We start from the raw sequence: 57,262 nt of genomic DNA, 5'->3' as shown, positions 1-57,262 counted from the left end.
ATGTTATGTAAACAAACAGACGATCTAAATGTTCGTGATTTTGCAGACTATTATGGGATTCCGAAAGACGTGGCAACAGGAAGTTCAAATGGATGTTTAACAGCGTATCTTTTAAAGTATCGTTGTTTGGAACATAAAAGATAAATATGCGTGTTGAACAAGGATACGAGATGAAATGGTCCTCTTTAATACATATAAGAGCTGAAGAAAAAGAGTGTAAAAATAATGTTCGTTTAGGGGAAAAGTAGAAAGTATTGCAGATGGGAAATGGAATGTAAGATAAGGGGGAATTAGAAATGTTACTAAAAACAATCTACTGTAAAGTGGAAGAAGAGAAAAAAGAGTTATTTTCAATGGCACAAGAAAAATGGCGTGATATACAGCATTTAGATGGATTTCATGGACAATTTGGTGGATGGAATGAAAATGAGGCGTGTGTATTTACTTTATGGGAAGATAGAAGTGCATATCAATCATTTATGAATGGTGCCCACGATACAATTTATTTAAATAGTAATCAAGAGGATACGTTCCTTTCATGTGAAATTGAATTATTTCAAACTTTGTATGATATAACTGATACACCTCTGAAAGACGTTGTTACAGAAGGATCATTCGTAAGAGTTGCTATATGTAATGTTAAAGTGGAAAAAGAACAGTATTTTTTACATAAACAAGAAACAATTTGGAATAAAGGAATGGAAAAAGCGAGAGGGATGTTAGGTGGAGTAGTGGCGAAGTCTTTAAAAAATAAAAACCGTTACATAGTGTTAACGTATTGGAAAGATGAAATAGCTCACCAACATTATGTGGAAGAGATTTTCCCCGAGTTGTATAAACTAGCTAATATTCATGAAGATATAGAAGATATAAGAGGTAAAAAAGCTGTATGTAAGGAAGAATGGCTTGTATATTAAGAACGGAAAAAGTGCATAAATGAATGTATAATAAAGATAATTTCTTATAAATGAGAAATTAATAGAAGACGTTATATACCCTTTCATGTTAATATATTTAAGTTATAATAGCAGGCTTACCCTTTTGTATTGTACGGTAGAAGCAGTGTGAGCTAGAATTTTTTTAGAAAAGGAAGTGCCTAATTTGCGTATCAATAAATTTATTAGTGAAGCTGGAAAAGCGTCTCGACGCGGAGCAGATAAATTAATTAATGAGAGAAGAGTAATTATTAACGGTAAGGTTGCAAAAATTGGTGACCAAGTGAATCCAGGTGATGATGTACGCGTAAATGGAGAGCAACTTCGTATCGCGCGAGATCACGTATATATCGCTTTAAATAAACCAGTAGGTATTACATGTACGAGTGAAAAATCTGTAAAAGGTAATATTATCGATTTAGTGAATCACCCTTTACGAATTAGCCACATTGGACGTCTTGATAAAGACTCAGACGGTTTAATTTTGTTAACGAATGATGGCGATATCGTTAATGAAATTTTACGTGCTGAAAATAAACATGAAAAAGAATATATCGTTTCAGTAGATAAGCCAATTACACCTGATTTTCTAGAGAAAATGGCAGCTGGTGTGAAAATTTTAGGAACGAAAACGCTTCCTTGCGAGATCACACAGTTATCAAAATATGAGTTCAAAATTATTTTAACACAAGGACTAAATCGCCAAATTCGTCGTATGTGTGAAGCTTTAGGTTATCAAGTATATACGTTAAAACGTACGAGAATTATGAATATTGAATTGAACAATTTACCAGTTGGACAGTGGAGAGATTTAACGAAGAAAGAGAAACGCCGTCTATTTGCAGACTTAAATTACGAACCACAAGATTGGTAAAATGGAGAAGAAGAAACCAAAAATAGATTTTGGGTTTCTTTTTTTATTTAATAAAAAATCTTTTTTAACACTTGCAAAAATAAAATGAATAAGATATAGTAAATAACAATTAATGGATGTAATTATAAAAGCAAAGAAAAGGACACGAGTTATTTTCCCCGGTTATACAGAGAAGGAAGGAAAGCTGAGAACTTCCTAACGCAGAAAAATAACTTACCACCTTAGAGCTGCACTGGGGAAAGTAAGTATCTAGTGCCGTGTAAGCGACGTTATCGCAAAAGAAGCCATTATGTTTTTTGTAATGGGAATCTGGGTGGAACCACGAATATAAGCATATTCGTCCCTAATTTTTAGGGATGAATATGCTTTTTTGCATTCAATTTTATAATAAGCGAAGAAAAGGACACGAGTTATTTTCCCCGGTTATACAGAGAAGGAAGGAAAGCTGAGAACTTCCTAACGCAGAAAAATAACTTACCACCTTAGAGCTGCACTGGGGAAATAAAGTAACTAGTGCCGTGTAAACGACGTTACCGTAAAAGAAGCCATTGCATGTTTGTGATGGGAATCTGGGTGGAACCACGGGTATAAGCACGCTCGTCCCTATTTTAGGGATGAGTGTGCTTTTTATTATGAAATGGAGAGATGAAAAATGAAAGAACAAATGATTGAAATTAAATTTCCAGATGGTAGCGTGAAAGAATTTGTAAAAGGAATTACTTTAGAAGAAATTGCGGGATCCATTAGCAGTAGCTTAAAAAAGAAAGCAGTCGCAGGGAAAGTAAATGATGGGTTATATGATTTACGCCGTAATATTGAAGAAAATGCGGAAGTAGAAATCGTTACTATAGATTCAAATGAAGGTGTAGAAATTGCAAGACACTCTGCGGCACATATTTTAGCGCAAGCTATAAAAAGAATTTATGGTAATGTAAACCTTGGTGTAGGACCGGTTATTGAAAATGGATTTTATTATGATATGGACCTTCCAAGTAGTGTAAACGTAGAAGATTTACGGGAAATTGAAAAAGAAATGAAAAAGATCATAAATGAAAATATAAAGATAGAACGAGTTGAGGTTTCTCGAGAAGAAGCAGCTAAACTGTTTCAAGAAATGAACGATCGCTTGAAATTAGAACTTTTAGAAGCAATTCCTAGTGAGGAAAGTGTAACACTATATAAACAAGGTGAATTTGTAGATTTATGTAGAGGGCCACATTTACCATCTACAGGTTATTTGAAAGCATTTCAATTAACTCACGTTTCAGGTGCATATTGGCGAGGTGATAGTAACAATCAAGTGCTTCAGCGTATATATGGTGTTGCGTTCTCTTCTCAAAAAGAATTAGAAGAGTATTTACATTTCGTTGAAGAAGCAGCAAAAAGAAATCATCGTAAATTAGGTAGTGAGCTTGAATTATTTATGTTTTCTGAAGAGGCTCCGGGAATGCCGTTTTATTTACCGAAAGGCCAGATTATTCGAAATGAATTAGAAGCTTTTTTAAGAGAAATTCAAAAAGAGTACAATTATCAAGAAGTACGTACTCCGTTTATGATGAACCAAGAAGTATGGGAGAGATCAGGGCACTGGGGACATTACAAGGACAACATGTATTTCTCAGAAGTAGATAATAAGAGCTTTGCATTAAAGCCAATGAACTGCCCAGGTCATATGTTAATGTTCAAAAATAAATTACACTCTTATCGCGAATTGCCAATCCGTATGTGTGAGTTCGGCCAAGTGCATCGACATGAATTTAGCGGTGCATTAAATGGACTATTAAGAGTTCGTACTTTTTGCCAAGATGATGCACATTTATTTGTAACTCCAGAACAAATTGAAGATGAAATCAAATCTGTAATGGCGCAAATCGATTATGTATATAAAACTTTTGGATTTGAATATGAAGTAGAACTTTCTACTCGTCCAGAAGATTCAATGGGTGATGATAAGTTGTGGGAACAAGCAGAAGCGGCGTTAGCAAATGTATTACATTCATTGAATTATAAATATAGACTAAATGAAGGTGACGGTGCATTTTACGGACCGAAAATTGACTTCCATATTAAAGATGCTTTAAATAGAAGTCATCAGTGCGGAACAATCCAGCTAGATTTCCAAATGCCCGAAAAGTTTGACTTAAATTATATAGATGAGAAGAATGAAAAGAGAAGACCAGTTGTCATTCATAGGGCAGTATTAGGATCTTTAGACCGATTTTTAGCAATATTAATTGAGCACTTTGGTGGTGCATTCCCGGCATGGGTGGCACCAGTTCAAGTGAAAGTCATTCCAGTTTCGAATGCAGTCCATGTACAATACGCAGATGAGATTGCGGATAAATTAGCACAAGCTGGTGTTCGTGTCGAACGAGATGTACGAGATGAAAAATTAGGATATAAAATTAGAGAAGCACAAATGCAAAAAGTTCCTTATGTTCTTGTTATTGGGGATAAGGAAATGGAAAACGGAGCTGTAAATGTACGTAAATATGGGGAAGAAAAGTCGGAAGTAATTGAACTAAATGGGTTTGTGGAAAGTATAAAAGAGGAAATAAAAAATAAGAAATAAGAAATAAGAAATAGAGATTCATAATAAAATACACCATTAACATGTATTACTGGATTTAAAGTAATGAAAGAACCATAATAAATGATGAAGGGATAGCGATTAAGCTATCCCTTCATCATTTATTGCCATATACTTCATCTCAAACTGTTAAATCATTTTCTGATTTTATTTGAATGGCTTCTTGTAAGAGCTTTTGGAGAACTGCAGCAAAAATGGCAATTACGATAGAGGAGAAAATAATGATTAGTCCAATTGGAATAAAACTTGGAGGATCAATTTTTTTTGCCATAAGATAGTAGAGTGGCATACCTAGCAAGTATACTGTACCAATTGTGAGGGCATAGTATTTTATATTTTTTAACGAATTAACTGATAATTGCGAGAACGCTTTGTTTTTATCAATGTAACTTAAAAGTTTAAAAGCTTGATATAGAGCAAAGTAAAAGGGTATCGCTGCTACGTACATATCGATTAAAACAAGAGATTTCATATAAGCAATAGCTGGATACAATTCACCAGCGAAATTCCCGATTTTAGGTACTAAAAATATGCACAATGCAAGTACTACTATACCTATAAAAACAATAGCTAGCTTTAAAAAGAGTGTTGTAACTTGTTTCATAAAAAGCACCTCGTTTTATGTAATGACAACATGATTTTAACATATAATTTATCGTTTTAGAATAAATTTATATTGTTTTTAAATTTATTATTATTGTTATTTATATAAATTATTAAATTCGAGAAGAATAATAAGCCTTTCTTACTACAAAGAGAGTCACCTTATGAAATGATTTGTAATATTTTTTACCTTACAAAAATGTAAGGTAAATGTAAGCGAAATCGAAGGAACGAGTTGTAGAAAGATGAGAATATGAAGTAGGAAATAGGTTTATGTTATCTGTATAACCTCTTTAGTTTGAAGAATTAAAAAATTCTTAAGAATTTACATGAGAAAAAGATAAGAAATGTGTGAGAAATTAAATTTATACAAAAGGGATGGAGTGAAAGAGATGTCAACAAATGTAGTTACTGTAGAAAGTGTAGAAAAAACGTATGGGAAAAGAAATGAGAATCAGTCAAAAGCATTAAGGGGTGTGTCATTAAGTATTAAAGAAGGCGAATTTGTCGGGATTATGGGGCCTTCTGGATCTGGAAAGACGACTTTACTGAATGTGATTAGTACATTGGATCAAGCGACAGGTGGCAGTGTGACAATAGCTGGTACAAATATTACTTCTATGAAGGGGAATGCATTATCAGATTTTCGATCTCAAAAATTAGGGTTCATCTTTCAAGATTTTAACTTACTAGAAAACTTATCAATTTATGAAAATATTGCTTTACCACTTTCTCTGCAAGGTGTACCTTCAAGTGAGATTACTGGAAAGGTAAATGAGGTGGCGAAGAAATTAGGAATTACTGAAATTTTAACAAAATATCCAACTGCTGTTTCTGGTGGACAAAAGCAAAGAACAGCGGCAGCACGAGCTTTAGCACATAATCCAGCAATCGTATTAGCAGATGAACCGACAGGAGCGCTTGATAGTAAAAATGCAAAAAGCTTATTAGAAGCGATGCAAGATTTACATGAAAATCACAATGTAAGTATTTTGATGGTAACACACGATGCATTTAGTGCAAGTTATTGTGAGCGTATATTATTTATTCAAGATGGTCTTCTATATAAAGAGTTAAAGCGTCAAGGAAAGCGAGAAGGTTTCTATCAAGATATATTAGGTGTGCTTGCTCATATGGGCTCAGCTGCAGAGTTTAAGTAGGGGGCGAGACTATGTTATTCAAATTATCACGTCATAGTATGAAAAAGATGTTAAAAGATTATATGGTTTTACTTATCGGTCTCGTTATTAGCATTAGTATTTTCTACATGTTCCAAACGATGGCGATGAATAGTGAATTTACGAAAGATAATAGTCTCATTAGTAGTATTAGACTCGTATTTTGGGTAGGTGCCATACTATTATCTTTCATTACTGTATTTTATATTATATATGCCAATTCTTTCTTACTCACATTAAGAAGAAAAGAACTCGGTATGTACATGATGCTCGGAGCGAAAAAGAAAAAAGTAGCACAGTTATTATTTATTGAAACATTCGGTATGGGTATTGTTAGTATTATTATAGGAATTTTAGTAGGGATGTTACTTGCAAGTGTAGCAGGAAATTTTTTAATGAATGGCATGGAGATTTCAGCAAAAGGTAGTTATTCATCTGTATATACACCAGCAATCATAGTTACAGCTATTTTCTTTTTAGTACTATTTTTTATTACTGGTTTAATGAATAGCATCCGTTTATTACGAAAAACAGAACTAGAGCTAATTCGTGAAGATGAAACACTAGATGAAGTGAAGAAAAGCAAAACTCGCATTATTATAATGACTGTACTTGGTGTATTACTAGTAAGTACAGGATACTATTTTATGATAAATATAAAAACGTTTGCTGAACTCGGTTTTATAATAGCAACAATCGTTACAACACTTGGAACATATTTTATCTTTAGTTCATTGCTCCCATTTTTTGTGATGAAAATTAAAGGGAATAAAAAACGAAATGAAACGGGCTTAAATAGTTTTACATATGCACAGCTACGTTTCAGAGTGAATAGCTTATCGAGAGTACTAGGTACTGTAGCAATGTTAATTGCATTGGGCGCAGGTGCGATGACTGCAGGTATGGCATTCCAAAAAAATGTAGGTATTATGACAGACTTCTCACGTGTATATGATGTCGTAATTCATGATCCAAATGAACAAGATACAGCTGCATTAAAAGAAATGGAAATTGTTGAAGAAAGCCAGTACAAGTATAAAGTTGATGGAGAAGCGGTTTATTACTTACGTAACGATTTAACTGCGAAACCGCCACTTGTTTCAGACCACTTTGATACAAAAACTTTAAAAGAGCCTGTTCGTAAACGTGTGACTGAACCTTTAACTGAACCAGTATATTCTGCTTTAGAGTCTCCTGAATTAGCAAAATTTCCTCGTATGCCGAGAGATTGGGAAGATGCAATTGTAAGAGAGATACAAATTACACATAATCAATTTAACGGAAAACCTGTAAGAATTGCAGATGAAGCGCATTATAAAGGAATTCAAGGAACAGAACACACTGTAACATTAGCAAAAGTAGATGATATGAAAAAGTATAAACCGTTGTTGATCGAAATAGATAAGAGACAAAAAGAACAAATTGAAAAAGCAACAGGTACAAAAGTAGACTTGTTTACGAAAATGACAATTTATCAATTTATGAACAGTTTCATGAGCGGAACAATGTTTATGGGGTTTTTCCTCGGAATTGCATTTTTAGCAATGATGGCAAGTTCCCTTATGTTCAAAATATTAACAGGTGCTTCTCGTGATGTACGCCGTTATGAAATGTTACGAAAAATCGGTGTGAGGCGCAGTATGTTAACGAAAAGTATATATAAAGAAATTTCATATTTATTTATCTTCCCAGCAATCATTGGTATTTCCCACGTATTAGTAGGGCTTAACTTATTTAGCTTCATATTAGTTGACCCGTTTGTAAAAGTGTGGGTGCCAATTGGGATTTTCTTAGTCATTTATTTCATCTATTACTGGATAACAGTTCAATTGTATAAAGGAATGGTAATACCGAAAGAAGAAGTAGCTAAATAGTTTATGAAAAGAGTCCTTGTTTGAAAACAAGGGCTTTTTTCTATATTTGTAATACCTGTGATCAAGTTTTTCTACGATTAATGTATTGAAAATTAAGAAAATATTAAGGGTTTATATAGCGGAATGTTAAGAAGTGTATGGGATATTAATAATGTAGTTTTATAGAATTAAATTGTTATTTTTAAAAATTTATAAGAAAGGATGCATCTTATGAAGAAGATAAAAAAATTAATAACATTTATTGGAGTCATAACTACATTAATACTAATGGTAGCGCTAGTATTTCCTACATGGACCTCGCAAATAAAGGGGAAAAACAGTATAAGTACATTAGAGCAAGTAGAGATAAATGGAAGTGATCATGAAATTATGATACGCGGCAAAGATAAGAACAATCCGGTAATTATTTTTGTACATGGTGGACCAGGTACTTCAGAAATACCATATGCTCAAAAGTATCAAAAATTATTGGAAGAGAAATTCACCCTAGTTAATTATGATCAAAGAGGAAGCGGGAAATCGTATCATTTCTTTGAGGACTATTCAAATCTTACATCAGATCTTCTTGTAGAGGATGTATTAGCTATGACAGAGTATATTTCAAAACGTATGGGAAAAGAAAAGGTAATATTGATCGGCCATTCTTACGGTACATATATTGGAATGCAAGCCGCTAACAAAGCTCCTGAAAAATATGAAGCATATGTTGGTATAGGGCAGATGAGTGATACATTAGAAGGTGAGATGGATAGTTTAAAGTTTGTCATAGAAGAAGCGAAAAATGCAGGCAATGAAGAGGAAGTTTTCTATTTAAATGGATTGACTGAAAAAATTAAAAATGGCGATACATACACTCCGCGAAATTATGTTGCGAAATATGGCGGAACATCAAGACTCATTGAAAACCCAGATGGTGATAACATCGGAATGTTACTCAGTAATGAATATAACTTGTTTGACGTAATTCGTTATAACGTTGGATTATCAAAATCTCAAACTGTTTTATTAGAAAAGGATTTAAAGAATCCATTACCTAATAAGGTGAATAAAATGAAGCTACCGCTTTATTTCCTTATGGGGAAATATGATTATAACACTTCATTTCACGCAGCAAAAACATATTTTGATACGGTTGAAGCAGAGCAAAAAGAATTTATTACTTTTGAAAAATCCGCGCATTATCCGCAATTTGAAGAGAAGGAAAAGTTTTATGAGTGGATGTGCGATACATTTGTAAAATAAATAAAGTGTATCCGAACTATAGAGAATTAAAAAAGTTAGCGAGATATATCATAAAAAAGCGAAGTTAAATAAAAAAGACTCTTGTATAAAAAAACAAGAGCCTTTTTTATAATGTTCTCTATATAGAAGGAAAAGATTGGATAATGGTCGAAAAATATAATATAACTTCCGAGAAATGACTAAAATAATACTATTTTGTCGAGAGAAAGGATACGAAGTATGAAAGAAATGCTACAGTTATTTCGCAACAAAGTGTATGCACGTTTTTTTCTAGCGAATATTTTAGAACGACTCGGTTCTATGATTGCTGGAATTTCTTTAATGTTTTACTTGTTAGATCAATACGGAAAACAACCAGTTTACGCAACGATGACACAAATTATGATTGCGTTACCTGCATTAATCTTTTTTCTATTAGTAGGGACAGTAGTGGATCGTTTTGATAGACAACGTATTTGTACGGTAAGTAATATATGTTGTTCGCTCTGTAATATTGGAATCTTAATTTCGCTTTATTACGGGATGATTATACTTGTCTTTATATTTTTATTTTTAGAAAATGCATGTATACAATTTTTCTCTCCATCAGAACAGTCGATGATACAGGGAGTAGTTGAATCAGACCAATACGGTGCAGCAGCGGGTATTAATCAAATGGTAAATAGTTTGTATGCTTTGTTTGGTGTAGGAATTGCAACGATGGTGTACTGGACTTTTGGAATTTACGGGAGCATTTTAGTAAATACGCTTACTTTTATTATGAGTGGTATTTTGATTCAAACGATCTCCATTCCAGAAAAAGTTCGTTTACCAAATGGGAGAACAAAATGGAAAGAAGTTAATTTGAAGATGTTAATAACAGAGTTTAAAGAAGGGATCAAGTATATATACCAAAATGAAACTTTAAAAAAATTACTTTTAGGATTTATCGTGTTTGGTTTATTAAATGGTATTTTAAGCGTATCTACTACTTACATATTAAAATACAAATTGGCACCAGCAACGTATGAAAGTTTAGCAATGGTGGGTGGTGTAGTTGGGGGTATTTCATTACTAATTGGAAGCATAGTAGCAACGAGTATAGGTAAGAAATATGCACCAAAATCTATTATAGTTTTTGGTATGGCAGGCTCAGGAGTCTTCTTTGGTATGTGTTACTTTGTAAATTACGTATGGTCTTTTTATGTATGTATCGCTTTAGCGACATTCTTTTTACCGTTTATTAATGTTGCAATATCGGGCTGGATGTATGAAATTGTAGAAGAGTCATTCATGGGGCGTGTACAAAGCTTGCTTAGTCCATTAACGACAGGATTCCAGCTTTTATCTCTCGGTGCGATAGCAATGTTATTCCCAAAATGGATTCGTGCAGATACATTGTATATTATTTTATTTGGTTTATTATTGTTTGTTACATGTTTATATCAAGCTATTCTACCAAGTGGACAAAAGCAAGTACATGCTGTATCTAAAGAGATGTGATATATTTAGTTTTTAATTTCTGAATATTCTATCGGGTGGTAAGGGGAAATTGTTATGTTGATGCGAATGGTTAAGTGGTGTGGGATTACTTGTTTACAACTAGTAGCTGCAATCTTATGTATACTCTGCCTAGGTGCACTACCGCGTTTATTTAAGGGATTGCAAATTGATTTAATCGGTTTTTGGAATACGATTGTATTTCTTGGAGGGAAGTTACTACAACCAGGTGAAATAACATATGGTTTTCGAGACTCAAGAAAATTATTTCCGCAAATATGGATTCATTATATTGAAACGATGATTGTATTTCTTTCAGCTTTTTTATTCTCGTTGCTTATAGCGTATATACTTGTCGTTTGGGTATTACAGCGTTCTCATATGAAACAGAAAATGTGGAACGGGATTTTTCTTACGCTTGAGAGTATACCAGATATATTACTTATTTTATTATCGCAACTTCTTGTCGTAATTATGTTTCAAAAAACAGGATTTATGCCGATAAAACTGGCTGGATTAGGGGAAGAAAGGATACGTTTGTTACCAATTATATGTCTTACAATACCAACAACATTATTGTTTATTAAACTGTTGTTATTACGGTTTAAAGAAGAATTAGAGAAAGATTATAGTTTGTTTGCCAAGAGTAAAGGGCTAAGCTTACGGTATATTTTGACACATCATATTTCAAGAAATGTTTTATTAACGACAATTTATTACGCGAAAACAAATATTTTATTTATGCTTTCCAATTTATATATTATTGAATGGATATTTAATACATATGGTATGTTTGTTTTTGTGAAAGAAAATTCAAAATTAGAAATATTTACGGTGAGTCTAGTAATATTATACGTACCGCTTTTTATACTATTTCGTATATTACATACGCTTTTACAAAATGTTATAAAGGAGCGTATGTAACATGTGGCAAGTTGTAAAAAGAGATGTGAGATTTTGGATAGGTATTACTTTTTTGAGTGTACTAATGATTGTTAGTATTGGATATACAGTGTTTTTTGATGGGACTATTCGTGAACTTACGATGATGTATAACGAAAAAGGGGAACTAGAGGCAGCACCATTTTCGCCATCAAGTAAATTTTGGTTTGGAAGTGATGTGAAAGGTCGTGACCTTGTTCAATTAATAATAGAAGGTGCAAAATGGACAGTTGGAGCGAGTATAATTATAGCGATTTTACGAGTTATAGTTGGAGGGGGAATTGGTTTACTTCTTGGTATGTATGGTAAACGTTCTTTTCCAGTTATTTCATCCTTTTTTGATCCTTTTAGTATTGTACCGATGGTTATGATTTCTTATTTTATGTTAAATGAAGTATTAACGTTTGATAGTGGAGCAGAAGTTGTGCCGTTATATTTGCGGGTGTCATTTCAAATTATAGTTCTTGTATGTCTTGCTGTACCAACAGTAATGTTGTATGTAGCGCAAGAAGTAAAACGTATTAAGAAAGAAGAATTTATGTTGGCAGCCACTGTGCTCGGCGGTAGTAAGTGGCAGAGGTTGAAGCGCCATATATGGCCTCATATGTTACCGCCATTTCTTTTATTAGTAGCTCAACAATTTGTAAGTACGTTATTACTTCTTTTACATCTTGGTTTGTTACAATTATTTTTCGGCGGAACAATAACCTTCAGTGGAATGGATCCAGATAGTGTAACAAAAGAATGGACTGGCCTAATTGGTCAAAACTTCCGCCATTTAACTACACATACATGGATTGTACTTATACCGATTGCTTTTTATAGTATGACAATTCTCGCAGGAAATCTAGTTAGTAATAGTATGCAAGATGCGATTAAGTTAGGAAATGCGAGAAGGCCAGAGCGGAAAGGTAGAGAAGTGCAAGTAGAGAAACAAGTACAACCAACTACGAATGACTTTTCTTTTTATAGAGAGATACAAAAATAAAAAGATAGCTGAAAACAACTTGTTTTCAGCTATCTTTTTCTGTTTATAGTGGTGGTAAATCAATCTTACCTTCTTCAAATAATTCTTTTATCATATGCTTCGTATAACCAGCGGCTTGACCAAATGTGATTTTTGCTGGCATTGGTGCTTCGTTAGCATCTACAACTACATCAATAATACACGGTTTATTTTGTTTTACTGCATTTTCGAAAGCGGGAAGTAGTTCATCTAAATTCTCAACACGGTATCCAATACCTCCACACGCCTCTGCAAATTTTGCAAAATCAGGGTTCGTTAAGTCTGTTTCGAATTCGATATTACCCATGACTTCTTGCTCGAATTTAATCATCGCAATTTTATTATTGTTTAATACGACGACAACAATTGGTAGTTTATATTTAACAGCTGTTACGAAGTCGTTCATTGTCATTCCAAAACCACCGTCACCACAAACTGCAAATACTTGTTTATCCGGGAATGCAATTTTTCCTGCAAGAGCACCAGGTAAACCGCAACCAAGTGTTGCGAGCCAGCTAGAAATGACAAATTGCTGGTTTGTCATACGGAAGTGCCTTGCGGTCCATACTGTTACATTTCCGACATCGACTGATAGAATTGCGTCATCATGTGCTACTTGCTGCAGGGCATGCATAACGCGTTGTGGTTTAATTGGAATGGAAGAGTCTTCTTCTTGATCGTGTAATTTTTCTTCCCACTTTTTCATCATTTCTTGGTGATATTCTAAGAAGGAATGGTCTGTGTGTTCTTCAACATTTTCAATTAACCATCGTAATGTTTTATCAGCATCACCAGCTAAACCAATATCTGTCGCATAACGTTTCCCGATTTGGGCAGGATCTGTATCGATATGAATTGTTTTTGCTTTTTCAGGTAAGAAGCCGGTGAACGGATAAGAAGTACCGACCATAATTAAAGTATCTGCATGCTTCATTGCTTCATAAGAAGGTTTCGTGCCAATTAATCCTAATCCACCAATACAAAGAGGGTGTTCATCAGGAATAATTCCTTTAGCTGGCAATGTAAGTACGATTGGAGCACCAATATGTTCTGCCAATGCAAGTAAAGATTCTCTCGCATGTTTCGTACCTTTTCCAGCTAAAATAACAGGCTTTTTCGCTTCATTAATTGCGAGTTTTGCAGCATCTAAATCTTCTTCTTGAGGAAATAAATCAGGTAATGTAAAGGAAGTATTTGTAACTCGAGCACCACTTTTTACTTCGAATTTCGGAACATCATCAGGAATTGTAAGAACAGAGACCCCTTTTTTCGTATAAGCCATTCGAATCGCTTGATTCACGACGGCAGGTAGCTGTTCTGCTGACATAATGCGCTGGTTATAAACCGCAACATCATCAAACATTCTTTCTAAATTTACTTCTTGGAAAAAATCCGTCCCGAGTAGATCTGTTTCTACTTGACCTGAAATTGCTAGCACAGGAGCTTTATCGAGTTTTGCATCATATAAACCATTTAATAAATGAATAGCTCCAGGTCCTGCAATTGCCATACAAACACCAAGTTTCCCTGTTAATTTCGCATAAGCAGCAGCTGCTAATGCGCCAGCCTCTTCGTGGCGAACTTGAATAAATTTGATTTTATCTTGTTTTTTTCTTAAAGCTTCAATAATAGAGTTGATAGAATCTCCAGGCATTCCGTATATGTGTTCTACTCCCCAGTCAATTAACAAATCAACTAGTGCTTCACCGGCCGTTTTCCCAAACATAATTGTTCCTCCTTATAGTAGGTAGATAACATTATGTTTTGGAGAAACAGGAAAAATATACAAATGATTATATTTTTAACTTTAATGATGGCCAGTAAATAGTGTAAATACTGTTATTAATAAAAATCCACTAGTTGCCCACATTAAAAATGTAAGGAAAGAAAGCTGTTTCTTTGCCTTCCAAAGCATTTCATGAATTGTAACATAGCCAAGGGAACCGATAGCACTCCCCATAATGAGCCCTTGTAAATGTAGAGCTTTGCCTTCCATTAAAATACCAAAAACCGTACCAGTACCGAGAATAAGAGAAAGTAATAAAGTTGTTAATAAAAAGGAAATATATTTATGCTTTGTAAAAAGAAAGGGGATAATTAATGCTAAGCCTTCAGGTATATGGTGAACGACGATTGCTATTAAGAAAGGTATGGCAGAGTCAGCATGATTAATAAAAGCTGTACCAAGTGCAAATCCACTCGGTATATTATGAATAAATATAGCGAAAGACAGAAAAAGGAAGGTTTGCCATGCTTGTTGATCTTTTGTATGTATCATTGGATGGTGACAATAGTTATCTAATAAGCTCATAACTAAAATACCAATAGCTATACCAAGTATAGGTCCAATCATTTCATAGCTTGAAAATGTTTCAGGAATAATTTCAAGTAGTAAGAGTCCTAGCAAAATACCACCACATAATGCATATAAACGATGCATTTTTTCTTCAATTAGCTGGCGTGTAGCAATGCCAACAGCACCGCCTAATAGTAATCCACCAAATGAAAAAAACGTAACAATCATTGGAATCCATAATCGTTCCATATTATCACACTCCGATTCTTCCACCTTATTTTTAGCTTACGAAAAGGGGAGTTAGATTAGTCCAAGTAATTGTGTTTGATTATAGAGAAAAAACTAATAATTCGTTATAATTTATATATTAAATTTAAGTGGAAATATGAAATGGGGAGTAAATTTTGCAAACAAAGTGGAGTCTATCGGAATATGAAAATCCAAAACGATATGATATAGAAAATAAAAGTTTATCAGATTTTCCGTTTTTACTATCATGGGCACAAAAACTACATATACAAAATGAATGGATTCTAGATATTGCTTGTGGAACAGGAAGAATTACAATTCCATTTATAGAAAACGGATATCAAATGATTGGTGTAGATATACATGAAGGCATGCTTGCTGAAGCAAAGACAAAAACCACGGATTGTAAGAAGGTAAAATGGTTACAACAAGACTGTTTACAATTAAGCATGAATGAAACAATTCCGTTAGCATTTATGGTGGGGCATGGATTCCAGCATTTCCTTACGAATACAGATCAAGATCAGTTATTAACATCTATTCATCACGTATTAGCTGAAAATGGTATATTCATATTCGATACACGTTTTCCTTCAAAAGAAGAATTAATACAGCCATCTACAGAAGAATATTGGACAACTATTAGTGATGAAAAGGGAAGAAAATGTGATTTATATACTGAAATGATATACGATTCAATTCAGCAAATACAGCATTACATAACAACAAGAAGGTTTTATGAGGACGATGTACTAGTAGAAGAACTGAAAACAACGATAGATCTTCGCTATACGTACCCGCAGGAGTTAGAAAGATTATTAGTAGCGAATGGTTTTGAATTATTACATTTATATAATGATTGGGAAGGCAATGAGTTAGGGGAAGATTGCTATTCTATGGTAGTAGTTTGCCGGAAGAAAAAATAGTATTATTTTAAAAGTATGAGTGTAAAAAGCCTTTAAGGAGAGAAAAAGATGTCTTGGTACTTAGATAATGTTTATGAAATAAATAAAGAAGCGCCCTATACATTCTATCTTCCTAGCTCAGAAGTGTTGGAGAAATTAAAGATTGGAGATTTGGTAAAGCTAATTTTTGTATCTAAAAATGAGGAAGAAGATGGATTTAATGGTGAAAGAATGTGGGTTGAAATCATTGAAAGAAATGAGAAGAAGTTTGTAGGGGAACTGAGCAATGAACCATATCGCTTAGATTTAAAAATAGGTGATAAAATTTCATTTGGAATTGAAAATATATGTGATACGGAATATAACGACCCATCTTCAAAAGATTGGGATTTTTATTTTGATACGAAGGTAATTGTTAGTAATGATGTACTTGAAAGAAGAGAATTTAACTTTATGCTTAAGGAGGATTCGAGAGAAGAAGGCGACTCTGGTTGGTCAATTTTAAGTGGCTATGAAAGTGATGACTATGTCAATAATCCTAAAAACTTTCAAATTATTTCAATTGGAGTCATTTTGAATATAGATGATTCTATTTTAAAATTTCTTGAGGAACCACCTTTATGTGCATATGAAAGAAATGATGAAGGTAGATTCCATAAAATTGAAGACTATGATTGGGATGCATATTTAAATGGATAGAAGAAGGTACTACGTATTAAAGAAAATCAGTAATTATTATTTTTGAGCGGGTGAATTATACATGATTGTCTCATTAGGTAAAATAAATATTTTTCTTCCAGATGCTACAACCTCATACTTTTTTATTACGGAGGACTTGGCAGGGATATTAAAAGTTGAAAAAAACTATGATGCATTAAAACAGTTTCGTAAAATACTTAGAAATGAAATAGAAAAAGATTTATATAAGCGTATTGATTTTAGTCAAGATTCTAGTGAGGTAGTAATTCGTACAACTAATGCATTTACTATACTTAAGATTGCTGTAATTATTAATGAATTAATAAATGAAACGATTTCCGAAGTAGAAATTACAGAAGCTGAACATAAACTTCTTTCTCACAAACGTCCTAAAAAGCAAAAGTGGAAAGTGGGGGACATATTTTTATTGAATCTTAGAGATGATACATATGCATTTGGGCAAGTATTACGAAAGTCATATGGTAGTCCGGTTTGTGGATTATTTAATTTGAATACGGAGACTATCCCAACTGTAGCAAAGATTTCAAATCATCCTTTTATCTCTGTATTAACATTGCTTTCAAGTTCATTAGATAAGGGGGATTGGAAGGTAGTAGGGAATATAGATATTAAAATTAATATAGATGAAATTCCTTGGCAACATAGCGGACTTGGTGTTGCTCGCTCGATGAGTTATAGTGATGGTACTCTTCTTGAGTTAGCAAATGCGTATTACGGACTTATACCTTGGAATGTGTATTATAAAGAAGATTATTTTGATGAAATTTTATTATCTCCATTCAAACGTCCTAACATTGCTAAAGTATTATCACCAATAGAAAGAGAGCATTATAGAAATGAAAAAAATTGGAACTAAAACGATAATCTATTCTGTCCTTTGATTATTATCCCGTTTTTCGCAATAACACTAGCTATAACCTATCGAGTGGCATACATAAATTTGTTTAAACTGATTATCAATAAATGGAGGAGTTAATAATGCAACAAATTAAAAAAATAGGAAACTCATTTTGGTATATGACACCAGTTTCTGAAACAGATAGACCTATATTAGGAATGGTTGTTGGACAAGAAAAAACGTTAATGATCGATGCAGGGAATTCAGGGGAACATGCACAATTATTTTTAGAAATGTTAAAAGAACAAAATGTATCGAATCCTGATTTTGTAGCACTAACGCATTGGCATTGGGATCATATTTTTGGATTATCTATATTACAGAATGCATTAACTATTTCGCACGCTGAAACGAAAAAAGAAATGCAGTCAATAGTATCTTATGAATGGACAGATGAAGCGTTGGACGCACGCGTAAAAGAGGGTACGGAAATTGCATTTTGTGCGGATTGCATCAAAAAAGAGTTTGAAGAAAAAGCGAGAAATATTAAAATTATTCTTCCATCCTTAACGTTCCAGGATCAAATTGAATTAGACCTTGGTGAGGTGATCTGCGTGTTAAAACATGTGGGCGGAGATCATGCACATGATTCAGTTGTTATGTACATAAAAGAAGAAAAGATATTGTTTTTAGGAGACTGTATATATGCAGATATTTTTTCTTCGAAGTGGAACTATACGACGAAAAGAACGTTTGCATTAATAGATGAATTAGAAAAATTTGATGCTGAGACATATATTCTCTCTCATGGGGAAGCGATAAATCGAGAGGAGTTTTTACAAGAGATTCGTATGTTAAAAACAGTAGGAACTTATACTGAAATACATAAAGGCGATGAAGGGAAGATAAAGGAAGCGTATAAACGAGACATAAATAGAGAATTAAATGAAGATGAACTAGAAACAATAACGTTTTTTGTAAATGGTTATGAAATGAATAATCAATAAGACACGACATGAATCCAATATAATTAAATTGCACAAAAAGAGTATTGAAATTTAATTCAATACTCTTTTCAATAGTTAAATCTGAAGTAATAAAAATAGTGAAATTAAATCATCTACAACACCATCATGATTGAAGTACACTTTTTTCATCATTGTAATCTCCATCCAATTTGATTTAGTTAGAAATTAAACATGAATTGAGGAAAAGTCATCAATAATTTCGACCACTTCAATTTCGCCATTAATGAGTAGCTCAGGGAGTTTGTTATTCACATTTCCTTTCCAATATTCTCTAGCTTGTTCTATTTTTTGAGAAAAAGGAATAGCATCTTCTTTCGGTAAAAGATTCCCGTCACCTTCAAAAGAATTTCCGATTACTCGTAGTTTAACAATCTGCAAAACTTCTCGATTGTAAGAATCAAATAATGCTTTCCATTTTAAAGCATCTTCATAGCTTTTAGCGGCATATAAACAAGACAACCTTGATGGATAATCAGGATATTCTTGCAGCCTAACCATTTCCACAATCGTTTCTCTAATGGCTCTAATTGTTTGATCCATGTAATTCATAACTACTGTAGCATTTTCATTCTTTATATGTAATTCTTCATTTGTATAATGTTCTTTTAAAATTTGTATAGAATCTTCACCACTAGAATTCAAATGTTCTCTTTCAAAAAAGAAGTGGAATAGCGTATTAGTTTGATTTTTATTAAATTGAATGCTTTGTCCGATCTTCATTTTTTTCCTTGTTACGATATGATATACGAAAAATCCTTGTTCATTCATGTTTCTCCTCCTAGTAGTAATGTTTAAATTTAGTAATTCAACATTGAAATATATAAAACCTTTATAAGTAAAAGTAAGAATTTGAGTTGAAAGTAAAGAAAATATATGAAAACGGTTTAAATTTGTTCACAAAATGTTCACTTACGAAGAGGTTTCCAATATCGATATAATGACAAAGACTCAAAGAGAAAGGATGATGAATTTTGCCAACAACAAGAAAAGAAAACCTCCAATTTGGTATGATGATGTGCCTTGGGATGGTTATCGTAATGACGTTTTACAATTTACTAATGAATGGATCAGGAGGGCCAATTCATATTAAGGAGATTGCATTAGAACTATTAATCGGATTCATTATTGCACTATTAATTGAAATAAGTATTGTTGGACCTTGTGCGAAAAAAATTGTATTCATGTTGCCGTTTGATAAATCGAAGAAAATAAATATTATAGTTGCGATGGCGACAACTATGGTAATCGGAATGGTTTTCTTTATGTCATTTTTCGGTATGGCTATGATGTATTTACATAATGGACTACATGGTGACTCATTCGTTTCAATGTATTTCTCAATTTTTATTAAAAACTTCATTATGGCGTATCCATTGCAATTAATTATTATGGGGCCGCTTGTGCGTTTTTTATTTGGAAAGTTTGTTTTGAAGAATAAAGTTGTAAAAGTAGTGTAAAATGATTCAATTTATTCGATTATAAAAATTTAATAATGTAAATATACTCTGTGGTATGTAAAAAGAGGGTTGCAAATGCAACCTTCTTTTTACGTTTCTATAAGCTATACCGTGGCAAGGAATATAATATATATAAGAATATGTGCATTGATAGGATTATTGTTTGGATTGAACCAAATCAAAAAAGGATTGTACGTTTTGAGGGCTTGAAAAATTGTCAAATACAATAAAATCGTCTCCATGGTTCATAGTTATTTTTTTGATAAAGGGGATCGCAGACATCTCTAATACAACTCCATCCGTATGACTGAAATCTTCTATTTTAGTGTATTCGAATTCCCATTTTAGTCCTTTTCCAAACATGGCATCAGAGCAGAACAATAATTTTTTATTTGTAGCAGCTAAAATACCAGATCTGCTCATATAGCCAAAATGTATTACGCAGTAGAGAGTAGAAAGAATATCTTCCTCACTGTTTAAGTGTTCTTTTATTGTTCCTAGATTCGCCTTCATGATCAGGCCTCCTTATTGTTGAAAGTAAAGTGTAAAGTTTTCATATCTATTTTATCATATATTAATCTTTTTTGATTTTATATCCTATAATTAAAAAATCCCTTTAGAATGGAAATAGGTAGTGCTGATTTTCATGTAAGGGATGAAAAGAGAGAGGGAAGCCTTCTAGTTTTTGTACAATAAAAAGCAAGGAGTAGTGGTGTATGTGTGTGTACCATAATGCAAAGATATTTTAGTTAGAAGCGATGAAGTTCGCGGAACATGTTACAAAGAAAATTAGCTCAGCCTTTCTATGACAAATTCGTTGGTAGTTATAAGGAACTTTGAACTAAGAAAAGCCCCCACTCAATTAAGCTCGTTAAGAGGTACTAAGTGGGGGAGTCGACTATATAAGGTATTAATATGTTACTTCTCAAACCGCAAATGAACAAACTTCAACATCTTTATTAAGTTTACAATTCGTATCATTATACGCGTACTTCCATCCCAACCTTTATTTGTAGGTATATTTTTAAAGAAAGGGGAGTAGCTTAATACTTTTATTGTAGAGGACCATTTTTCTATTGATTTTGGATTGTTTACGTAAAAATACATCATAGCACCATTATTACCGGATTTCTTTACAGTAGTATTCGAAATATTCAGTGCGAACTTTGATTCAGCGTCAAAATATAATTCTCCTTCAGGGAAACGTTTTGACATAGCGACTACGATCTTTTTTAAATCTTCTTCTTTAAAGTAATAAAACACACCTGCTGATATGAAAAGAATGCCGTCATTTTGATTATATTTTATATCATCAAACCAAGAAGTATCAAAAAATGATTTAGCTATACTAGTATTCCTTGGTGTATCATCAATTAAAGTTTTGCGAAAAGAGATTGCATCGGGCAAATCAAGGTTGTACCAATGTATTGTACCGTTATCGATTCTTGAAAAAGTAGTGTCTAGTCCGGAACCGATGTTTACAATAGTAGCTTTCGGGTGTTTTATTATAAATTGTTTTATCGTATCGTCAATTTTTCGTGCACGGGTAATGTATGTGATACATCCGTATTCTCCAAATGTATTTTCTATTGTTGAGAAGTCAAAATCACATTCTTTAATAATTCGAATAGCCTCTATATCATCTAAAATATCCTTATTTTTCTCACTGCCATATGCTCTTCCCCATAGTGGAATAAGCATCGTACCTTGTACGGATTGTAAATCTAATTCTTTAACCATGAAACAACCTCCGTTTAGTAATAAACAATATATTTAGTTGTTATTTAACATTTTTGAGAGCATTGTATTTGTTTTATATAGTCCATAAGTTAAATCCCGCCTATCTTCTTCAGATAACTTTTCGAGATTTACTGTGAAATTATTATATATTTGTTTCCATCTTTCATAATGTACTTTTTCAGCTTTTTCTGTTAGAGAGATTAATATAGCTCTTTTGTCTACCATATCTTGCTTTTTTATGATGTATCCGTTTTGTTCTAAGTTACGCACTGTTACACTTAATTGTTGTTTAGGGATGTTTAAATAACTAGCAATCATTTTTAAGTTTACAGGCACCTTTTGCTGGGCGATATACTCTACTACGTGTTGTTCTAAATGTGTAAATTCTGAGGATTTCTCCGATAGTAATTTAAAAGTACCTGACATATTTAATAATAAATTCATGTATTCGTTTAATAATTCGTTTTGGGTCATTGTTTTTGATTCCTTTATGAGTTTAGTAATTATTTTATTACTAAATTAACTATAATTCAATTTAAATTACTCTTTATAGTAAATAAAGGTTTACTAATAACTGTTTTTTAAAAGTTATGTGGACTGAATTATGAGGGGGCGATAAGTGGTTTTAGGCAAGGAGAATATAACCGAATATAAAATATTACTAAACATACGTAACTAATGAATACAATGTCTTTTTCAGTTATTATGTTGTAAATCATTTTATGATAAAATCTTTTACATAATTTAATAAAGGGGTAGTATTCTATGGGTTATTTCTCAAATGGTTTGTTAGTTGTGTTTGTGCTTATCGTATGTAGTTGTATAATTTTTGGTTAATAATATAATGAGAGTCTTATATAAAAGAAGTTATTTCAAGTGAGATAACTTCTTTTTATTTTATGTTGAGAAGGAATTCTATCTTTCTTATTGAAGTTTGTTCTAGTTATTTTCACGTCAATCGCAATTTTCATTAGGGGAATTTTATGAAACATTAACAAACTATAGAATAGGGAGTATTTACATGGAAAATAGTATACGCTACACAAGTGAACCTCCCACAGATTTTAATGGATTATTAGCCTTATACGAATCTTTAGGATGGAATTCTCTTAAATTAACGGTGGATGAATTGGAACAAATGTGTAAACAAAGTTGGTATGTAATATATGCATTTAAAGAGCAACAATTAATTGGTATGGGGCGTATTATATCAGATGGTATAATTACGGGCATTATTTGTGGTGTTTGTGTAATGCCAGAGTATCAGTATATTGGTATTGGAAAAGAAATAGTGAAACGATTAATCCATCACTGTGAACAAAACAAGGTTATCCCGCAACTTATGTGTGTGGAAAAATTGCAATCTTATTATGAATCTATAGGGTTTGAAGCATTCTCTATTGGGATGACAAAACATATTATGAGATAGCGGCGCTTTATATTTTCAGTTTACTCGTACATATTTTCAAACTGCAGTATAAAGGAGAGTTATTGTATGGAGATTGCTAAAGGAGTAGAAATGTTACAACTTGAGTTTCAAGAATTTATAATTCACCCAATTCTTTTATGGGATGATGAAATGGCAGTTTTAATAGATACTGGTTTCCCTGGACAATTTGAAGATATTCAAGTAGAGATGGAGAGAGTTGGGGTATCTTTTGATAAGCTAAAAGTTGTGATTTTAACGCATCAGGATATAGATCATATAGGTAGCCTGCCTGAATTATTGGAGAAAGGTGTAAACGATATTAAAGTTTATGCACACGAGCTAGATAAACCATATATTGAAGGGGAGTTTCCTTTATTGAAAGATGGACAAATAAAGAGTCCACCAAGTGGAAAAGTAAGTGATACTGTGATTGACGGGCAAGAACTTCCATATTGCGGTGGGATACTAATTCTACATACTCCAGGGCATACTCCGGGGCATATTAGTTTATATTTGAAACAAAGTAAAACTCTTATTGCAGGAGACTCGCTGTATAGTGTGAATGGAAAGTTAGGAGGAATTCACGCCCCAACAACTTTAAATATTAAAGAAGCGCAGCAGTCTTTGAAGAAGTATTTAAATTTAGAAATTAAAACGGTAGTTTGTTATCACGGGGGATTATGTAAGGAGAATATATATGAACAAATTCAAAAATTATAGAAGATGAAGATAATTTTTGAATTTGTTAATTAATGCTAAAGTATAATCTGATTATTAGTATATAAAAGGGCATGTTTGAAAAAAATTCAAACATGCTTTTTTATTAAAGGAAATCTGTTTAATATGAATGACCTAATCCGTTCCAATAAAAAGAAACGATTTCTTGTGCTAATTCATCTATATTTGTAAGAATAGGATTGTCATTTTCATCTTTAAAATTTCCAATTGATAATAAAGATACGAATGCATGAGCAGTAAATGTAGCATTTCCTTTCGGTATTTCTCCAAGTTGCATTGCATTATCGAGTGCTTTTTCTAATACTTCATACATGTTGTCTTCAGCATTTTTTAATTGTTTCAATTGTTCTTCAGATAAAGATAGTTTTGCATCTTTCATAAAATTCTTCATATCAATATCCATCGTTGCGTGTAAGTAGATTTTAGCGAAGTCCAATAATCTTTCTTTTAAAGTCTTATTTGTAGAAAGGATTTGAGACATATTTTCTCGTATACGTACCATCATTTGAATCATAGTAGCGGTAAATAAATCTGCTTTTGTTGAATAGTAATAGTAGACGGTTGCTTTCGTAACACCACAAACTTTTGCGACTTCATCCATGGAAACGACTTGATAATTTTGAGTAAGAAATAGCCGAGTTGCCACTTCCAAAATGGTTTCTTTTGTGGATTTTGTATTTTTATTTTGACGAGGCCTTCCAAGAGGACGTTGTTTTTGTTCCAAATCTATTCGCTCCTGACATGTATTGTTGAGATAATTATAACACAAATTTTTATTCATTCTTGATTAATTAACCGACCAGTATATATAATTAATAGTGGAAGAGAAAAGGAAGGTGGGTTTTTATGAAAAAGCACCCGTTACATATGTTAGGGAGGCTTGTAGCAGGGAAGCATACGCAATGGATAACTTTATCGGTATGGATTCTTATTACATTAGTACTTTCATTTACGTTACCACAAGTAAACAGTACGAAAGAACCGAATCCGAAAAATTTACCTGAAACAGCTATGTCACAGCAAGCGGAAGCACTTATGAAAAAAGAGTTTCCGAATAATGCGGGGAATCCTTTGTTAGTAGTATGGTATAGGGATGGTGGATTACAGTCACAAGATTATAAACTGATACAAGACGTTTATAAAGAGTTAAAAGCTAGTCCTTTAAAGGAACAATCAACGTTACCACCATTTGATACCATCCCGGAACAAGTATTATCAAAAAGTGCATCACAAGATGGTACCTCATTTGTTACACCAGTATTCTTTAATAAATCGGCTGGAACAGATATATTAAAAGGAAATCTTGAAGATTTAAGAAAGATAGTGAATAGTAAGGTCGATGAAGATCCATTCAAACAAAAAATAAGTGACTCTGGTTTACATGTTCGATTATCTGGACCTGTAGGTATTCAAACAGATGCAGTTAGTTTATTTAGTCAAGCAGATGTGAAATTGTTAGTTGCTACTGTATTACTCGTATTGGTTCTATTAATTTTACTGTACCGTTCACCAATTTTAGCAATTTTACCTTTACTTGTTGTTGGCTTTGCATACGGTATTATTAGTCCGACACTTGGTTTTTTAGCTGATCACGGATGGATTAAAGTAGATGCACAGGCGATATCAATTATGACTGTACTATTGTTTGGTGCTGGGACGGATTATTGTCTATTTTTAATTTCGAGATATCGAGAATACTTGCTAGAAGAAGAAAGTAAGTATAAGGCGCTACAACTTGCAATTAAAGCTTCTGGCGGGGCAATAATAATGAGTGCGTTAACTGTTGTACTTGGGTTAGGAACATTATTACTTGCTCATTATGGTGCCTTTCATCGATTTGCAGTGCCATTTAGTGTTGCTGTATTCATAATGGGAATTGCTGCTTTAACAATTTTACCAGCGTTATTATTAATTTTCGGTAGAGCTGCATTCTTCCCGTTTATACCGAGAACCGCTTCGATGAATGAGGAATTTACAAGAAAGAAAAAGAGAGTCGTAAAAGTTAAAAAATCAAAAGGCGCCTTTAGTAAAAAACTTGGAGATGTGGTAGTACGAAGACCGTGGACAATCATTATGCTCACTGTATTTGTATTAGGTGGATTGGCTTCATATGTACCACGTATTCAATACACATATGACCTATTAGAATCGTTTCCAAAAGATATGCCTTCACGCGAAGGGTTTACGTTAATTAGTGATCATTTTTCAGCTGGTGAATTAGCGCCAGTAAAAGTTGTTGTTGATACGAAAGGAAAAGAGCTTCCTATTAAACAAGAACTCGAGAAGTTTTCTTTCGTAAAAACAGTGAAAGATCCAAAAGAGGGGAAAGAAAATAAGCAAATTAAAATGTATGAGGTTTCTTTAGCTGAAAATCCATACTCCATTGAAGCGTTAGATCAAATTCCTAAATTGAAAAACAGTGTAGAAAAAGTATTAAAAAATGCTGGGGTTAGTAATGCAGAAGAACAACTATGGATTGGCGGAGAAACAGCGTCATTATATGATACTAAGCAAATTACGGAACGTGATGAAGCAGTTATCATTCCAGTAATGATTAGTATTATAGCTTTACTATTACTTGTTTACTTACGATCGATTGTTGCGATGATTTATTTAATTGTAACTGTTGTATTATCATTTTTCTCTGCATTAGGAGCAGGATGGATATTACTTCACTTCGGTATGGGAGCACCGGCCATTCAAGGCGCAATACCGTTATATGCATTTGTATTTTTAGTTGCTTTAGGTGAAGATTATAATATCTTTATGGTTTCAGAAATATGGAAAAACAGAAAGACACAAAATCATTTGGATGCAGTAAAAAATGGGGTTATACAAACAGGTAGTGTCATTACATCAGCAGGTTTAATTTTAGCAGGAACTTTTGCGGTATTAGGTACACTTCCAATTCAAGTTCTTGTTCAATTTGGTATTGTAACTGCAATTGGTGTATTACTAGATACGTTTATTGTAAGACCATTACTTGTACCAGCAATAACAGTTGTTTTAGGTCGCTTTGCTTTTTGGCCAGGGAAACTTTCGAGAAAGAGTGAAGAGATACAAAAAGTGGATGCATAGTTGAAAAAGCCAAGGATATTTTCCTTGGCTTTTTTCAATGTAATTAATTTTTTGAAGTCAAATCATCAGATGTAGTATGATCAGCATCTTCAATAGCAGTTTCTGGCATTCCATATAAGCCGTTCATTGCTTGTTCTTCGATAGTAAGATTTGCAGTATTATTATTTTGAATAGATGTAGCGTTTTCGATAATATTTTCTTTTTTATTTATATTTTTGTTATTCATGTATGAATCCTCCAAATTTCATTTGATTTATTTATAGTATGTGGTTGGATTTCAAGAAATATGTGAATAGATTTTTGCAGACGTTATATAATTAAATAAAAACTTGAGGATAAATTTAAATTGTAAGGAGTGAATAGGTGTGGTGAAAACAAGAAAGTTAGCCTTCTAAAATAAAATGACATTTTAGGAGGCTATTAAAATGAGGTTTCATATAATTGACAGAGAAAACTGGAATAGAGAGCAGTATTTTGAACATTATCTAAAGTTGAAATGTACATTTAGTATGACTGTGAATGTTGATATCACAAGGTTATTAAAGGAATTACATCAAAAGGGAATAAAATTTTATCCCGTTTTTATATACTTAATTTCTAAAGTAGTAAATAATCATAAAGAATTTCGAACATCTTTTAATGATGAAGGAGCTTTAGGATATTGGGAGGAAATGATCCCAAGTTATACAATCTTTCATAAAGATGATAAATCTTTTTCAAGTATATGGACGGATTATTCTAGTGATTTTCACATTTTCTATAAAAACTATGAAGAGGATATGAGGTTGTATATTAATGTTCATGGTCTCTTCACGAAAGAAAACATTCCTCCCAATGTTTTTCCGATTTCTAGCATACCTTGGGCTAGTTTTACTGGATTTAATCTAAATATTAATAATGAGGGTGATTTTCTATTACCAATTATAACTTGTGGGAAATATTTTAACGAAGAGAATAAGGTTATGTTACCAGTTTCATTGCAAGTACATCATTCGGTTTGTGATGGGTATCATGCAAGTCGATTCCTAGAGGATTTACAGCAACTAATTAGTAATTGTAACAAATGGCTTAAGTAATTATTATTTTTTAATGAGAATAAGTTTTGATATTTAATAGATAAAGTAGAAAATAAAAAGAAGAGCATCTGTATATTTTACAGATGTTTTTCTTTTTATACATGTATATTATTTTTTTTGGTGGAAAATATAGATGTATTCGTAGTTTAATAGAAGAGAGATTAATAGTTTGAAGTTTCTCTATTTTTAAATAAATACAAAAGTTGAATGATTTATCGGTTTTAATAGGAGGGGAAAGTAGAATGGAATTTTTACGTATTGAAAATGATGAGGTTTTAATCAATAATATGGCACAGTTATATTGTAAAGCATTAGAGAAAACAAATTTCAATGAAATGATTGAGCGAATGAAAAGACATGTAGAATATACAGATTTTAAAGGTATAGTAGCAATAAATGATGAAAATGAAGTGGTTGGTTTTACTTATGGTTATCGCTCATTAGAAGGACAGTACTATAATCAATTAATGAGAGAAGCGTTGAATCTAGAGCAAGTAGAAGAGTGGTTACAAGATTGTTTTGAATTTGTAGAGTTAGCAGTTCATCCACAATATCAAAATGAAGGTCTTGGAACAAAATTACATAATGAATTACTAAAAGGGATTTCAAATAGAACGAGTGTTTTAACAACGCAAATAAATAATGAAAAAGCGCGTTCGTTATATGAAAGATTAGAGTGGGTAAATATATTGGAGCCATTCCATCCAAGTAAAAATGATGTTCCATATATAATAATGGGAAAAACATTAAAAACAAAAGTGAATTGATAATTATTTTGTTCGCAAAGGTTATTATCTTGTAATAATAAAGGGGAAAACAAAAATGACAATAATATCTATAGAAAAAGCGACTATTGTAGATGCTGAAAAATTAACAGAAATAATGACAAGAACATTTGATGAAGAAGCAAAACGATGGCTATGTGGTCAAGGTAATGTTATTGACTATAACATCCAACCACCAGGTTATTCTTCAGTAGAAATGATGAGATATTCAATTGAAGAATTGGATTGTTACAAAGTGATAATGGATGGAAAAATAATCGGGGGAATTATAGTTACGATCTCAGGTAAATCATATGGCCGAATTGATCGTATTTTTGTAGAGCCTGTTTATCAAGGAAAAGGAATTGGATCAAATGTTATTAAATTAATAGAAGCGGAATATCCAAGTATAAGGATTTGGGATCTCGAAACATCGAGTAGACAAATTAATAATCACCATTTTTATAAAAAGATGGGCTACCAAACAATTTTTGAATCAGAAGATGAGTATTGTTACGTGAAAAGAATAGGGACGAGCTCAAACAAAGAAACTGTATTTAAAAATAAAGATATGAAAAATAGCCAATACGAAAACTGTAATTTGGTTAATACAGAATATTATCAAGTAAATTTAAAAAATAGTGCATTTGTTGGTAGTAATATAATGCATATGAATATGAGTAATTGTAATGTAAGTCAATCTAAGTTTAGAAATATAAACTTTAAAAGATCTTTATTTGCAGATTTAAATCTTTCCGGTAGTAAATTTAATTTGGTGACATTAGGTGGAGTGCAATTCAACAATACAAGTCTTGGAGAAGATAATTATCCTATTTCATTTAATAGATGTGATTTAGAAGGTAGTACGATAAGTAATAGTAATCTAAAAAATATGGAAATAGAAAATTGTGATATAACCGGTATGAAAATAAATGGTATTCCAATTGAAAAACTGCTTGCGTTATATAATAAAGTAAAAATTTAACCGGTATATAATGTAGATAAGTTGTTCGAAAATCTAATATTATACCGAAATAATTATGTAAAAATAACATAAAGAAATAAAGGAGAGAAGGGGGTTCATGCAGGAGGATAGAAAATAGTATTGTTATGAATATGGAGGGAAGAAAATATGACGATCAAAGTAAGAGCGGTAGAAATACAAGATGCTAGAGCGATTCACCGTATATGCATACAAGATGACGTTTTACCTTATATGGTTTTCTTACCTAGCATGCGTGTAGATGCGATGGAAAATAGAATTCGAAATTTAGCTTCAAATCAATTTGAATTTGTTGCAGAGTATGATGGGGAAGTTGTAGGATTTGTTGGGCTAACCCAAAGTCCTGGACGTAGATCTCATTCGGGTGATTTGTTTATCGGGGTAGATAGTGAATATCATAATAAAGGCATTGGAAAAGCTCTTCTTACAAAAATACTTGATTTGGCTGATAATTGGTTAATGTTAGAGAGAGTAGAACTAGGTGTTTTAGAAACGAATCCGAAAGCGAAATCTCTATATGAAAAATTCGGATTTGTAGAAGAGGGAGTAAAGATAGGGAATTTGAAGGCTCACGGAAAGTTTATTAATGAAATTATGATGAGTCGTTTTAGACCTGACGGTTTAATCGTACATAATGGATAGTGAAAGCATGACAGTATAATGTCATGCTTTTTTGAAAAATTCTTTGTTATAGTATATTGTTTTTATATTTGTAAGATTTTACATACGTATTTTGCTTTTACTAATTATGTAAATAGGCTATACTAAAATACATACATTTTAGTATTGGAGAGAGAAGTAAAAAGACATGGAATTAGTAAAATTGGAAAAAGTAATTGAAATAAAGAAAGAAGAACTTTTATATTTAGTATCGGATTACGGAATTCAACATGAAAAAGTATTGGCATTAAGTCAAGAAATAGACAAATTGATTAATTACTTTATGTTTTTAAAATAGGAAGAACTATGACATGATGTGAAAATGTTATAGTTCTTTTTTATTTGGAAATTCAGATGTATATTCTATATACTGATAATAGATGGAATATTCTGTTTTGTCGGAGGGGAATATATGATATTACATACACACATTTCGGGTGAAGGAGAACCAATTATACTTTTACACTCTGGAGGTATGACAGGTTTAGTAGAATATGAAGAGCAGGCAGCACTTTTTGGAGAACAAAATTATCAAGCCATTCGCCCTGATTTAAGAGGGCATGGAAGATCAGGGGGGACATTGGAGAATTATTTCCTACGTTCTGTTAAGGATTTGCGTGATACGTTAGAGCATTTACAAATTGATAGATGTCATATAGCTGGTGTTTCACTAGGAGGATTAGTCGCTTTATTATTTGCAAAAAAGTATCCAGAGAAAGTGAGAACATTAACTTTTTCAGGTATATTTCCAGTTAAGAGGGATAATTGGGAAGAGTCATTGGAGTATGAAGCGAAGTGTCATCAGCAATTGATGAAAAATGAAGAAGTTGTAACGTATATGAATCAAATTCATGAAAAAAGTGATTGGAAAGCATTGCTTGAATCGTGGCAAGTTAAAGATTGGTACCCTTTCGATGAAACTGGTGATGTAGTGAATCTTCAAATACCTACACTTTGTATTGCTGGGGGAGATTCAGAAGATGAAGTTACAGCTGCTACAACGTTCAAACAATTAAACGGAAATATTCATATTGCCGTTATTCCGTTTGCTGGTCATTTAGTGCATAATAATCAACCGAAAATTTATTCGGATATATTGTCTAATTTCTTACAGAATGCGCAAGTTGCTAGTCGAATATAAGGATTTTTGGGTATAATAATAAAGGAATTATTAATTGTATCGGTTAGGAGCGCAATACATATGAAAACAGTTGTTGTTATCGGTGGAGGTATAACAGGACTTTCTACTATGTTTTATTTAGAAAAATTAAAAAAGGATTATAGTATAGATTTGAATTTAATTCTTGTAGAAAAAGAAGAGTACCTAGGTGGTAAAATCCATAGTGTAGAAGAAAAGGATTTTATTATGGAATCCGGAGCAGATTCTATCGTTGCTCGTAATGAACATGTCATGCCGCTTATAAAGGATTTAAATTTAGAAGAAGAAATGGTGTATAACGAAACGGGTATTTCTTACATATATTCTGATAATACTTTACATCCAATTCCTTCTGATACTATATTTGGGATACCGATGAGTGTCCAGTCGTTGTTTAGCAGTACGCTAGTATCAACGAAAGGGAAAATTGTTGCTTTAAAAGATTTCATAACGAAAAATAAAGAGTTTACGAAGGATACTTCTCTTGCTGTATTTTTAGAAAGCTTTTTAGGGAAAGAGTTAGTAGAAAGACAAATTGCTCCGGTGCTTTCAGGTGTATATTCCGGAAAATTGAATGAGCTTACTATGGCGTCTACACTACCGTATTTACTGAATTATAAAAATAAATATGGAAGTATTATTAAAGGTTTTGAAGAGAATAAAAAACAGTTTCAATCAGCAGGAAATAAAAAGTTCGTATCATTTAAAGGTGGATTATCTACGATTATTGATCGTTTAGAAGAAGTGCTGACTGAGACGGTTGTTAAGAAGGGTGTTGTAACGACAGCTGTAAGTAAACAAGGTAATCGTTATGAAGTCTCCTTTGCAAATCAAGAATCAATCCAAGCTGATTATGTTGTTTTAGCAGCTCCGCATGATATCGCAGAAACTTTATTACAGTCTAATGAGTTAAACGAGCAGTTTCATACATTTAAAAATTCATCACTTATAAGTATTTACTTAGGATTTGATATACTAGATGAACAATTACCAGCGGACGGCACAGGATTTATCGTAACAGAAAACAGTGATTTACATTGTGATGCTTGTACATGGACAAGTCGGAAGTGGAAACATACATCTGGAAACCAAAAGCTATTAGTGAGAATGTTTTATAAGAGCACTAACCCAGTATATGAAACGATTAAAAATTATAATGAAGAAGAACTAGTACGAGTCGCTTTATATGATATTGAAAAGAGTCTCAGAATTAAAGGTGAACCAGAAGTAGTTGAAGTGACAAAATGGAAAGATTTAATGCCGAAATATCATTTAGAACATAATCAAGCAGTTCAAACATTACAAGAAAAAATGAAGGATCTATATCCTAATGTATACTTAGCGGGTGCCTCATATTACGGTGTCGGCATTGGTGCGTGTATTGGAAATGGAAAGAACACTGCAAATAAGCTAATTGCAACATTAAATGAACCGACAAATTAATATAGCATATATAAATAAAATGTCCCTCCGTTATATTGGAGGGACATTTTATTTATTTTACTTGAATTGAGATCTTTTGATTCGTTTTATGATTCTCAGTAATCGTTAATGTTATGTTACCGGATTCTTTAAATGAATATGATGAGAGTTGATAAAGCTCTTTTATACCATGTTTCTCTTTTAATTTATTGGCAGGAATTAATGTAATGTTCGGTTTCCATGTTTCCTGTTTACCAGAAGGATAGTTTACTATTATTTCTGGATTATTTAATTGCATTTGTTTCCAAGAGGCAAAATGTAGCTTAACTTCTGTATCTTTTTTTAGTAATTCTTCTGAGAAATATCCAAGCTCTCCAACATTACCGAAAACAGTAAAGTTTTGATTTTGAAGTGTGATATCTAAATGTTTAGGTTGATATGTTGCTGCGTGATAGATTCCATATGAAAGAGAAAGAGTAGCGGCGATTAAAATGCTGATTGAAAATGTTTTAAAGCTATTGCCTTTAAAACTAGTCATCATGAATGAGTTTGGGGCGAACTTTTTCGCAAATAAAAATATGAGTAATATGAGTAAGAGGGATAAGCTGATGAATATATACAAAGGAAATTTACACCTCCACAATAAAATAATGTATCAACTATATTTTACCATAAATGTATGGGGTAGGGTGTTGTTTTAGAAGGGAAAAGTGAGTATGGAATAAAGAGATGGTCAGTGTACTATGATCATCTCTTTATTTTTTCTCATCATGTGAAAGCAAGAAGGGTTACTCTTAGTTCGTATTGAATTAAGAGGGTAGGCTACTCTTGAAATATTTGATTAATGAGACATTGAGGACTTTCCTAATTATAAATATGTTTTCTGCTATAATGAATAAGTAGAAAGAAAGGAGTGATCCTATGGCATTTCCTATATTAGAAACAGAACGTTTGCGTTTAGTTGAAATAGAACAATCTTATTGTCAAAAAATATTTGAAATCTTTTCATTGGATGAGGTAACGTGTTTTTACGGTATGAATTCTTTTACGGAGTTTGGACAAGCTTCACGTATGATTGAATCTTTTTCAAAAAATTATTTTGAGAAAAAGGCAATACGATGGGGGATTGTATTAAAAGAAACAAATGCTTTAATAGGTACAATTGGATTAAATAATTTACAATTATGGAGTAAACGATCTGAAATTGGATATGACTTACATCCTCGTTATTGGGGGAATGGTTATGCGTCAGAAGCAGCCAGGGAAATTATTCATTATGGATTTCAAGATTTAGGCTTATTTAGAATTGGTGCTATTACATACCCTGAAAATGTTACTTCTTGTAAAATGTTATCTAAAATAGGCTTTCATAAAGAAGGGTTATTACGTGGATATATTCATCAAGGAAATAAGCAACATGATGCATTATTGTATTCTATAGTTCGAACGGATGTTGAAGTTATAAATTTATAATAAAAAACCCCTCTTAAATAAGAGGGGTTAAGTAAAAATTAACCTAACTTAGGTAATAAACGTTCTCCGCTTTTCATGCTACTTTTACATAAAGGGCATTTAGGCTCTTCTTCAAATGAAAAGTTCTTTCTCATCCATCCTAAACAATCCTCTGCTTCACATTCCCAGACAGGGGTTTGTTCTGGTGGTACTTCTGCTACATCGTTCTTTCGATTGCGATACATGTAACCACTCCTTTTATGTAAAAAATTTTAGTTATATATTAAAAAGGTTGTTAACCGTGCTGGTAACAACCTTTTTATTGTTTGAATTATAGCTTTACAACGTTTTTAGCTTGAGGTCCACGGTTACCGTCTTCAACTTCGAAGCTAACTTCTTGACCTTCGTCAAGAGATTTGAAGCCGTCGCCAGTGATAGCTGAGAAGTGAACGAATACGTCGTTGCCACCTTCAACTTCGATGAAACCGAAACCTTTTTCGCTGTTAAACCATTTTACTTTACCTGTTAATGTCATGGTAATGCCTCCTAAAAATTAAAAAGATTACAATATGTTCGGCCTTATTTGAATGAAAAATAAAATTTCACATATTATCAAAAACCCATAAGGAATATAAAATGTTCCTGATTGATACTTGATAATATGCAAAGAAAAGATACTGTTAAATTGACCTTAATTACTATCTTACAACAAATGGTGGGAAATAGCAAGTGCTGGTAATACCAGTGTGAAATAGGATGGTAAAAGACACAAAAACATCTCTTTTATTTATATATTATTCCTAATTTTGGTTTATGCTAAACTAAGAACATTTTTATTGGAAAATTTTATTAGTGAATCTATAGTATAAGAATAGTGTTGATGTATTTGTTAAGGAGGCGAGAATATTGCAGTCTAATCAATTTAAAATAATTGAAGCAGCCAAAGAAGGAAGAAGAAAAGTTCATCCAGTATTTGCTGTTATACTTGCAATTGTATTTTTAACTTTAGGTGAATTGTTCATGTTATTTATGTTGTTTTTACCGAAAGCAGAAACGCTTTTAATGAAAGCAATTTATAGTGATATTGAAATGATATTGACGTTTGGCGGAGCTATATTTTTTGTTTTTTTATGGATTAGATTTGTAGAGAAAAGATCAATTTCATCCATTGGATTTTGGAGAAATCAGTGGATAAGAAAATATTTAAGAGGTGCATTAATAGGTTTTGTTTTTATTTCAATACCAGTCATGCTACTTTTATTAACTGGAAATGTACAACTACAAATGCAACACATTACACCAACCGCTATACTTGGAATTGTGGGATCTTTAGTTGCTTTTTTAATACAAGGTGCAACAGAAGAAATTGTTGTTCGGGGTTGGTTATTTCCAGTTCTTTCTGTTAGAAGTCGTATATGGGTCGGTATTGTTGTAACTTCATTTTTATTTGGTTTTCTTCATTTACTAAATCCAGGTATTACAATTCTTTCAATATCGAATATAATATTAGTTGGTGCGTTTGCAGCTTTTTACGTTTTGAAAGACAGTAGTCTTTGGGGGATATGCGCATGGCATTCCATTTGGAATTGGGCACAATATAACGTATTTGGTTTTGCAGTTAGTGGGATGACAATGTATTCTACACCAATTTTTAACCCTGTAACAAGTGGATCGGAATTCCTTCATGGAGGCTCGTTCGGAATTGAAGGGAGTATCATTACAACAATAATGCTCTCCATCGCTTCAATTGTTTTATGGAAACAGTTATGGGGGAGAAAAGCGAAACAACGAGATTTTAGTTAATGAAAGAGGGAGAAACTATGGGGATTATAGCGTTTGAGGGAGCAAGTGCGGTTGGTAAGAGCACAACGTGTCTTGAGTTAGAAAAGAATTATGGTGCTTATATTATACCTGAAGTGAATTTATTATTTGAAAGACCAAAAAATGAACATAGAACATGGTATTTTGAAAAACAAGTAGAGCGCTGGAAAATAGCAATGCAGAAGTCAGAGCAATATAAATTAATAATACTTGATGGAGACATTTATCAGCCGCTTAGTTATAATTGGTGTTTCCATTTTGAAATATTTGATCAGCCATTATCTTTAATAGAAAACTTTTATAAAGAAAAGCTGATTAATAGGGAAATTGGTTTTCCTGATCAATATTTTTATTTATATACGAATGATGAAGAACTTAGAAAACGGAAAGAATTTGACGAGACAAAAAGAAGAAGAAACTTTGAAAAACATTTACATATATCAAAATCGTTTCAACGTTATTATGAAAATTTAAATACCGTTACAGACGGGTACTGCAAAATAATTGAAGCGAAAAGTGTAAAAACGAATGAACTAGAAATTGTAAATAACTTAAACATTTTGCATGTGTGTGAAGAGAGTCGTTTTGATGTTTCGAGGTTAGATGCGATTACGAAGTGGTTAAAAGAAAATCGCGCGTAAAAAGAACGAGTACCTTATAAGGTACTCGTTCTTTTTATGCATATTGAATATGTAAGTTCGTTTCATAAATTGTTTTTAAAATTTGTAAGTTTGCTTGTTCATTTTTCTGAATAGCATTTTTATATTTAGGTAAGAAGAGTTGAGAAGGATAAACTGGGAGTTCACCGCAAATATCAATACCATAGATAGATTTATTCATAATTAGAGAATGAATAAATTGTAAAAGTCTAGATAATTTCATGTGCCCTTGATCCCAATTGGTAATAGTAACTTTTGGATCTAAAACATCCTTATCAATGCTTACATATATTGTTTCTGTATGAATATGTGAAAGTATTACATGTATGGATACTTCATGTGATATATCAATCGGAAAAACTTCTACGTATGGACAATCATTAGAATGAATTGTTAGAGAAGAAGGTCCAATAATGATTACCTTCGTTAAATTATCATTATTTCGAAGAGAAAATGATACCCAAGATCCACAGGAAATAAGAGTCTGTTCATTCACTCCCTTTAAGTTCATATCAGTATGATGATCAAATAGTATAAGGGTAAAAGGTTTGTCCATTTCTTCTAATAATAAATAAGATACATAATGATAATTTCCAGATCCTATAAAAGTAATCCCTTTATTCTTTCTACGATTTAATGCTCTTTTTATATGCATTAAAGAAGTGTTTTCGCAATATAGATTTGAGTGTTCTAAATGAGTAAAATCAATATCTTCATGTGAATAAGAATGTAGTTTATTTTGTAATAAATACGTATCATCAAAGTTTAAAAAAGTTAAACCGTTATGCAATAAACTCATATTTATTCATCTCCTTTAAATATAAGGCTATCATTTATTTTTATAAAATTAAAATGAAATGCTTTGAGTGGAATTAATATTTGGAAAAGATAGTGATTTTAACAGAATAATCTTTCAATTAAAAAAGAAAAGGAATACAATATAAGGAAATATGTATGTACTTCAGGAAATGAAAAATATGTAACAAATGGAAATGATATTTGAAATTAAATTGAGACAAAAAGAAAGTTGAGATTAACTATCCGCAGAAGCTCTGGTGATCCAAAAAAATAACCAATATTTCGAATTATCATTTGTGAAAGGAGAATAAAGCTAAGTATGAAAAAGATTATTATTTCAGATCTTGATGGTACTTTATTAAGAAGTGACAAAACAATTTCAGAGAAATCTATTAATATTTTAAGGGAATGTAAAAATAATGGGGACGAATTAATTTTTGCTACAGCAAGGCCGCCAAGAGCTATAAAACAATATATTCCCAACGTGTTAAAAAGTGAGATTATCATTTGTTATAACGGGGCTTTAGTTCTTAAAGGCAATGATATTTTATATGAAATGAAGATTTCTAAAAATGACATTTTAGAAATCATAGAAATAGCAACAAAGTATAATCTTCATCAGATTTGTCTTGAAATAGGTGATAAGTTGTATTCCAATTTTGATGTTACTGATTATTTTGGTAATGTACCATGTGAAATTATGGATGTAAGAGATTTGAACTTTGAAAAAGCTTCTAAAGCAATTATTTGTACTAAAGGTTCAATAAACAAGGAATTCATTAAAGAATTGCCTGATGAATGCAGGGGAGTCATTACAGATGATGGGACATTGTGTCAAATTATGCATGCAGAAGTTTCAAAATGGAATAGTATTCAATATGTTCTACAGCACTTAAATCGAGACGTATCTGAAGTTATTGCCTTTGGAGATGACTACAATGATATGGAGATGATAGAGAAATGTGGGATTGGTGTAGCGATGAGTAACGCTGTTGAGGAATTAAGGGCAGTCGCTAAATATATTGCTAAAAGTAACGATGAGGATGGAGTTGCTACATTTTTAGAAAGTAAAAGTTATGTTTATGTTAACTAGTATGAAAAAAATTGTAGTAAGCAGCGAAAAAAAAGAGATGCTGCATCTGTTTTTGATAAATAGATATTATGAATGAGATATGCGGGAGGAAACAAGCAAGATGAAAACATTCTTTAAAATAATTGGAATTATAGCTGGCATGGCGGTAATTGGAGTAGGTTTAACATATGGTATGCTGTATTATTTGAATAATAGTAAACCAGCTGCGAAAAAGGCATCACCAGCTGCTCCTGCAGCAGAAGTGCTGGCTGATAGTAATGTAAAAGCTGAAGATGCAAAGCTTTTAGAAAATGGCAATCATTCATTACCGAATAGCGGTTTTAATAAAAATTTTAAATGGACAGATGAGAACATACAGACAGCATTACATGAAATGGCACATCAAAAAACGAAGGCTGATCAAAAATGGGGGTATATTTTTATTACACAAGAAAGAATTGAAAGTTTGCTTGATATTGTAAAAAGTAATGATCTAGTACAAGGAACTACATATGCAGACATTTTAGAGAGATGGAAACAAGGAAAATATGAAAAGATGGATGAGGATCATAATAAGATTTGGAAATTACAAAGCGGGAATTTAGGAGAAGGAAAAGGAGTAATGTCAGAAGCGGAACAAAAAGAGTTAATTAATCAAGTGTTTATGCAAAAAGGTACATATTCAGGTAGTAAATTAATTGCAGGTGGAGAACAGACTAATAAATAAGAAGTATGTTGATTTTGAAACACCTTTGTTGTTATGCATACAAAGGTGTTTTTGTTGACACAAGAAATAAATGGGAATATGATTCATATATGAAATAAATTAGAGGGGCTTACATATGAATAACAGAGAGCTTTACGGTAATATTCGTGATGTTTATCATTTACTCCAAAAAAATCTAGATAAAGCAATTGAACAGTATGATATAAGTTACGTACAATTTGGAGTGATTCAAGTACTCGCAAAATCTGGGAAAGTATCTATGTCAAAGTTAATTGAAAACATGGGATGTGTTCCAAGTAATATGACAACAATGATTCAACGGATGAAGCGTGATGGTTACGTAATGACAGAGAAGAACCCGAATGACCAACGTGAAACGCTCGTTTATTTAACTAAAAAAGGTGAAGAGACGAAAAAGCAAGTCGATGTGCAATATAGTGATTTTTTAAAAGAGAATTGTGGTTGTTTTACGAAAGAAGAAGAAGGGATTTTAGAGGATTTATTATTAAAGTGGAAGAAGCACTTGAATTAAATATAGTAAAAATGTAACACTCTGTTACATTTTTATTTATATAAATACTTCATATATGAAATAAAATGTAGAGTAGTAAAAATTGAAGAAGGGGTCATAATAAAGAATTATTTCATATATGAAATAAAGGGGAGTTATATATGGAGTTAAAGTCAATGATACGCATTTTGGCAATTGTAGCTTTTTTTGTTGGATTAGATTCATTATTAGTGGCACCTTTATTACCAGTAATTACAGAAACAATTAGTATTCCTGATGGAAGTGGAGGGTTATTAATTACTATTTATGCACTTTGTTATGGAATAACTGCACCTGTATTTGGAACGATGTCTGACAGAGTTGGAAGGAAACGTATGATCATAATAGGATTTACTATTTTCTCTATTTCTACATTTTGTACGGGATTAGCGAAGAGTTTTGAAATTCTTTTATTATTTCGCGGCCTAACAGGTTTATCTGGTGCGATGATTATGCCAAGTGTTTTTGCATTAGTAGGTGATAAAGTTACATATGAGTCAAGAGGAAAAGCGATGGGAACGATTATGGGAGCAATGGTAGGTTCGACAGTCATTGGAGTACCTATAGGTGCATTTTTATCTGAAGTAGGAAATTGGCAATGGACATTTTATAGTATAGGACTATTAACTTTATTTCTTACATTACTAGTTAATCGCATATTAAGAAATGAAAAACAGAGAAACGATGTGCATGTTTCTATAGCGAAAACGTTAAGTGCACCACTTAAAATGGTTTTAGTAAATGGTTCAGTTTTATTTGCATTATTAGCAACGTTTCTATGGACAATTGGATTACACGGCATGTTTTCGTACATAGGTGTTTATTATGGGAATAATTTTGGCCTTTCCGTTGGTGAAATAGGTATTGTAATCTTTTTGGCGGGAGTTGGTAGTGTAGCTGGTAACATTTTGGGTGGGAAGTTAGCTGATAAAATAGGAAAGAAGAATGTTATATCCATTGCGAGTATTGTAACCTCAATAAGTGTAATATTATTCTCGCTTTCCATAGAAAATCTAGTAATTGCAATTACTTTACATATCATTTGGAGTTTATTTATTGGATTTGGCCAAGCATCATTAACGGCACTAATTTCAGAATTAAAACCAGATGTGCGGGGGACTGTGATGGCATTAAATAGTTCTGCCATGTATATTGGGATGACTATTGCTTCTGGCTTAGCGTCGCTTACCGTAAGTAATGGATTTCCGTTTTCTTCTTTAGGAATAATGTGTGCAATTGCTAGTTTACTCGTCCTTCCGATTATATTTGTTCTAGTTAAAGGAAAAGCATTATCTAATAAAAAGAAGATGACTATATAAGTAGTATGAAAGAAAACGTGGATTGATATTCTTCAAAGGATTTCAATTCATGTTTTCTTTCATATTCTTTTTATACTTTCATCACTTTTAAGAGTGAAAGAAACGACTGTACTACAGGGGAAATCCATCTAGATTTATGATAGATTATATGACTTTGAATAACAGTTGACGTTTCGATAGGCTGAAAACAGAGTTGCTCTTTTTGACAACTTTCTTGTACAACGATGTAAGGAAGAATTGAAATTCCTAACTCACACATAACGGACTGTTTAATAACTTCAACGTTGGAAGTTTCAAATGTTTTAGCTGGAATATTCCCGCTTTGACGTAAAAAACGATCTACCATTGGTCTATAACCGCAGGTTTGTTCAGTAAAAATAAATAGCTTTGAAGGGGTAGATATTGCTTTTTTAGCGCTGGGGGAGAAGTTTCTAGACAATTTGTAAATCAAGCTGTCTCTAGCGGTGCAATCGTAATTGACAACACTAGTGAATACCGAATGGCACCTGATGTACCTCTTGTTGTTCCGGAAGTAAATGCGCACACTTTAAAGGAACATAAAGGTATAATAGCAGTTCCGAATTGTTCAGCATTACAGATGGTAATAGCTCTTCAGCCAATATGAAAAGTATTCGGATTAGAACGAATTATCGTTTCAACTTATCAAGCTGTATCGGGTTCTGGTATTCATGCGATTCAAGAATTAAAAGAACAGGCTAAGTCAATACTTGCAGGTGAAGAAGTGGAGAGTACCATATTACCAGCGAAAAAAGATAAAAAACATTATCCAATTGCATTTAATGTACTTCCTCAAGTAGATATATTTACGGATAATGATTTCACCTTTGAAGAAGTAAAGATGATTCAAGAAACAAAGAAGATTTTAGAAGACCCCAACTTGAAAATGGCAGCTACTTGTGTGCGCGTTCCGGTTGTATCAGGTCATTCGGAAGCGGTTTATATAGAACTTGAAAAAGAAGTAACTGTTGCAGAAATTAAAGAAGTACTGCTTGATGCACCAGGTGTTATTTTGCAAGATAACCCTAGTGAACAGCTGTATCCAATGCCATTATATGCAGAAGGGAAAATAGATACATTTGTCGGAAGAATTAGAAAAGATCCTGATATGCCAAACGGATTCCATCTTTGGATTGTCTCCGATAATTTATTAAAAGGTGCGGCGTGGAACTCGGTTCAAATTGCAGAAACGATGGTGGAAGAGGGAATCATTTAGTATTAAGGAAACTAGGGAACTGTTAAAGATTACAGTTTCCTAGTTTTTATTTTATAACTGTTCGCTTTATTCCAACCACATTTGATTTGAAAGACAGTAAAAAACATCAAGAATGAATACAGTTTATTTGGTACGATATGGATAAATTCAATAAGGGGGAATTAGATGTATCAAGTAAAGGGGTATTTTTCATCGCTCAAAGGAAGTCATTATGAAATCGGTAAGCAACAAGGTGAATTTGTAAAACAACATTCTTATCTTGTTCCGCAATTTATACAGCAAGAAAACTTAATATCGCCTAACCATTTTACAGAATCTAGAAATATACTAAATCAATATTGCTCTGGAATTAATGAAGAAATTGAAGGTTTTTGTGAAGTGTTGAAAATTCCTTCTAAAAATATGATGTATTACTATCAAACACTATTGAAAGCAGGTTGTAGTCATTGTGCAGTATTACCTAAAAAGACAGATTCAAAACACACATATGTATTAAGAAATTATGATTTGTCACCAAAAATAGATGATATGCGTTTTTGTTCAACTCATGTTGAAGGTGCGTATGCACATAGTGGCTTTTCTACTCAATATTTTGGCCGAACGGAAGGGGTTAACGAGCATGGATTAGCTGTTACATTTTCAGCATGTGGTCAACCAGTAGGAAATATTGAAGGTCTACGAAAGCCAGTAGTAAGTGGTTTACAATGTTTTGCAGTAATTCGACTGTTGTTGGAGAAATGTAAAAATGTGCAGGAAGCTAAGTCACTAATAGAAGAAATACCAATTGCTAGTAATATTAATTTAATAGTAGCGGATCCTTTAAATGCAGCACATATTGAAATATTTGACGGTCATAAATTCACAACAACGATTGATGGTGACAATCAAGCTTTTATTGTATCAACAAACCATGCAGTTAGTTCATCTATTCAGAAATTAAATAATAGGAGATTAGAACAATCTACAAAGAGATATCACGTTTTACATGAGCATTTAAATAGATACGAACAAGTGAGCATTGAGTCTTTAAAAAAGTTAGTAGAAGAAGAATATCCTGCTGGACTAACTGTACATAACTATGAAGAATGGTTTGGAACTTTACATTCTGTATTATTCGATTTACATGATCGTACAATGAAGATTTGTTTTGGATCACCACTTTTAAACGACTGGTACTCATTGAAACTTGGAGGAAGCATGCAGTTTTCTGAGGTGAACGTGAACTTTAAAAATAAAACTTATACTGACTTTTGGAGGGAAGATAAGAAAAAATTGATTCCTAAAAGGTAAATGGGATAAGATGGTAATATGGAGAGTGCATTTATACTGGAGGGATTACAAACGCTTAAAGCTATTTTACCATTTGTTCTTATCTTTTTTCTTGTCATTGCGATGTATATGGCTTATCAAAAGAGAAAAAAATCCGGGATAAAAGGATTGAAAAGTGCGTTAACTTCTATTTGCTTCTTTTCACTCGCAATCTTAAATATGTTTGCATATTGGTTTCATTTTGGCGGTGCTTTAACTTGGTTATTTTCAATTGTATTATTGCTAGTTGGTGCATATTTTACTAAATATATTCCAATATCTAAAAAGATACATTAAAATTTAAAAGAGTTTAAATATAATGTTTACTTTGTTTTGAAAAGAGATTATTCTACTAAATCGTTGTGAAACGGTTTCATAGGATAATCTCTTTTGTTTAGTTTTAGAAAGAACGTACGGTGCTTTTTAGTTGTTCAATAAATTCTCGAGTTGCAGCACACATATATTTATCTTTTCTATAAATTAGTCCTATTTCAACTGTTGGAGTAGGGTTTTCTATTTTAATAGCTTGAATGTTTTTATTTTGTAAAAAGTCTATATATGGTTTGGGTAAAACTGTAATTCCCATTCCTTTGGAAACCATTTGGATTAAAGATTCCATCGTGCTAATTTCTAAAATTGGTCTTGGTTTAAAGTTGAATTTTTGACAATGAGATGTAATTAGTTCGGTTAAAAAGAAATTTTTAGGTAAAAGAATTAATGGGTAGTTCTGTAATTCAGCAATAGATACATGATTACGTTGAGCCAATCGATGACCAGTGGGCACGACTAATGTAAGGTCGCTTTTGTATAGAGGGGTAGAGATAATCTCTTTATCTTGCACCGGGAGAAATGTAATTCCGATATCTAGTTCGTTTTGTAATAATTTTTCACGAATATCTCCAGTACGAAGCCCTAATACAGAAAGCTCTATATTGGGATATAAATTATTAAAATTTAAAATAGCTGTCGGTAGTAAATAATTTACGACGGTTAACAAAGCCCCTATTGTTAAAGAACCTTGCTGTAATCCGTTTAGGTCTTGAATAGCTGAACGAGCTTGTTCGACTTCATGAAAAATGGTTTTACTATGTGATAATAAAATCTTCCCTGCTTCAGTTAAAGATATTTTCTTACCAATTCGATCGAAAAGTGGCATTCCTACTTCATGCTCTAATGCACGTATTTGTTGGCTTAGTGAAGGCTGTGAAATATTTAATTTCTCAGCTGCTTTTGTGAAATGTAATTCTTTTGAAACAGCTAAAAAGTATTCAAGTTGTCGTAATTCGATTGGAATCACCTCAAGTATAATAATAGGTTATACCTATCATTATTATATAAATAATTGAATTGAACAATGATTTTAGAGGTTTTATAATCATCTTTATATAACAGAGAGGGTTGTAAAAATTAACCGAGAGAAAATACATGTAACACCTTTAAAGGAGGAAATAGAATGGCTAATGAATTTCAATTATTATCTTTAAATATAGGATTACCAAAAGAGGTTACATACGGCGGAAAAGTAATTCATACAGGCATAAATAAGAAACAAGTAAAGGAACCAGTATATTTATCTTTTGTAAAATTTAATGGGGATGGACAAGCTGACTTAGTTCATCATGGAGGAGTAGATAAAGCAGTTTGTGTTTATACTGGTGATCACTATCCATACTGGGAAAAAGAGTTGAATCAAAACCTTGTATATGGGGCTTTCGGAGAAAATATAACAGTTAGTGGTATGCGCGAAGAGGATGTTTGTATTGGTGATACGTTTGAGCTCGGACAGGCAATCGTGCAGGTAACACAACCAAGGCAACCTTGTTTTAAATTAGCAAAAAAATATAATATTCCAAAGTTACCACTATATTTTCAAGAAACAGGATATACAGGATTTTATTTTCGTGTATTAAAAGAAGGATGGGTATCATCAGTCGATACTTTAAAAAGACTACAGTCTGATCCAAAAGGTGTTTCAATAGCGTTCGCTAACCGTATCATGCACAAGGAAAAGCAAAATATTGAAGGGGTAAAAAGGATATTAGAAGTGAGTGCGCTTTCAAGTAGTTGGAGAAAGTCTTTTGAAAAGCGTATAAGTGGAGAAGAAATTAATACGAAGGAAAGACTTGAAGGGAAAAAATAATAAAAAATATTTTTTTATAAATGGTGTATTTCTATGAGTAAAAACGAAGTAGAAAGCACTATTTTTATATAATAAACTCATTAATATCCAAAAATCCTAATATTGTTTTATTCGACTTATTTTCGAATAGTCAAAACATAAAATTAATTAGACTCTTTTTTTATATTTTATGATAGTATATTGATTGGTAAGACCTATTACTTTAAGGGCAGGTTCTACAACTATATCTAATTGGATGGAATTAACGTATGGAGGGACAACATGGGGAATGTTGAAAATTTTGAAAAACTTCTTTTAGAAGAAGCGAAAAGAGAGCAGTTATTTCCTTTATTTGAAGAAGTGTTTGGAATTACAATTCAAACATTGAATGATTTCTCAGAGAGAGGTTATTGGGATGATACATACAAAGCTTTATCATTTTTACATGACGATAAAGCGGTTGCAAATGTTGCGGCATTCTCGCTACCATTGCTAGTAAATGGTGAAAGAATAAATGCAGCGGGCATTCAATCGGTAATGACACACCCTAATTTTCGTGGACAAGGACTCATGACGCAATTAATGAGTAAAATGATAGAAGAAATCGATAAAACATGTGAATGTACATTATTGTTTACGGAAAAACCTGAACTATATGCATCATTTGGTTTTAAAGTTGTGCAGGAATATTTAATGACTATTCCATATGATAAAAAGAATAATAATGATTTCTCACTTAGAGAGCTAGATTATTATATGGAAGAGGATAGAAAGCTAATACATGAGACTATAGATAGTAGCCAAAGACTTTCAAATAATTTTTCAACATTAAACTTCCGCCCTTCGTTTTATTTGAATATGTATGATTCGGAATGGAGTGGAAAATTATATTATTCAGAGAAGCTAGATGCTCTAATTGTGTATGAAGTAGATAATGAAAAGTTGAAATTATATGGAGTGTTTGCACCAGTAATTCCAGTTTTAGATGAAATATGTGGGGAGATCGCTGAAAGATTTACAGAAATCGAATTTTACTTCTCTCCAGATCAATTAGGGGTTGAGGATGTACAGTTTACAGAATTACAATCAAGTAAGTATTTAATGGTTCGAAGTAATAGAGAGTTGGATTTGAAAGGTTATAAATTCCCAGTATTAGTAGAATTTTAAATGTGCATATAGATACTTTATTATGGAGGAACTATGAAAATATCACATATACCAGAACATATTGAGCAACTTACTATAATGAATGTACCTGAGTATTATAAGCTTAATAACAATCATGCGCTTATTGTCCGCTCGAAAGCCGAAACAGATTTTTGGCTTAAAACACATTATGGATTCGAAGTAATGAATGGTCATGTATTTTATACAGAGACGATGACAGACTTTCAAGCTGAAGTTCAATTGCGTATGAATCCAAATTCAAAATTCGATCAAGCTGGTCTTTTTGTTATGGTTTCGGAAAAGTGTTGGTTGAAAACTTCATTAGAATATATTCCAGGTGGTCCATCTCATTTAGGAGCTGTCGTAACGAATAATGGATATTCCGATTGGTCCACGCAAGACTTTCCGACAGAATTAGCTAACGAGCAACTTCGTTTTCGAATTGTTCGTAAACGTGGTGATTATACAATATATGTGAAGAAAATCCACCAATGGGAACAAATCAGAATCGCTCATTTGATGGAAGATATAGGGGATAAGCCTATTAAAATAGGTTTTTACACGTGTAGTCCTTCTAAAAATAATGGATTTGAGACTGAGTTTTTAGATTTTACAACTGAAAAAATATAGATGAAAAACCGTATTCTTTTCATTGAGAATGCGGTTTTTATATTTATATAATACAAAGCACATTTATTGACCGAAAAATCATTAATGCTTATCATTTAATAATGTTAAATATTAATTTACATAATATAATAAAAGTAAGAAAGAAATTACAAACTATATCGCTTAAATAAGGGGGGATATGCATTATTCATTGGTAATTTCATAGAAAAAGGAGATTATGTATGAAATCATTTCGCAAATTATTACAGTATTTAAAACCATACATGTTTTTCGCTATTATTGGACCGCTATTTATGGTACTTGAGGTTGCGATGGACTTAATTCAACCGACTATTATGCAACATATTATTGATGTTGGGATAGCAAATCGGGATATGAATTATGTAATAAAAATGGGACTTCTTATGATAGGAGCTGCAGCACTCGGTTTAGTTGGAGGACTTGGGTGTATGATGTATTCTACAAAAGCAGCTGTTAATTTCGCTACTGACATACGAAAAGATGTGTTTGCGAAAATAGAAACATTTTCTAGTGAAAATCGTGATTCGTTTGGAACGGGAAAGTTATTAACAATTGTTACAAATGATATTACTTCTATTCAATCGGCGATGACGATGACATTACGTGTTCTTGTTCGTGGTCCTTTGTTATTTATCGGAAGTATAATAATTGTTTTTATGACAGCGCGTGAGTTATTTCCTATATTACTCGTAGTCGTTCCAATTTTATTACTTGCGATTATATTCATTGCGAGTAAAGCAAGCGGGACGTTCAGAAAAGTGCAAGAAGCATTAGATAAAGTGAATACAAAGTTACAAGAAAATTTATCTGGAGTACGTGTGATTAAAGCGTATGTAAGACAAAAATATGAAATTAATCAGTTTGGAAATGTTAATACAAATTTAACGAAGATAAATATTCAAGCGGTGCAGCTTATTTCCTTAATGATGCCAATCATTATGTTAGTTGTAAGTGGCGGAATTGTCGCAACATTATGGGTTGGTGGAGAGAAAGTATTTAATGGAACCCTTCAAGTAGGGGCTATATTAGCGTTTATAAACTATTTGAATATTATTTTAATGTCACTTATGTCTATAAGTATGGTATTTATGCAAATCGCGCGAGCATTTCCGTCAGCGGATCGTGTACAGCAAGTTTTAAATACTGACGTTGATATTATGACCCCAAAAAATGCGCTTGCACCTAAGCAAATTGAGGGACAAATTGAATTTAAAAATGTTAGTTATAGTTACACGAAAAATAATGAATATGTTTTAAAAGATATTTCATTTCGCATAAGTAAAGGTGAAAAAATCGGGATTATTGGTTCTACAGGGAGTGGTAAATCTACTTTAGCAAAATTATTACCCCGCTTATACGATGTTGATCAAGGGGAAATATGCATTGATGGAATAAATGTTAAGGCGTATGATTTACAAAAACTTCGTGCGTCAATCGGGTTTGTACCTCAAAAGGCATTGTTGTTTTCTGGTAGCATAGAAGAGAATTTACGTTACGGTAAAGAAGATGCATCAAATGACGAATTGGAAGTAGCAGCTTCATCAGCTTGTGCGACTGAGTTTATTAACAAGCTGGAAGATTCATATCAATATCATTTAACGCAAGGTGCGACGAATTTGTCAGGTGGACAAAAACAACGTGTATCAATTGCAAGGGCGCTTGTGAGAAAGCCATCCATTCTTATATTGGATGATTCTACATCAGCAGTGGATGCAAAATCAGAATCTAACATTCAATCGGCATTAAGAACAGAATATAAAGGAACAACAACATTATTAATCGCTTCTAAAATCTCATCTATAATAGATGCTGATAAAATTCTCGTTTTAGATAACGGTGAATTAGTTGGTGATGGTACACATGAAGAACTGTTAGAACAATGTGAGGTATATAAAGAAATCTATCTTTCCCAAGGTGGTAATTTATATAAAAAAGGTGGGAAAGAACATGCGTAATTTTCAAGGACAATTTGCTAATAAAGGTGGGCGTAACGCACCAAAGATGGGGAAGGCTAAAAATACGAAAGGAACTGTGATGAGAGTATGGAACTATATGGGCTACCAAAAGGCTGCCCTTACGTTCGTTATATTCTTAGTGTTTGTTACGACGTTACTTGGGTTATTAGGTCCGTATTTAATGGGAGTAATTATCGATCAATATATTGTACCGAAAGATTTAAGCGGTACGGCGAGAATGTGTTTGATACTTATCGCGATTTATGGTGTAACAGTATTATTAACTTGGTTACAAACATTTGTAATGGTTAATGTTGCATTAAAAACGATACAAAAAATACGACAAGATATTTTTGAGAAAATCCAAACGCTTTCTTTACGGTTCTTTGATGTACGTTCTCAAGGGGATTTAATGAGTCGTGTAACAAATGATATAGATAATTTGAATCAAGCGTTGACACAAAGTGTTGTACAAATTATTTCATCAGCGCTAACTTTTATAGGTGTGACGATTGCGATGTTCGCATTAGATTGGATTTTAGCGATTGTTACTTTAATTACAGTACCTATTATGTTTTTCGTTACAAAAAAACTAGTTGCTTATAGTGGTAAAAACTTTGCAAAGCGTCAAAAAGATTTAGGAGAATTAAATGGATTTATTGAGGAAGCTATAACAGGTGCGGATGTTACAACGTTATATGGGAAAGAAAAAGAAACCGTACAAAATTTCAATAAAATTAATGAACAGCTAAGAGTTTCTGCAACGAAGGCGGATACATTTTCAGCTTTTATTTTTCCGAGTATGAACTTTATTAACAACTTAGGTATGGGACTTGTAATTGGGACTGGGTCAGTAATGGTTTTAAATGGAATGACAACAGTAGGTGTCATTGCAGCTTTTATTAATTATTCTCGTCAATTCTCAAGACCACTCAGTCAATTCGCAACTTTAATGAATACGATTCAAGCAGCAGTTGCTGGTGGGGAACGTGTCTTTGAAATTATGGATGAAGTGCCGGAAATCAAAAATAAAAAAGATGCATTCGTTGTACAAAATTTACAAGGACATGTTGCACTCGAGAATGTTTCATTTGGGTATGAGGAAAATAAAACGATTTTAACAGAAGTGAGTCTTAAAGCGCGGCCAGGGGAGACAATTGCTTTAGTAGGTCCAACTGGATCGGGCAAAACAACAATCATTAATTTGCTAACGCGCTTTTACGATATACAGCAAGGGCAAATTCATATTGATGGAAAAAACATAAAAGAATATGATATGAATTCGTTGCGAAGTAAAATAGGAGTAGTTTTACAAGATACGTATTTATTTGCTGGGACGATTATGGATAATATACGTTATGGTCGATTAGATGCTAGTGATGAAGAGGTAATCAATGCAGCTAAGGCAGCATCTGCACATTCTTTTATAAAACATTTACCGAATCAATATGAAACGAAAATTGCTTCAGAAGGATCGAATTTAAGTCAAGGCCAAAAACAACTTCTTGCGATTGCACGGGCAATTTTAGCAGATGCAGATATATTAATTCTCGACGAAGCAACTTCTAATATTGATACGAGAACAGAATTACAAATACAAGAAGGACTAAACAATTTAATGAGAGGTCGAACAAGTTTCGTAATCGCTCATCGACTGAAAACGATTGAAAAAGCAGATCAAATCCTTGTTATAAAAGATGGAAGTATTTTGGAAAAAGGGAACCATGAATCTCTCATGGCAGATAGAGGATTTTACTTTGATCTGTATACGAGTCAGTTTAAAATTTAATAAGAATTTTTGATAGGGTGCGGTTTCTCTGGAAAGGAGACACCGCATTTTTATATTTGTAAACATTACTATCTAAATATTCGTTCACTAAATGTTTTAACTGCGTCTTTCTTGCATACAAAGTAAAACATACAAATGGTGGCAACCTTAATGAGTATTTCACGTTCTATTTAAATGTTTTAATGATTTATTAAAAAAAGACACTGTTTCCAGTGTCCCAACTTACTACGAGAGTTTTATCCCGCATTAACAGGCAGTAAGACCCCCACCTCAAAATTCAGCGGAAGCAAAGAAGTTAGGTGGGGATGAACAAAACCCCCACTGATTAAAGTTTCACCTTGTGAGGAAACTTAAATAGGTGAATCTAAGTTTTTCTATAATATATGAAACTACAATTAGAAAATCATATATTTTTTAAAGAAGTTAATGGGTAATTGTACGTGCTAAAATCTTTATTAAAAATATCTTGTACTAATTGGATAGTTTCATAGTCATAAAAGCTATCGTATGTTGGGAGGCGTGGGAATAAAGGATCGGTAATATCAGCATCTGCAAAATTACCTCTAAAAATCGCCCTGTCTTTCTGATGATGCCATGATTTGGTTAGTATGTGTAAAGGAGAAGTTTTTAATTGATATGTTTGTTCTAAGTGCTCAATTTCAATAGAGAAATTTTCAAGGTAGATATACTTTGTAACAAACTCTTCCTCACCTGGTTCATATTGCTGCATTAAATGTGGATCTACTTGTTCTAAATCTATCATTTGCTCTTTTAAGTAGTAGAGAAAGATTTTAAATGAAATAGGTTTATTACAAAATTCATTACCATAATAAAAATTCCGAATAGGATTCCATGCTGGGTTTTCTATGTAAGGGGGGGCAATTAGTGAAAAAAATGAACTTACAGCTCTTGTATAGGGGTTCCTCACTAATTTATAGGTATCTTTTCTGTTTGTATATAAAGCTGCAGCTAGTTCAATAAAGTAGTCCGAGGAGTTTTTGTATATTTCATTTTCATAATTATGGATGAAAGAATCGTATTTTATTGCTTCTTTAAATAAATTTATTTGATAAAAAAACCAATGTGCAAGAGAGGTACAGCCACTTTTTTGACTCCAAAATAAAATCAAAGGGAAGTTAGAATTAAAGAGGGGAACGCGTCCGTATTTAATAATATTTGAAAAAGACATTATTAGCCTCCATTCAGTTATGTCAAGTACTTTTAGCTTATGAATAAAAGACTTGGCATATGAACAAGAAAAGAGAAGTAGAATAGATAATTTAAAATAATACAAATTTAAAAATAAAAGAGTCATTTGCAAAGAAAAAAAGAGCTTGCAAATGGATAAACTCTTAGAAAAAATAGATTTTATGAGCACTGAATTACCATATACCTTATGTTTTATTCTGCATGATCGTGAAAAAACATTGAATAAAAGGAGCATATATTTAAATGTGTTCCTTTAAAAGGTGGCAGCTCACAAGGCTTAATTTATAAGCTGAATACGTGTGCAGTCCGTATTTAAAAAGGACAGCTAGCAAAAGCTAACTGATAAGCCTTCGGGTATGAAGGGGAAACAGAAACAATATATACATTATTAACGTGATATTGGCTTTTATTCGGAAGTAGAAGAAATAAATAAGTTTAGGCTGTTCCAACTTGACTTTGGTCGGCAACATCAGAATCAAATGTGTTGGTTGCACTAACACCGTTAAATGTATTAAGCACAAAAGCAACATTAGATGCACCCGAACCATTATAAGCTTTTGTATTTTCTTTTGGAGAAACATTATAAAAATCACCTAAGTTGAAAGAACCGTTACTATTTTGTGCAACCATATTTCCGACAATAGATGGCATAACTTTCACCTTCTTTCCTAGGAAGTACTTAACTTAGTATATGGTGTATGTGTCTAGTGGTTCATCTGAAACGGAGAATTTTGAAATGAAGTAAAAGTTCAATAGAGTAAATCCAACGGAGGGGAACCGTATCGTATGAATCAATTTTCATTTTTTGAGGATATCGATGAAAAGGAAATGCGAAGACTTGTGGTGAAGGAGCTAAAAAGCTACAAAGCATTGTGCGTCCGAATGAAAAATCAAGAAGATCAGGAAAATTAACGAAGAGAGTGTGTTTATAAGCTAGTACATTTATATATTGAAAAACTAGTTAAGCAAGGAGAAATAAAGGAAGTAAAAAGAAGCAGAAGAAAAAGATGATTCTAGAAAAAGCAACCAGTTGGGTGCTTTTTCTTTTACACAAAACAAACTCAATGAAAAAAACAGCGATGTATGAGATTTTTATACTAGTCAGTTTGAAATTTAATATAGTGCGGTTTCTCTAGAAAGGAGACACCGCACTATTATATTTGAAAAGATAATTAGAAATGTAGAGTTGAAACTTTTTTATATATACGAATTGTTAGCAAAAACTAGCAGCTTCAGTGACAGATGGAAGAATTAATTTACGTGGAATTGTAATAATCTCAAGAGCCATCTGTGCTGAATAGATAAGTATTGGAGTTAATTCTAAAGTGTGAGTTAATAATAATATAAAGCTTGTTAGGATTGCGAAGCTCCCCCAAAAGAAACTTTTTGAAGTGTTACGGAAATCTTTTATTAAAGAAAAGAAAGAAAAAAATGCTGTAACAATGAGTATCAAAAATTTATATTTATCAGCCATTAAACTCCTCCTTGAGACCAGTAACTTATATTATAACGCATTTTTCTGTATTATAATAAAAAGATTTTGAAATGAGTAGTTTAAAGTCATAAATAATGCAACTTAAAGGGATGGCGGATTACCTTGATCGGAAAGGTTGGTGGTATGAAATTAAGTGAAATTCTAGTTTAGTAGAACAGAAATTTTTAAAAACGATAGGACATAAAAAGAGGATTACTTATTATGAGTATTCCTCTTTTTATAATGTTACCTCGTATAAATATGATTAGATATAGAAGATTTCTGTTTTAATACATAATAAGTAATACATGTAAGTCAGAGGTTCACCGGAAATTTCAAGTATATTTACAAAACATATATTTAAAAAGAAAAAAATGAGAATTTGAATTTAATTAATTACTATTGAAATAGCACTAAAAACTAATAAGACAGCCATAATGATGTTAAATGATGTAGTATGTTTTAATAAAAGTTTTTGGAACATAGAACCAAATAAGCTCCAACTGAATGTACTCATTAACCCGACTACACCTAGAAATAATGAGAAGAGTAGAAAACTTGAATATGAATTATAGTAAGGGAGAATAAAAGTTGACACTACAGTCAGCCCGAATAGTATCCCTTTAGGATTAACAAATTGAAGAAAAATCCCAACTGTAAATAAGTTTTTATTATGTTTTTCATCTGGATCTGCACTAGTTTTACTAGTGAGTATTTTAAAGGCTAAATATAGCATGTATGCTACACCTAAAATTTTTAAAGGGAATTCAATTATAGGTAGGATATTAATTAGTACAATATTAAAGAAGCTACATAATGAAGTGAGGATGAAAAAACCGAAAGCTACTCCAAAGCAAAATTGCATACTCTTTTTTAAACCATGTTGATTGGCGTATGTCATAGCTAAGAAATTGTTAGGACCGGGTGTGAAGCTACTTATAATAACAAATAACAAAAAAGAAAATATAGGCATTTCAAAACCCCCTAATTATTTGGTGTATGTTATAATGACCGAAAATAACAATATAACGTGTGCTTTTTATTATACATAACGGTCGTTATATTGTATATAGTTTAGGAGTGTTTCTTATGGAAGAAATTCAACTTATTCTGGCAAAAAATTTAAAAACAATACGAGAGAAAGAAAAATTAAGTTTAGAAAAAGTTGCCCAATTAACAGGTGTGAGTAAAACAATGATTGGACAAATTGAACGCGGAGAGTCAAGTCCAACATTAACAACGATATGGAAAATAGCTAATGGGTTGAAAGTGTCTTTTACTTCTTTAATTAATAATCCCCAACCGGATACGAAAGTCGTTTTACGAAGTGATGTTCAAGCATTATTAGAAGACAATGGGAGATATAAAGTGTATCCATCTTTTCCTTTTCAAGATAATAGGAACTTTGAAATCTATACAGTTGAAATTGAAACTGAAGGAAAATTAAGTTCGGAAGGCCATAAAGAAGGGACCGAAGAATTTATAACGGTGTTTGAAGGGGAATTGACAATTGAAATAAATGATTGTCAATATAAATTAAATAGTGGGGATTCAATTCGCTTTAAGGCGGATAGATCACACTCTTATCATAATTTCGGAAGAACGCTAACTAGGTTAAGTATGACCATATATTATCCGATTATATAAAATTCTATTGCATGAAGAATATAAAGAAAAGTGCGTTGATAAACCATCTATAAAAGATGGTTTTATTTTTGAAATTCATAAAAAAGGACACTCGTTTGAGTGTCAACATAGTATTGCTCTCGCGTATAGGATTGGAGTTTGTTTCTCATATACGTATTGAGATGGTTCGCATTTGAGAAACTACCTTCACCTTTAATGTAACATTGGCAGAGAGCAGTGTAAATTGATAATGTATATACGGAAAATTTAGTATAGATACTTTGTACTATGAATATAGTACAAAGTGTTTCTTATTGCAAAATTACTGTCGTGAAGTTATTAATATATAAGCTTAAGGAATGATGTAATAGTTACTATTTTAGCATTTAAGAATGATTATTATAAAAAAGAACGAATCATTTTTTAATCGATTCGTATAATTGTTAAAGAGGCACCTGTTGAACCACCCCCAACTAAATTAACTATGGATAATACGCCGAATAGTTGAAGTGAAATTGTATTACCAGCAATTAAATTGATTATTAAATTATTATTATAATTTGAAGTTGATATTGCGGGTGAAAAGATAGATCTGGAAAGTGGAGTCGAAGAGTTTAATAGTAGCGATTTAGTATTTTGGAATGGAACTATCATTTTATTATATGAATACTACTAGTTATAGTAGTAAAAAGTTTACTTTGTGTAAAATCATTTGAGTATGAAAAAGTAGTTATGGAATTTTACTAAAATGATAGAGGTTTTATTTTGTTAATCAGTAAACAAAATGTGGAATGAGGTAGTAAATTGAACAGTAATGAAAAATTATCTTTGAATAAAGGGATGGTAAGACCAGAGAATATTGGACCTACTTTTCCGGTTCTTCCGCCAATTTATATTCCAACAGGAGCAACAGGAGCAACAGGAGCAACAGGAGTAACTGGAGAAACAGGAGTAACAGGTGCAACTGTAGTAACTGGAGAAACAGGAGTAACGGGAGTAACAGGTGCAACAGGAGTAATGGGAGTAACGGGAGCAACAGGAGTAACG

At 32.4% G+C, this 57,262-nt stretch carries 61 protein-coding genes, 4 pseudogenes and 2 other annotated features; of the genes and pseudogenes, 44 read left to right on the top strand and 21 right to left on the bottom strand.

What is annotated here, in order from left to right:
• From MR079_RS04630 to thrS, 4 genes are all read left to right on the top strand, one after another.
• On the top strand, positions 1–144 hold the full coding sequence (locus MR079_RS04630) for a PhzF family phenazine biosynthesis protein (RefSeq protein ID WP_205689056.1): 144 nt from the start codon (positions 1–3) through the stop codon (positions 142–144).
• A gap of 152 nt (positions 145–296) precedes the next feature.
• Positions 297–917 (top strand): YdbC family protein, encoded by a 621-nt coding sequence (locus MR079_RS04625; protein WP_139867205.1) that lies wholly within the window; start codon positions 297–299, stop codon positions 915–917.
• Between the two features lie 184 nt (positions 918–1,101).
• The gene (gene rluF / locus MR079_RS04620) at positions 1,102–1,809 is read left to right on the top strand and encodes a 23S rRNA pseudouridine(2604) synthase RluF (protein ID WP_001222167.1); all 708 of its coding nucleotides are present in this window, start codon (positions 1,102–1,104) and stop codon (positions 1,807–1,809) included.
• Positions 1,810–1,933: 124 nt separating this feature from the next.
• Positions 1,934–2,157: a binding site (T-box leader), on the top strand.
• A gap of 37 nt (positions 2,158–2,194) precedes the next feature.
• Positions 2,195–2,417, top strand: a binding site (T-box leader).
• Between the two features lie 44 nt (positions 2,418–2,461).
• Entirely contained in the window at positions 2,462–4,381 is a 1,920-nt protein-coding gene (thrS, locus tag MR079_RS04615) for a threonine--tRNA ligase (RefSeq protein ID WP_000663068.1), read from the top strand.
• 139 nt (positions 4,382–4,520) lie between these two features.
• On the opposite strand, the gene MR079_RS04610 is transcribed toward thrS, so the two are convergent.
• Positions 4,521–5,003, bottom strand: a complete 483-nt coding sequence (locus MR079_RS04610; RefSeq protein ID WP_000815892.1) for a DUF2975 domain-containing protein — start codon at positions 5,001–5,003, stop codon at positions 4,521–4,523.
• 391 nt (positions 5,004–5,394) lie between these two features.
• Between MR079_RS04610 and MR079_RS04605 the strand changes: the two genes are divergently transcribed.
• From MR079_RS04605 to MR079_RS04580, 6 genes are all read left to right on the top strand, one after another.
• Positions 5,395–6,162 (top strand): ABC transporter ATP-binding protein, encoded by a 768-nt coding sequence (locus MR079_RS04605; RefSeq protein WP_242293625.1) that lies wholly within the window; start codon positions 5,395–5,397, stop codon positions 6,160–6,162.
• Positions 6,163–6,173: 11 nt separating this feature from the next.
• Positions 6,174–8,054: an FtsX-like permease family protein gene (locus MR079_RS04600; RefSeq protein WP_242293624.1), complete on the top strand. Its 1,881-nt coding sequence runs from the start codon at positions 6,174–6,176 to the stop codon at positions 8,052–8,054.
• Positions 8,055–8,264: 210 nt separating this feature from the next.
• Complete coding sequence (locus MR079_RS04595) at positions 8,265–9,296, top strand: alpha/beta hydrolase (RefSeq protein ID WP_242293623.1); 1,032 nt, start codon at positions 8,265–8,267, stop codon at positions 9,294–9,296.
• A 210-nt stretch (positions 9,297–9,506) separates the two neighbouring features.
• Entirely contained in the window at positions 9,507–10,778 is a 1,272-nt protein-coding gene (locus MR079_RS04590) for an MFS transporter (protein WP_313897258.1), read from the top strand.
• A gap of 54 nt (positions 10,779–10,832) precedes the next feature.
• Positions 10,833–11,699 (top strand): ABC transporter permease subunit, encoded by an 867-nt coding sequence (locus MR079_RS04585; protein WP_242293621.1) that lies wholly within the window; start codon positions 10,833–10,835, stop codon positions 11,697–11,699.
• Position 11,700: 1 nt separating this feature from the next.
• Positions 11,701–12,705, top strand: a complete 1,005-nt coding sequence (locus tag MR079_RS04580; protein WP_242293620.1) for an ABC transporter permease subunit — start codon at positions 11,701–11,703, stop codon at positions 12,703–12,705.
• Positions 12,706–12,748: 43 nt separating this feature from the next.
• On the opposite strand, the gene MR079_RS04575 is transcribed toward MR079_RS04580, so the two are convergent.
• Together MR079_RS04575 and MR079_RS04570 are read right to left on the bottom strand one after the other, a co-directional pair.
• Positions 12,749–14,449: a pyruvate oxidase gene (locus tag MR079_RS04575; RefSeq protein ID WP_139867190.1), complete on the bottom strand. Its 1,701-nt coding sequence runs from the start codon at positions 14,447–14,449 to the stop codon at positions 12,749–12,751.
• Between the two features lie 81 nt (positions 14,450–14,530).
• Complete coding sequence (locus MR079_RS04570) at positions 14,531–15,268, bottom strand: ZIP family metal transporter (RefSeq protein ID WP_242293619.1); 738 nt, start codon at positions 15,266–15,268, stop codon at positions 14,531–14,533.
• Positions 15,269–15,423: 155 nt separating this feature from the next.
• On the opposite strand from MR079_RS04570, the gene MR079_RS04565 reads away from it, so the two are divergent.
• From MR079_RS04565 to MR079_RS04550, 4 genes are all read left to right on the top strand, one after another.
• A complete protein-coding gene (locus tag MR079_RS04565) occupies positions 15,424–16,194 on the top strand; it encodes a class I SAM-dependent methyltransferase (RefSeq protein WP_242293618.1) in 771 nt (256 codons plus the stop codon).
• A gap of 48 nt (positions 16,195–16,242) precedes the next feature.
• Complete coding sequence (locus MR079_RS04560) at positions 16,243–16,872, top strand: immunity protein Imm33 domain-containing protein (RefSeq protein WP_242293617.1); 630 nt, start codon at positions 16,243–16,245, stop codon at positions 16,870–16,872.
• Positions 16,873–16,933: 61 nt separating this feature from the next.
• Complete coding sequence (locus tag MR079_RS04555; RefSeq protein WP_139867184.1) at positions 16,934–17,749, top strand: Imm26 family immunity protein; 816 nt, start codon at positions 16,934–16,936, stop codon at positions 17,747–17,749.
• Positions 17,750–17,871: 122 nt separating this feature from the next.
• A complete protein-coding gene (locus MR079_RS04550; protein ID WP_242293616.1) occupies positions 17,872–18,738 on the top strand; it encodes an MBL fold metallo-hydrolase in 867 nt (288 codons plus the stop codon).
• A gap of 78 nt (positions 18,739–18,816) precedes the next feature.
• Here MR079_RS04550 and MR079_RS04545 read toward each other — a convergent pair.
• Together MR079_RS04545 and MR079_RS04540 are read right to left on the bottom strand one after the other, a co-directional pair.
• Positions 18,817–18,891 (bottom strand): annotated as a pseudogene (locus MR079_RS04545) (nucleoside hydrolase); the annotation flags it as partial.
• Positions 18,892–18,924: 33 nt separating this feature from the next.
• Positions 18,925–19,527 (bottom strand): DUF2441 domain-containing protein, encoded by a 603-nt coding sequence (locus MR079_RS04540; protein ID WP_139867180.1) that lies wholly within the window; start codon positions 19,525–19,527, stop codon positions 18,925–18,927.
• A 203-nt stretch (positions 19,528–19,730) separates the two neighbouring features.
• Between MR079_RS04540 and MR079_RS04535 the strand changes: the two genes are divergently transcribed.
• Positions 19,731–20,216: a DUF2798 domain-containing protein gene (locus MR079_RS04535; RefSeq protein WP_139867178.1), complete on the top strand. Its 486-nt coding sequence runs from the start codon at positions 19,731–19,733 to the stop codon at positions 20,214–20,216.
• A 156-nt stretch (positions 20,217–20,372) separates the two neighbouring features.
• Here MR079_RS04535 and MR079_RS04530 read toward each other — a convergent pair whose 3' ends face one another.
• From MR079_RS04530 to MR079_RS04520, 3 genes are all read right to left on the bottom strand, one after another.
• On the bottom strand, positions 20,373–20,729 hold the full coding sequence (locus MR079_RS04530; protein ID WP_139867176.1) for a PH domain-containing protein: 357 nt from the start codon (positions 20,727–20,729) through the stop codon (positions 20,373–20,375).
• A 405-nt stretch (positions 20,730–21,134) separates the two neighbouring features.
• Complete coding sequence (locus MR079_RS04525; RefSeq protein ID WP_139867174.1) at positions 21,135–21,956, bottom strand: class I SAM-dependent methyltransferase; 822 nt, start codon at positions 21,954–21,956, stop codon at positions 21,135–21,137.
• A 33-nt stretch (positions 21,957–21,989) separates the two neighbouring features.
• Positions 21,990–22,430 (bottom strand): MarR family winged helix-turn-helix transcriptional regulator, encoded by a 441-nt coding sequence (locus MR079_RS04520; RefSeq protein ID WP_029438216.1) that lies wholly within the window; start codon positions 22,428–22,430, stop codon positions 21,990–21,992.
• A gap of 547 nt (positions 22,431–22,977) precedes the next feature.
• On the opposite strand from MR079_RS04520, the gene MR079_RS04515 reads away from it, so the two are divergent.
• The gene (locus MR079_RS04515; RefSeq protein WP_139867172.1) at positions 22,978–23,385 is read left to right on the top strand and encodes a GNAT family N-acetyltransferase; all 408 of its coding nucleotides are present in this window, start codon (positions 22,978–22,980) and stop codon (positions 23,383–23,385) included.
• Positions 23,386–23,451: 66 nt separating this feature from the next.
• Positions 23,452–24,105, top strand: coding sequence for an MBL fold metallo-hydrolase (locus MR079_RS04510; RefSeq protein WP_139867170.1), 654 nt, complete (start codon positions 23,452–23,454; stop codon positions 24,103–24,105).
• 118 nt (positions 24,106–24,223) lie between these two features.
• Here the strand turns inward: MR079_RS04510 and MR079_RS04505 are convergent, their stop codons facing one another.
• Positions 24,224–24,847, bottom strand: coding sequence for a TetR/AcrR family transcriptional regulator (locus MR079_RS04505; RefSeq protein ID WP_242293615.1), 624 nt, complete (start codon positions 24,845–24,847; stop codon positions 24,224–24,226).
• Between the two features lie 122 nt (positions 24,848–24,969).
• Here MR079_RS04505 and MR079_RS04500 point away from each other — a divergent pair, with 122 nt between their 5' ends.
• Complete coding sequence (locus MR079_RS04500; RefSeq protein ID WP_242293614.1) at positions 24,970–27,201, top strand: MMPL family transporter; 2,232 nt, start codon at positions 24,970–24,972, stop codon at positions 27,199–27,201.
• A gap of 43 nt (positions 27,202–27,244) precedes the next feature.
• On the opposite strand, the gene MR079_RS04495 is transcribed toward MR079_RS04500, so the two are convergent.
• The gene (locus tag MR079_RS04495) at positions 27,245–27,427 is read right to left on the bottom strand and encodes a DUF4021 domain-containing protein (protein WP_242293613.1); all 183 of its coding nucleotides are present in this window, start codon (positions 27,425–27,427) and stop codon (positions 27,245–27,247) included.
• 199 nt (positions 27,428–27,626) lie between these two features.
• Here MR079_RS04495 and catA point away from each other — a divergent pair, with 199 nt between their 5' ends.
• The 7 genes from catA to MR079_RS04460 all read left to right on the top strand — a co-directional run bounded on the left by catA (position 27,627) and on the right by MR079_RS04460 (position 33,306).
• Positions 27,627–28,277, top strand: a complete 651-nt coding sequence (gene catA / locus MR079_RS04490; protein ID WP_242293612.1) for a type A chloramphenicol O-acetyltransferase — start codon at positions 27,627–27,629, stop codon at positions 28,275–28,277.
• Positions 28,278–28,519: 242 nt separating this feature from the next.
• Complete coding sequence (locus MR079_RS04485; protein ID WP_139867160.1) at positions 28,520–29,044, top strand: GNAT family N-acetyltransferase; 525 nt, start codon at positions 28,520–28,522, stop codon at positions 29,042–29,044.
• 55 nt (positions 29,045–29,099) lie between these two features.
• A complete protein-coding gene (locus tag MR079_RS04480) occupies positions 29,100–30,026 on the top strand; it encodes a GNAT family N-acetyltransferase (protein WP_242293611.1) in 927 nt (308 codons plus the stop codon).
• 147 nt (positions 30,027–30,173) lie between these two features.
• Entirely contained in the window at positions 30,174–30,686 is a 513-nt protein-coding gene (locus MR079_RS04475) for a GNAT family N-acetyltransferase (protein WP_242293610.1), read from the top strand.
• 166 nt (positions 30,687–30,852) lie between these two features.
• The gene (locus tag MR079_RS04470) at positions 30,853–31,002 is read left to right on the top strand and encodes an aspartyl-phosphate phosphatase Spo0E family protein (RefSeq protein ID WP_000424361.1); all 150 of its coding nucleotides are present in this window, start codon (positions 30,853–30,855) and stop codon (positions 31,000–31,002) included.
• Between the two features lie 114 nt (positions 31,003–31,116).
• Positions 31,117–31,845: an alpha/beta fold hydrolase gene (locus MR079_RS04465; protein ID WP_242293609.1), complete on the top strand. Its 729-nt coding sequence runs from the start codon at positions 31,117–31,119 to the stop codon at positions 31,843–31,845.
• A 60-nt stretch (positions 31,846–31,905) separates the two neighbouring features.
• Positions 31,906–33,306, top strand: coding sequence for a protoporphyrinogen oxidase (locus MR079_RS04460; RefSeq protein WP_242293608.1), 1,401 nt, complete (start codon positions 31,906–31,908; stop codon positions 33,304–33,306).
• Between the two features lie 52 nt (positions 33,307–33,358).
• Here the strand turns inward: MR079_RS04460 and MR079_RS04455 are convergent, their stop codons facing one another.
• On the bottom strand, positions 33,359–33,907 hold the full coding sequence (locus MR079_RS04455) for a hypothetical protein (RefSeq protein ID WP_046646963.1): 549 nt from the start codon (positions 33,905–33,907) through the stop codon (positions 33,359–33,361).
• Positions 33,908–34,206: 299 nt separating this feature from the next.
• Here MR079_RS04455 and MR079_RS04450 point away from each other — a divergent pair, with 299 nt between their 5' ends.
• On the top strand, positions 34,207–34,758 hold the full coding sequence (locus MR079_RS04450; protein ID WP_000885372.1) for a GNAT family N-acetyltransferase: 552 nt from the start codon (positions 34,207–34,209) through the stop codon (positions 34,756–34,758).
• A gap of 38 nt (positions 34,759–34,796) precedes the next feature.
• On the opposite strand, the gene MR079_RS04445 is transcribed toward MR079_RS04450, so the two are convergent.
• Both MR079_RS04445 and cspD read right to left on the bottom strand, forming a co-directional pair.
• The gene (locus MR079_RS04445; protein ID WP_000286198.1) at positions 34,797–34,982 is read right to left on the bottom strand and encodes a cold-shock protein; all 186 of its coding nucleotides are present in this window, start codon (positions 34,980–34,982) and stop codon (positions 34,797–34,799) included.
• A gap of 86 nt (positions 34,983–35,068) precedes the next feature.
• A complete protein-coding gene (gene cspD / locus MR079_RS04440; protein WP_000176368.1) occupies positions 35,069–35,272 on the bottom strand; it encodes a cold-shock protein CspD in 204 nt (67 codons plus the stop codon).
• Between the two features lie 371 nt (positions 35,273–35,643).
• On the opposite strand from cspD, the gene MR079_RS04435 reads away from it, so the two are divergent.
• Positions 35,644–36,540, top strand: a complete 897-nt coding sequence (locus MR079_RS04435; RefSeq protein ID WP_242293607.1) for a CPBP family intramembrane glutamic endopeptidase — start codon at positions 35,644–35,646, stop codon at positions 36,538–36,540.
• Positions 36,540–37,199, top strand: a complete 660-nt coding sequence (locus MR079_RS04430; protein WP_242293606.1) for a nucleoside/nucleotide kinase family protein — start codon at positions 36,540–36,542, stop codon at positions 37,197–37,199. The genes MR079_RS04435 and MR079_RS04430 overlap by 1 nt, the downstream gene beginning before the upstream one ends.
• Positions 37,200–37,233: 34 nt before the next feature.
• On the opposite strand, the gene MR079_RS04425 is transcribed toward MR079_RS04430, so the two are convergent.
• A complete protein-coding gene (locus MR079_RS04425; RefSeq protein WP_242293605.1) occupies positions 37,234–38,016 on the bottom strand; it encodes an arginase family protein in 783 nt (260 codons plus the stop codon).
• Positions 38,017–38,334: 318 nt separating this feature from the next.
• Here MR079_RS04425 and MR079_RS04420 point away from each other — a divergent pair, with 318 nt between their 5' ends.
• The 4 genes from MR079_RS04420 to MR079_RS04405 all read left to right on the top strand — a co-directional run bounded on the left by MR079_RS04420 (position 38,335) and on the right by MR079_RS04405 (position 41,683).
• Entirely contained in the window at positions 38,335–39,108 is a 774-nt protein-coding gene (locus MR079_RS04420; protein WP_139867145.1) for an HAD family hydrolase, read from the top strand.
• Between the two features lie 100 nt (positions 39,109–39,208).
• Positions 39,209–39,814 carry a PRK06770 family protein gene (locus MR079_RS04415; RefSeq protein WP_016717482.1) on the top strand — a complete coding sequence of 202 codons (606 nt, stop codon included), beginning with the start codon at positions 39,209–39,211 and terminating at the stop codon, positions 39,812–39,814.
• A gap of 115 nt (positions 39,815–39,929) precedes the next feature.
• The gene (locus tag MR079_RS04410; protein ID WP_001065033.1) at positions 39,930–40,346 is read left to right on the top strand and encodes a MarR family winged helix-turn-helix transcriptional regulator; all 417 of its coding nucleotides are present in this window, start codon (positions 39,930–39,932) and stop codon (positions 40,344–40,346) included.
• A gap of 140 nt (positions 40,347–40,486) precedes the next feature.
• Positions 40,487–41,683, top strand: coding sequence for an MFS transporter (locus MR079_RS04405; RefSeq protein ID WP_242293604.1), 1,197 nt, complete (start codon positions 40,487–40,489; stop codon positions 41,681–41,683).
• A 70-nt stretch (positions 41,684–41,753) separates the two neighbouring features.
• Here the strand turns inward: MR079_RS04405 and MR079_RS04400 are convergent.
• A pseudogene (locus tag MR079_RS04400) lies at positions 41,754–42,065 on the bottom strand (LysR family transcriptional regulator substrate-binding protein); the annotation flags it as partial.
• Here MR079_RS04400 and MR079_RS04395 point away from each other — a divergent pair.
• From MR079_RS04395 to MR079_RS04385, 3 genes and pseudogenes are all read left to right on the top strand, one after another.
• Positions 42,058–42,917 (top strand): annotated as a pseudogene (locus MR079_RS04395) (aspartate-semialdehyde dehydrogenase); the annotation flags it as partial. The pseudogenes MR079_RS04400 and MR079_RS04395 overlap by 8 nt on opposite strands.
• Positions 42,918–43,082: 165 nt before the next feature.
• Entirely contained in the window at positions 43,083–44,207 is a 1,125-nt protein-coding gene (locus MR079_RS04390; RefSeq protein WP_242293603.1) for a C45 family autoproteolytic acyltransferase/hydrolase, read from the top strand.
• 18 nt (positions 44,208–44,225) lie between these two features.
• Positions 44,226–44,522, top strand: a complete 297-nt coding sequence (locus tag MR079_RS04385; protein WP_242293602.1) for a hypothetical protein — start codon at positions 44,226–44,228, stop codon at positions 44,520–44,522.
• A 103-nt stretch (positions 44,523–44,625) separates the two neighbouring features.
• Here MR079_RS04385 and MR079_RS04380 read toward each other — a convergent pair whose 3' ends face one another.
• On the bottom strand, positions 44,626–45,522 hold the full coding sequence (locus tag MR079_RS04380) for a LysR family transcriptional regulator (protein WP_242293601.1): 897 nt from the start codon (positions 45,520–45,522) through the stop codon (positions 44,626–44,628).
• A 156-nt stretch (positions 45,523–45,678) separates the two neighbouring features.
• Here MR079_RS04380 and MR079_RS04375 point away from each other — a divergent pair, with 156 nt between their 5' ends.
• The 5 genes from MR079_RS04375 (at position 45,679) to MR079_RS04355 (ending at position 51,906) form a co-directional block, all read left to right on the top strand.
• A complete protein-coding gene (locus MR079_RS04375) occupies positions 45,679–46,365 on the top strand; it encodes an MOSC domain-containing protein (protein WP_242293600.1) in 687 nt (228 codons plus the stop codon).
• Positions 46,366–46,626: 261 nt separating this feature from the next.
• The gene (locus tag MR079_RS04370; RefSeq protein ID WP_139867135.1) at positions 46,627–47,511 is read left to right on the top strand and encodes a GNAT family N-acetyltransferase; all 885 of its coding nucleotides are present in this window, start codon (positions 46,627–46,629) and stop codon (positions 47,509–47,511) included.
• A 33-nt stretch (positions 47,512–47,544) separates the two neighbouring features.
• Positions 47,545–48,141: a DUF1349 domain-containing protein gene (locus MR079_RS04365; protein WP_139867133.1), complete on the top strand. Its 597-nt coding sequence runs from the start codon at positions 47,545–47,547 to the stop codon at positions 48,139–48,141.
• A 221-nt stretch (positions 48,142–48,362) separates the two neighbouring features.
• Positions 48,363–50,117, top strand: a complete 1,755-nt coding sequence (locus tag MR079_RS04360) for an ABC transporter ATP-binding protein (RefSeq protein WP_139867131.1) — start codon at positions 48,363–48,365, stop codon at positions 50,115–50,117.
• Positions 50,110–51,906, top strand: a complete 1,797-nt coding sequence (locus MR079_RS04355; RefSeq protein WP_139867129.1) for an ABC transporter ATP-binding protein — start codon at positions 50,110–50,112, stop codon at positions 51,904–51,906. Before MR079_RS04360 ends, MR079_RS04355 begins: the two co-directional genes overlap by 8 nt.
• 403 nt (positions 51,907–52,309) lie before the next feature.
• Here the strand turns inward: MR079_RS04355 and MR079_RS04350 are convergent, their stop codons facing one another.
• Positions 52,310–53,095: a sulfotransferase family 2 domain-containing protein gene (locus MR079_RS04350; protein ID WP_242293599.1), complete on the bottom strand. Its 786-nt coding sequence runs from the start codon at positions 53,093–53,095 to the stop codon at positions 52,310–52,312.
• Positions 53,096–53,550: 455 nt separating this feature from the next.
• A complete protein-coding gene (locus tag MR079_RS04345) occupies positions 53,551–53,766 on the bottom strand; it encodes a spore germination protein (RefSeq protein ID WP_001139344.1) in 216 nt (71 codons plus the stop codon).
• 135 nt (positions 53,767–53,901) lie between these two features.
• On the opposite strand from MR079_RS04345, the gene MR079_RS29185 reads away from it, so the two are divergent.
• Positions 53,902–54,027 carry a hypothetical protein gene (locus MR079_RS29185; RefSeq protein WP_263329071.1) on the top strand — a complete coding sequence of 42 codons (126 nt, stop codon included), beginning with the start codon at positions 53,902–53,904 and terminating at the stop codon, positions 54,025–54,027.
• Positions 54,028–54,328: 301 nt separating this feature from the next.
• Here the strand turns inward: MR079_RS29185 and MR079_RS04340 are convergent, their stop codons facing one another.
• Positions 54,329–54,589: a hypothetical protein gene (locus MR079_RS04340; RefSeq protein WP_139867125.1), complete on the bottom strand. Its 261-nt coding sequence runs from the start codon at positions 54,587–54,589 to the stop codon at positions 54,329–54,331.
• 95 nt (positions 54,590–54,684) lie between these two features.
• Here MR079_RS04340 and MR079_RS29435 point away from each other — a divergent pair, with 95 nt between their 5' ends.
• Positions 54,685–54,747 (top strand): N-acetylmuramoyl-L-alanine amidase C-terminal domain-containing protein, encoded by a 63-nt coding sequence (locus MR079_RS29435; protein ID WP_139868110.1) that lies wholly within the window; start codon positions 54,685–54,687, stop codon positions 54,745–54,747.
• Positions 54,748–54,977: 230 nt separating this feature from the next.
• On the opposite strand, the gene MR079_RS04335 is transcribed toward MR079_RS29435, so the two are convergent.
• Positions 54,978–55,562, bottom strand: coding sequence for a LysE family transporter (locus MR079_RS04335; protein WP_049122404.1), 585 nt, complete (start codon positions 55,560–55,562; stop codon positions 54,978–54,980).
• Positions 55,563–55,621: 59 nt separating this feature from the next.
• Between MR079_RS04335 and MR079_RS04330 the strand changes: the two genes are divergently transcribed.
• Positions 55,622–56,236, top strand: coding sequence for a helix-turn-helix domain-containing protein (locus tag MR079_RS04330; protein WP_242293598.1), 615 nt, complete (start codon positions 55,622–55,624; stop codon positions 56,234–56,236).
• Positions 56,237–56,638: 402 nt separating this feature from the next.
• Here the strand turns inward: MR079_RS04330 and MR079_RS04325 are convergent.
• Positions 56,639–56,839: pseudogene (locus MR079_RS04325) on the bottom strand (BclA C-terminal domain-containing protein); the annotation flags it as partial.
• A gap of 180 nt (positions 56,840–57,019) precedes the next feature.
• Between MR079_RS04325 and MR079_RS04320 the strand changes: the two are divergent.
• On the top strand, positions 57,020–57,262 hold a 243-nt coding region (locus MR079_RS04320; protein ID WP_242293597.1), incomplete at its 3' end, for an exosporium leader peptide-containing protein.

The sequence above is a fragment of the Bacillus cereus group sp. BfR-BA-01381 genome, assembly GCF_022663555.1.
In the GTDB taxonomy this organism is placed as follows: Bacteria; Bacillota; Bacilli; order Bacillales; family Bacillaceae_G; genus Bacillus_A; species Bacillus_A pacificus.
Note: the sequence above shows the minus strand (reverse complement) of the source record. Positions and strands in the feature narration are given on the sequence as shown.

What these genes read in the sequence shown, in the direction of transcription:
- MR079_RS04415 (WP_016717482.1), top strand. Translation starts at nt 39,209, where the DNA reads ATGAAAACATTCTTTAAAATAATTGGAATTATAGCTGGCATGGCGGTA.
- MR079_RS04350 (WP_242293599.1), bottom strand. Translation starts at nt 53,095, where the DNA reads ATGTCTTTTTCAAATATTATTAAATACGGACGCGTTCCCCTCTTTAAT.
- MR079_RS04485 (WP_139867160.1), top strand. Translation starts at nt 28,520, where the DNA reads ATGGAATTTTTACGTATTGAAAATGATGAGGTTTTAATCAATAATATG.
- MR079_RS04600 (WP_242293624.1), top strand. Translation starts at nt 6,174, where the DNA reads ATGTTATTCAAATTATCACGTCATAGTATGAAAAAGATGTTAAAAGAT.
- MR079_RS04610 (WP_000815892.1), bottom strand. Translation starts at nt 5,003, where the DNA reads ATGAAACAAGTTACAACACTCTTTTTAAAGCTAGCTATTGTTTTTATA.
- MR079_RS04425 (WP_242293605.1), bottom strand. Translation starts at nt 38,016, where the DNA reads ATGAGTTTATTGCATAACGGTTTAACTTTTTTAAACTTTGATGATACG.
- MR079_RS04345 (WP_001139344.1), bottom strand. Translation starts at nt 53,766, where the DNA reads ATGCCATCTATTGTCGGAAATATGGTTGCACAAAATAGTAACGGTTCT.
- MR079_RS04550 (WP_242293616.1), top strand. Translation starts at nt 17,872, where the DNA reads ATGCAACAAATTAAAAAAATAGGAAACTCATTTTGGTATATGACACCA.
- MR079_RS04495 (WP_242293613.1), bottom strand. Translation starts at nt 27,427, where the DNA reads ATGAATAACAAAAATATAAATAAAAAAGAAAATATTATCGAAAACGCT.
- MR079_RS04525 (WP_139867174.1), bottom strand. Translation starts at nt 21,956, where the DNA reads ATGGTTAAAGAATTAGATTTACAATCCGTACAAGGTACGATGCTTATT.
- MR079_RS04530 (WP_139867176.1), bottom strand. Translation starts at nt 20,729, where the DNA reads ATGAAGGCGAATCTAGGAACAATAAAAGAACACTTAAACAGTGAGGAA.
- MR079_RS04370 (WP_139867135.1), top strand. Translation starts at nt 46,627, where the DNA reads ATGGGGAATGTTGAAAATTTTGAAAAACTTCTTTTAGAAGAAGCGAAA.
- MR079_RS04430 (WP_242293606.1), top strand. Translation starts at nt 36,540, where the DNA reads ATGAAAGAGGGAGAAACTATGGGGATTATAGCGTTTGAGGGAGCAAGT.
- MR079_RS04515 (WP_139867172.1), top strand. Translation starts at nt 22,978, where the DNA reads ATGGAAAATAGTATACGCTACACAAGTGAACCTCCCACAGATTTTAAT.
- MR079_RS04340 (WP_139867125.1), bottom strand. Translation starts at nt 54,589, where the DNA reads ATGGCTGATAAATATAAATTTTTGATACTCATTGTTACAGCATTTTTT.
- MR079_RS04360 (WP_139867131.1), top strand. Translation starts at nt 48,363, where the DNA reads ATGAAATCATTTCGCAAATTATTACAGTATTTAAAACCATACATGTTT.
- MR079_RS04365 (WP_139867133.1), top strand. Translation starts at nt 47,545, where the DNA reads ATGAAAATATCACATATACCAGAACATATTGAGCAACTTACTATAATG.
- MR079_RS04555 (WP_139867184.1), top strand. Translation starts at nt 16,934, where the DNA reads ATGATTGTCTCATTAGGTAAAATAAATATTTTTCTTCCAGATGCTACA.
- MR079_RS04420 (WP_139867145.1), top strand. Translation starts at nt 38,335, where the DNA reads ATGAAAAAGATTATTATTTCAGATCTTGATGGTACTTTATTAAGAAGT.
- MR079_RS04585 (WP_242293621.1), top strand. Translation starts at nt 10,833, where the DNA reads ATGTTGATGCGAATGGTTAAGTGGTGTGGGATTACTTGTTTACAACTA.
- MR079_RS04465 (WP_242293609.1), top strand. Translation starts at nt 31,117, where the DNA reads ATGATATTACATACACACATTTCGGGTGAAGGAGAACCAATTATACTT.
- MR079_RS29185 (WP_263329071.1), top strand. Translation starts at nt 53,902, where the DNA reads ATGAATCAATTTTCATTTTTTGAGGATATCGATGAAAAGGAAATGCGA.
- MR079_RS04355 (WP_139867129.1), top strand. Translation starts at nt 50,110, where the DNA reads ATGCGTAATTTTCAAGGACAATTTGCTAATAAAGGTGGGCGTAACGCA.
- MR079_RS04475 (WP_242293610.1), top strand. Translation starts at nt 30,174, where the DNA reads ATGACGATCAAAGTAAGAGCGGTAGAAATACAAGATGCTAGAGCGATT.
- MR079_RS04410 (WP_001065033.1), top strand. Translation starts at nt 39,930, where the DNA reads ATGAATAACAGAGAGCTTTACGGTAATATTCGTGATGTTTATCATTTA.
- MR079_RS04595 (WP_242293623.1), top strand. Translation starts at nt 8,265, where the DNA reads ATGAAGAAGATAAAAAAATTAATAACATTTATTGGAGTCATAACTACA.
- MR079_RS04450 (WP_000885372.1), top strand. Translation starts at nt 34,207, where the DNA reads ATGGCATTTCCTATATTAGAAACAGAACGTTTGCGTTTAGTTGAAATA.
- MR079_RS04630 (WP_205689056.1), top strand. Translation starts at nt 1, where the DNA reads ATGTTATGTAAACAAACAGACGATCTAAATGTTCGTGATTTTGCAGAC.
- MR079_RS04510 (WP_139867170.1), top strand. Translation starts at nt 23,452, where the DNA reads ATGGAGATTGCTAAAGGAGTAGAAATGTTACAACTTGAGTTTCAAGAA.
- MR079_RS04480 (WP_242293611.1), top strand. Translation starts at nt 29,100, where the DNA reads ATGACAATAATATCTATAGAAAAAGCGACTATTGTAGATGCTGAAAAA.
- MR079_RS04575 (WP_139867190.1), bottom strand. Translation starts at nt 14,449, where the DNA reads ATGTTTGGGAAAACGGCCGGTGAAGCACTAGTTGATTTGTTAATTGAC.
- MR079_RS04560 (WP_242293617.1), top strand. Translation starts at nt 16,243, where the DNA reads ATGTCTTGGTACTTAGATAATGTTTATGAAATAAATAAAGAAGCGCCC.
- catA (WP_242293612.1), top strand. Translation starts at nt 27,627, where the DNA reads ATGAGGTTTCATATAATTGACAGAGAAAACTGGAATAGAGAGCAGTAT.
- MR079_RS04470 (WP_000424361.1), top strand. Translation starts at nt 30,853, where the DNA reads ATGGAATTAGTAAAATTGGAAAAAGTAATTGAAATAAAGAAAGAAGAA.
- MR079_RS04540 (WP_139867180.1), bottom strand. Translation starts at nt 19,527, where the DNA reads ATGAATGAACAAGGATTTTTCGTATATCATATCGTAACAAGGAAAAAA.
- MR079_RS04625 (WP_139867205.1), top strand. Translation starts at nt 297, where the DNA reads ATGTTACTAAAAACAATCTACTGTAAAGTGGAAGAAGAGAAAAAAGAG.
- MR079_RS04385 (WP_242293602.1), top strand. Translation starts at nt 44,226, where the DNA reads ATGGAGAGTGCATTTATACTGGAGGGATTACAAACGCTTAAAGCTATT.
- cspD (WP_000176368.1), bottom strand. Translation starts at nt 35,272, where the DNA reads ATGACATTAACAGGTAAAGTAAAATGGTTTAACAGCGAAAAAGGTTTC.
- MR079_RS04405 (WP_242293604.1), top strand. Translation starts at nt 40,487, where the DNA reads ATGGAGTTAAAGTCAATGATACGCATTTTGGCAATTGTAGCTTTTTTT.
- MR079_RS04390 (WP_242293603.1), top strand. Translation starts at nt 43,083, where the DNA reads ATGTATCAAGTAAAGGGGTATTTTTCATCGCTCAAAGGAAGTCATTAT.
- MR079_RS04520 (WP_029438216.1), bottom strand. Translation starts at nt 22,430, where the DNA reads ATGACCCAAAACGAATTATTAAACGAATACATGAATTTATTATTAAAT.
- MR079_RS04570 (WP_242293619.1), bottom strand. Translation starts at nt 15,268, where the DNA reads ATGGAACGATTATGGATTCCAATGATTGTTACGTTTTTTTCATTTGGT.
- MR079_RS04375 (WP_242293600.1), top strand. Translation starts at nt 45,679, where the DNA reads ATGGCTAATGAATTTCAATTATTATCTTTAAATATAGGATTACCAAAA.
- MR079_RS04500 (WP_242293614.1), top strand. Translation starts at nt 24,970, where the DNA reads ATGAAAAAGCACCCGTTACATATGTTAGGGAGGCTTGTAGCAGGGAAG.
- MR079_RS04445 (WP_000286198.1), bottom strand. Translation starts at nt 34,982, where the DNA reads ATGTATCGCAATCGAAAGAACGATGTAGCAGAAGTACCACCAGAACAA.
- MR079_RS04605 (WP_242293625.1), top strand. Translation starts at nt 5,395, where the DNA reads ATGTCAACAAATGTAGTTACTGTAGAAAGTGTAGAAAAAACGTATGGG.
- MR079_RS04460 (WP_242293608.1), top strand. Translation starts at nt 31,906, where the DNA reads ATGAAAACAGTTGTTGTTATCGGTGGAGGTATAACAGGACTTTCTACT.
- MR079_RS04580 (WP_242293620.1), top strand. Translation starts at nt 11,701, where the DNA reads ATGTGGCAAGTTGTAAAAAGAGATGTGAGATTTTGGATAGGTATTACT.
- thrS (WP_000663068.1), top strand. Translation starts at nt 2,462, where the DNA reads ATGAAAGAACAAATGATTGAAATTAAATTTCCAGATGGTAGCGTGAAA.
- MR079_RS04335 (WP_049122404.1), bottom strand. Translation starts at nt 55,562, where the DNA reads ATGCCTATATTTTCTTTTTTGTTATTTGTTATTATAAGTAGCTTCACA.